This window comes from Sphingomonas sp. RS2018 (genome assembly GCF_054489605.1).
This window is the reverse complement of record NZ_JBTMWL010000001.1, coordinates 950,126-1,005,518: the sequence shown is the minus strand read 5'-3', so window position 1 is coordinate 1,005,518 and position 55,393 is coordinate 950,126. Positions and strand designations below refer to the sequence as shown.

Sequence of the window (55,393 nt, the reverse complement as noted above, 5' to 3'; positions counted from 1 at the left end):
GGTTCGGGCGGTCAAGCGTCTAGTTCCAGGCCTGTGCGTTTTTTTCGAAAGAATTTTCGGTGACCGCTTTGCCGGTGAGTGTCCGTCCATCCGACCGAGGCGAACGCCCCCCCCTACCCGCCCCGCTAACCAGATGACGCGTTTGGACCGCGTCCAAATAGGCAAGTGCGGCAACCCACGAACACTATGAATAAATGGCGGAGAGGGAGGGATTCGAACCCTCGGTACCCTCGCGGGCACGCCGCATTTCGAGTGCGGTGCATTCGACCACTCTGCCACCTCTCCGCGAGGGGTCGCACCGCGGTTCGCTAAAAAGCAAATCGGTGCGGGTCGTTGGAGCGGGGCTGCTAGCGCAGGATCGGAGCTTAGGCAAGCGCCTGCTTGTGCGGTGCGCAAACACCCTTAGATTGTGGTCATGACCCGCCATCCCACCAACCTCGACATCCTCTCCACCGGCGTGCCGATGCCGCCGGTCGCCAGCGCCCGTTTCGACATTGGCGAGGTGGTGCGGCACCGCATGTTCGATTTTCGCGGCGTGATCTTCGACGTCGATCCGGTCTTCGCCAACAGCGAGGAATGGTACGCCGCGATCCCCGAGGATATCCGGCCGCCCAAGGACCAGCCCTTCTATCACCTGCTCGCCGAAAATGCCGAATCGAGTTACGTGGCCTATGTCAGCCAGCAGAACCTGGTGCCGGACGACAGCGACGAGCCCGTCGAGCATCCGGCGATCGGCGGGCTATTCGAGCGTGACGATGAGGGGCGCTATCGTCTGCGCCCGAATCACCGCCATTAAGCAGAGCGTGGAGGGAGAGGCCGTGAGCCCCTCCCCCAACTGATCCTCAGAACTGGGCGGTGAACCGCCCGTAAAGGAAGCGGCCGTTGAAGCCGAACGGCGAGAAGCCGCTGAACGGAATGTAGTAGTTCGACGCCGGATAAAAGCCGCCGCCAGCGCTCGCCGGGCGGGCGCCCTTCGGGAAGGCGTCCGGATAGGTGTCGAACAGGTTGTTCGCCCCGATCGCGAAGGTGGCGTGCTCCTTGAACGTATAGCGCACCTCCACGTCGGTGACCCACTTCGGCTCCATGAACAGGTCGTCGGGGCCGAAGTCGGTGAGGCTCAGCGCATTGCTGGTCGGTGCCGCAGCACCCGGCGCGATCACGCGGCCGTAGCGCGTAGTCTTCGCCGACACCGCGAAGTCGCCGCCGGAAGCGTCTGCGCTCAGCACCAGCTTGTCGCGCGGCTGACCGTCGGTGAAGCGCAGCCCCTCGACCCGGCCGAACAGGATCAGGTTCGGGATCTGTGCTAGCGGGCCGAGCGCATTGATGCGCCGATCGATCGAGTTGCGGTTGTGATTATACGCCGCCGACAGCGACCAGTTGCCGATGAAGTCGCCGCTGAAGCGGTAGGTGCCGACGACGTCGAAGCCCTTCGTCGTGGTGTCGAGGCCGTTGATGAAGAAGCGCGCGGCGCCGACCGACTGGAAACCGTTGGCATCCAGCACTGTCTTGACCGCGGCATTGACCGCGGTCGTGCCGCTACCCGCCGCGCCGAGGTTCTCCGTCAGGACAATGCGGTCGTCGATCTTGATATGGTAGTAATCGGCCGTAACGTTGAAGCCGCGGAACGGGTTGGCGGTGGCACCGACCGAGTAGTTCAGCGACTTCTCGGGCTTCAGCGGCTGCGACCCCAGCGCACGCGCGACCGCGCTCGACACGGGCAGCGTCGAGATATCGACGGGCAGGCCCGCGATGAAGTTGGTCGAGGTCGTGGTGAAGAACTGCTGGTGCAGCGACGGCGCGCGGAAACCGTTCGACACCGATCCGCGGATCGCGAAGCCATCGGTCACCTCGAAGCGCGCGGCGAGCTTGCCGTTCCAGGTCTCGCCGAAGTCGCTGTAATGTTCGTAGCGGCCCGCCGCGGTCACGGTGAAGCCGGTGAAGATGTCGGTGTCGAGCTCGGCATAGCCGGCATAGCTGTCACGCCCGACGTCGGTCCGCGCCGATGCCGGGAAGCCGGGGAAGCCTTGCGCACCCACCAGCGCGGCACGGCCCGGGAAGGCGCAGACGCTGGTCGCGGTCGTGAAGTTGCCGCCCTGCGCGGTGCAGTTCGCCGCCGTCGTCGTCTGCGATGCGACGAAGAACGGGCCGGCCGCATAGGATTGGATCTCACCCGGGCGGATCTTGAAGCTCTCGTCGCGATATTCCGCGCCGACCGCCAGCGTCAGCGGAGTCGCAAAGCCGACGTCGAACTCGCGGCTGAGGTCCAGATTCGCGGTCAACTGACCGAACTCAAGCCCGCCCGAATCGAAGCTCGACTTGCTCTGCGGCCCATAGGAGGCGTTGAGGCTGTTCTCGGTCCGATAGTCGAAGCGGTTGTTGCCGTAGACGACCGACAAATCGCTCTTGAAGCCCGCCAGATCGCCGCGGATGCCGAGCGCGCCAGAGAAGTCGCGCATCTTGGAGCCGATGAACGGCAGGAAGCCGTCGGCGCGCAGCGGCACGAAGTTGGCGGCCGACGGCGTCGCCCCCGGGACCAGCACCGAATAGTCGCGATTATTGACTTGGCTCGAGAAACGATAGTTCGCCGCAGAGAGACCGTCGCGACGCGTGAACGACCCGAAGGCGTAGAGCTCAAAATCGCCGATCGGATGGCCCGCGTTGGCGAAGACCGAATAATCCTCTGTCCGTGGATCACCGAATTCGAAGCTCAGGCGATTGAAAGTCGATTCGCGCGGGTCGAACGCGGTGGTCGGGCGATTATACTGCGGGCGGATGTCGTAGCCTGCGCGGTTGGTGTTGTCGCGATCGCGATATTCGCCGGTGACGTTCAGATAGCCGCCCTGCCCCAGCGGAACGCCGATGTTGGCGCCCAGCGTCCACGTGTCGCCGTCGCGCGCTTGTCGCTCCCCGGCATAACGCGCCTGCAACACGCGGGTGTCGTTGGGATCGAGGGCCAGTGCGACGCCCGCCAGTTCGGGGACGCCTGCCACATTGGTATAGTATTTGCCGTAGCTGACCGACGCCTTGCCGCCGTGGCTCGCGCGCTTCAGCTGGATATTGATGACGCCGGCGATGGCGTCCGAGCCATATTGTGAGGCGGCGCCGTCGCGCAGCACCTCGACCCGCTCGATCGCGAGCGCGGGGATGGAGTTTAGGTCGACCGCCGCCGAACCGCGCCCGACCGTGCCGTTGACGTTGATGAGCGAGGTGACGTGGCGACGCTTGCCGTTAACCAACACCAGCGTCTGGTCGGGTGCCAGGCCGCGCAACGATGCCGGGCGAATCACGTCGGTGCCGTCGGCGATCGACGGCTGCGGGAAGTTGAATGAGGGGACGAGCGTGTTCAGGATCTTGCTGGTTTCACCGAGACCCGAGTTCGATAGCTGCTCGCTGGAGATCACGTCGATCGGCACGGCGCTGTCGGCGACGGTGCGGTTCGCGGCGCGGGTGCCGGTGACGACGATCGTGTTTTCCGGCGCGTCGTCGGGCACGCCGTCCTGCGGGGTCGATCCGGCGATCGGATCGGCTACCGGCGGCGTCGCGGCGGTCTGCGCGGCGGCGGGCATCGACAGCGCGGCGACGCCGACCGACAGCATGAGCATGGTTGCGAACGAACGACGCATATAGATATTCCCCCGTGGCGACGGTCGGCCCCTGCGGTTCCGTCGATATTCCGCCGCCAGCTTATTACGTCCGCAGGCCGTCACAAGGCCGCAACAATTGGCGTCATGATTTCGATCGCGTATGTTGCCCCGCAGCAACAGCTGGACGTAACCGCCCGGCGGTTGACATCGCCGGATGCCTCCATTAGCTGCCGCCCTTCATCCCGACCGGCATGCCGGCGCGGGGCACATGTTTTGGATGAGAGTTACAGGCCCATGTTCGCAATCGTGCGCACGGGCGGCAAGCAGTATCGCGTTGCCGCCGGAGACAAGATCGTCGTCGAGAAAATCGACGGCGATGCCGGTTCGTCGGTGACGCTGGGCGACGTCCTGCTCGCCGGCGAGGGTTCCGACCTGAAGTCGGTCGCCGGCCTGACCGTGGCTGCCGAGATCATCGCGCAGGCGAAGGGCGAGAAGGTCATCGTCTTCAAGAAGCGCCGTCGCCATAACTATCGCCGCAAGAACGGCCATCGCCAGAACCACACGATCCTGAAGATCGTGTCGATCGGTGGCGAGCAGCAGCAGAACGCCGCCAAGGCGAAGAAGGCCGACGCGCCTGCCGCCGAAGCCCCCGCCGCCCAGGCGTAACCGAACAGACGTACGAAGAGAGTTTCAGCTCATGGCACATAAGAAAGCAGGCGGCTCCTCGCGCAACGGTCGTGATTCGGCCGGGCGTCGTCTTGGCGTGAAGAAGTTCGGTGGCGAAGAAGTCGTCGCGGGCAACATCATCGTGCGCCAGCGTGGCACGCGCGTCTATCCGGGCGTGAACGTCGGCATGGGCAAGGACCATACGCTGTTCGCGCTGACCGACGGTCGCGTTGCGTTCAAGGATGGCAAGCTCGGCCGAAAGTTCGCGAATGTCGAGATTATGGCCGAAGCGGCCGAATAACGGGTAACCGGACGGGTTGCCCACCGAGGGCGACCCGGGTTTCCGCAGCGGAACCAGCCAACAAGGGAGACGGGTCACCCCGGCTCCCTTTTTTCTTGCTCCCTCCCCCGCTTGTCGCGCGCATGTCATCCGGACGTGCTTGGGCGACGGGCGACGCATGAGGAGAGTAGGCATGTTCGCACGCACCCCGCGCCTGACGCTGCGTCCCGGCTGGATCGAGGACGCCCCCGCCCTGACCGCCGCGATCGCGCATGATTGCGTCGTCGCGAAGCTGGCGCGCGTGCCATGGCCCTATGCGATCGACGATGCGCGCGACTATCTGACGCGTCCGCCCGCGCGCGGCGAGGCGTCCAGCCTGATCCTGGCGCATGATCTGGGCGAGCGACCGGTGCTGGTCGGCAGCATCGGCATCCATCTGACGCCGGAGAATGGGGCGGAAATCGGCTATTGGCTGACCCCCGCCGCCTGGGGCCGCGGCTATGCGACCGAAGCTGGTCGCGCGGTGCTCCATGCCGCGCGCCACACCTTCGGCCATCGGCGGCTGACCGCGTATCATCATCTCGACAACCCGGCATCGGGCGCGGTGCTGCGCAAGCTCGGCTTCCGCAACACCGGCCGGATCGAGCCGCGCTTCAGCCGCGGCCGGGGCACCAGCGTTCCGAGCGCGACCTACGAGCTGGCGTTCGACGATGCGGGTGACATGGACGATCGACGCGTGAAACTGGCGGCGTGAGAAACATGCCGGGGTGAAGCAACACTCCGGCTAACCGTCCTACCATTGGTTCGCCCTGAGCGAGGCCGAAGCGCACCACTGTATAACGTGCTTCGACTTCGCTCAGCACGAGCGGTTTCCGAATGTCCGTCGTGGCTACGCCGCCGCTTCCACCAATCGCGCCGCCTCGAATTCACTGTCGACCAGCCCGATCAGCTTGCGATCATCGTGATTCCACGGATGGAAGCCTGGCAGGAAGAATGCGATCCACGCCCCCATCACCTTGCGCGCCATGCCGGGCCGGCCGAACGCATAGGCGAACAGTCGCCACTTCACCTTGGCCCCCGTCAGACCGTCCTGCGCCAGCAGGTCCAACATGCCGGTGGTGCGGCCGCGGAAGAACTTGATCGTCGTCAGCACCATCACCAAAGCCTTGACCCGCCAGCGGCGCCAGCGCGACCAGTGGCGCGTCGCGTGCAGCCAGGTGTCGTAGGCGACGCCCTTGTGCTCGATTTCCTCGATCGCGTGCCAGCGCCACAGCGCCGCTGCCTGCTCGTCGCCGCCGGCCAGATGGCTGGGATCGGCCACCAACTGGTGCGCCAAGATCGCGGTGAAGTGTTCGAGGCACATGGTGGCCGCCAAGCTGGCGATCGGCGGGCGGCCCTTCGTCAGCGCGATCTCCCGGTCCACACGCGCCTCCAGCCGCGAGGTGTCGTAGCCCTGGTCAGTCACGTGCCGGTTGAAGGCGACGTGCTCGCGGGTGTGGATCACCTCCTGCTTGGTGAAAGCCTGAATCTCGCGCGCCAGCCGCGGCGGCGCATCGTCGCGGAACTTGCGCACCGAATCGATGAAGAAGCCCTCACCCTTCGGAAACGTCACCGACAGCGCGTTGTAGAAGGCGGTGGCGACGGGGTCATCGTTCAGCCACCAGCGTCGATAGGTGCCGCCGCGGCCGAAGCGTATATCGCGCGGCGTGATCGTCAGGTCGGCGGGAGTCTTTGCGTTGGTCACGGTTATCCTCCAGACAGAACAGGTGGATAGCGATTTACTTACACCAGTGTCAATAACCCGCCGCCGCCTGTCGCCCGAAGCGTCGCGCGATGCCGCGCTGGACGCTGCCCGCGCGCTGCTGGTCGAGGACGGGCCGCAGGCGGTGACACTGAAGGCCGTCGCGGCACGGATCGGGCGGACGCATGCCAACCTGCTCCACCATTTCGGCTCGGCCGCGGGCCTTCAACGTGCGCTGATCGCCAGCATGGCGGGCAAGATCGTCGGCCGCATCGGCGAGGCGGTGCTGCGTGCCCGCGCCGGCGATCACGACCCGCGCGAGGTGGTCGAATTGACCTTCGACGCGTTCGGTCAGGGGGGTGCCGGGGCACTCGCTAGCTGGATGATCCTGTCGGGCAACGAAGACGCGCTCGACCCGATTCTCGAAGCGATACACCGCCTGGTCGACGAACTGGGCGAGGATCACGACGCGCAGGAGCGGCCGATCCATGAGGAAACGCTGCAACTGGTGCTGATGGCCTTGGGCGACGCGTTGCTGGGCGGGCCGATGGCTAAGGCGCTGGGTCTGCCGCGGACGAAGGCGCGCGATCTGGCGGCGCAGGCGCTGATGGCGGGGCGGCGGGGGTAGCGCCGCGGGACGACAGGGGCAAAGCCCATGTCGTCGGACGGGCTCCGCCCGCCGGCCGGGCGCGCTCCTGCTGTCGCTTTAGCTTCGCTAAAGCGCTAGGGAGCGCGCCATGCACTTCCTAGACCAAGCTAAGATCTTCGTTCGCTCCGGCACCGGTGGCGGTGGCGCGGTGTCTTTCCGCCGTGAGAAATTCATCGAATATGGTGGTCCCGACGGCGGCAACGGCGGCAAGGGTGGCGACATTGTGTTCGAGGCGGTGGCCGGGCTGAACACGCTGATCGACTTCCGCTACACCCAGCATTTCCGCGCGCCGCGCGGCAAGGGCGGCGCGGGATCGAACATGACCGGCGCCGGCGGCGACGATCTGGTCATCAAGGTGCCGCTGGGCACGCAGGTGATTTCCGAGGACAAGGAGCACGTCCTGCTCGACTTCACCCGCGTCGGCCAGCGCGAGGTGTTCCTGCGCGGCGGCGACGGCGGGCGCGGCAACCTGAGCTACAAGACCTCGACCAACCGCGCGCCGCGTCAGCACGGCACCGGCTGGCCGGGTGACGAGGCGTGGGTGTGGCTGCGCCTGAAGCTGCTCGCCGATGCCGGCCTGCTCGGCTTGCCAAATGCGGGCAAGTCGACCTTCATCAATGCGGTGACCAATGCGCAGGCCAAGGTCGGCGCCTATGCCTTCACGACGACCCGGCCACAGCTGGGCGTGGTGCGGCACAAGGAGCGCGAGTTCGTCGTCGCCGACATCCCCGGCCTGATCGAGGGCGCGGCGGAAGGGGCCGGGATCGGCGACCGCTTCCTCGGCCATGTCGAGCGCTGTCGCGTGCTGCTGCACCTGGTCGACGCGAACGACGAAGACGTCGCGACCAGCTACCGCATCGTCCGCGACGAACTGACCGCCTATGGCGCGGGCCTGGTCGACAAGCCGGTCGTGATCGCGCTCAACAAGATCGACACGCTCGACGACGAACTGATCGCCGCCTTGTCGGCTGAGCTGGAGGACGCCAGCGGCGCCACCGTCATCCCGATGTCGGGCGCCAGCGGCATCGGCGTCGACTGGGTGCTCGACAAGCTGATCGAGGCGATCGGTGACACGTCTGGCTCGGTCGGTCCGGACGACGACGGCGAGGACGAACTGGAATGGTCGCCAGTTTGATCCGATCCGGCGATCTGGTATCGTGCAGGGCATGGCGACCCAACCCGCATACCCCTTGCTGACCGCCAAGGAATTTCTCGAGATCGACTTCGGGGAGAAGAAGGCGGAACTCGACAACGGCGTCATCCGCATGATGGCGGGGGGCACCGCCAGACATTCCCGCGTCCAGACGAATATCCTTATCGCGCTCGGTGTTCGCCTGCGGGGCTCACGTTGCACGCCGTACAATTCCGACATGGCAACGCGCACTCATGAATTGTCGATCCGATATCCTGATGTCAGCGTATTCTGCGGACGAGACAGCGCAGCGGACGACGACGAGAAAGCCTTCGACGATCCGCGCGTGCTGTTCGAGGTCCTGTCGGCCGGCACCGCGCGCACCGACCTCACGGTGAAGCTGGAAGAGTATAAGGCCCTCGACAGCGTCGATACGATCGTTCTCGTCGATATCGCCACCGAACGCTTGCGGATCGTGCAGCGGACGGCTGCGCATGGCTGGAGCGACGTAGTCCACGACGCGCCGGTCGATGTCCCCCTCCCCGCCCTAGACTTCACCATCCCGCACGACGAGATCTTCGCGCGCGATTGAGCGGTCGGCGGGTCCGCGCTATCGACCCGGCGGCATGAGCCTGTTTCCGCCCACCGATTGTCCGCGGCTGATCGTCAAGATCGGGTCGGCGCTGCTCGTCGACGAGGCTGGCGAGGTCCGGCGTGATTGGCTGCGCGGGATTGCCGCCGACATCGCCGCGCGGGCGAAGGTCGGGCAGCGGATCATCGTCGTGTCGTCGGGCGCCATCGCGCTCGGGGCGCGGCGTTTGGGCCTGGCGAAGGGCGGTCGCGCCAGCCTCGAGGACGCGCAGGCAGCCGCCGCGACCGGACAGATCGCGCTGTCGCAGACCTGGGCCGAGGTGCTGGGGGCCGAAGGGCTGACCGCTGCGCAGATCCTCGTCACGCTCGACGACCTCGAGGATCGCCGCCGCTACCTCAACGCCGCCGCGACGCTCGACCGACTGCTGTCGCTCGGCGTCGTGCCGGTCATCAACGAGAACGACAGCGTCGCCACCGCCGAGATACGGTTCGGCGACAACGACCGGCTGGCAGCGCGCGTGGCGCAGGCGGCGGGCGCGCAGGGCGTGATCCTGCTGTCGGACATCGACGGCCTGTACGACCGCAATCCCGCCCTGCCCGGCGCCGTCCATGTGCCAGTAGTCGAGCGGATCGACGCGGGCGTCGAGGAGATGGCGGATACCGGTTCCGCGTCGGGTATGGGATCGGGCGGCATGGTGTCGAAGATCGCCGCCGCGCGCATCGCCAATGCCGCGGGCGCACACCTCGCCATCGCAAGCGGGCGGATCGACCGGCCGCTGTCGACGCCCGCGCGCCACACGATCTTCGTTGCCGAACGCGGCGCGCCGGCGCGTAAGGCGTGGCTGGCCGGCGGCCTGACCGCGAAGGGCGTGATCCATGTCGACGCCGGCGCGGCGACCGCGCTGCGGGGCGAAGCGAGCTTGCTCGCCGCCGGCGTGACGCGCGTCGAGGGCCGGTTCGCCCGCGGCGAGCTGGTCGCGATCCATGGACCCGACGGGCCGATCGCGCGCGGTCTGTCGGAGTACGACGCCGACGACGCCGCGCGCCTGCTCGGGCGGCGGCGCGAGGACCATGCCGCGCTGCTCGGCTACGCGCCACGCGCCGCACTCGTCCACCGCAACCATATGGCGCTGCTGTGAAGATCGCGATCACCGGTGCGACCGGCTTCGTCGGCACGCGATTGGTCGCGGCGGCGGCGGCGGCGGGACACACGATCGCCGCCCTCACCCGTCGTGAGCGGGCGGCGGAGTCCAGCGTGACCTGGGTGACGGGATCGCTCGAAACGCCGGACGCGCTCGCCCGGCTGGTTATCGACGCGGACGTGGTGATCCATGTCGCCGGCGTCGTCAACGCGCCCGAACGCGCCGATTTCTTCACCGGCAACGTCGACGGCACCCGCGCGATCGTCACCGCGGCGAAGGACGCGGGCGTGAGTCGCTTCGTCCACGTATCGTCGCTCGCCGCGCGGGAACCGTCGCTCTCCGCCTATGGCGCCAGCAAGTGCGAGGCGGAGGGGATCGTCGAGGGCTCCGGGCTCGACTGGGACATGGTGCGTCCACCGGCGGTCTATGGTCCGGGCGACATGGACATGCTGGAGCTGTTCCGCATGGCGCGGCGGGGTATCGCGCTGCTGCCGCCCGGCGGGCGGATGTCGGCAATCCATGTCGACGACCTCGTCCGCCTGCTGTTGGCGCTGGCCACGTCACACGCTCAGCATCGCATCTACGAACCCGACGACGATCGGCCGGGCGGCTGGAGCCATGAAGCGTTCGCCCGCGCGATCGGCACCGCGATCGGGCGCGGCATCCGTCCGATCGCCCTGCCCCGCGCGATCCTGCAACTCGCGGCGCGGGTCGACGGGCTGGTGCGCGGCAAGGGCGCACGGCTGACGCCCGATCGCGTCTCCTATTTCTGCCATCCCGACTGGGTGTCCGATCCGCTGCACCGCCCGGCGCCAGACCTGTGGACACCGGCGATCGACACCGCGCAGGGCCTTGCCGACACCGCGGCATGGTATCGCGCCCGCGGCCTGCTATAGCCGCGCCGCAACCGCGCCGCATTTGCCGACGATGAGGATGAGCATGACCGACCGCGCCCAGATATTCGACACCGTCACCCGCCAGATCGAGCCGTTCAACAAGAAGGGCGTGGCGCTGGGCGAGGCGACCACGTTCCAGGGCGACCTGGAGTGGGACAGCCTGACCGTCATGGATTTCGTCGCGGCGATCGAGGACGAATTCGACATCATCATCACGATGAACATGCAGGCGGAAATCGAGACGGTCGGCCAGTTGGTCGATGCGGTCGAGAAGCTCCAGAAAGACTGACACGGGCAAGCCTTGGATAGCAATCGATGACCGAAACCGGCCTCCAGACCGAAGCCCCCGCCCCGTTGCCCGCCGCGGGACGCGACCTGATGTCGAAGTTCGACGCGCTGATCGCCGAGCGGCAGGCGCTGATCGATACCGGCGTCACCGATCCGTTCGCGATCGTGATGGAGGAGGTGCGATCCCCGACCCAGGCCGTCATCAAGGGGCGCGAGACGATCCTGCTCGGCACCTATAACTACATGGGCATGACGTTCGATCCGGACGTGATCGCCGCCGGCCATGCCGCGCTCGACCGGTTCGGGTCGGGCACCAACGGCAGCCGCATGCTCAACGGCACGTTCCAGGACCATATCGAGGTCGAGGACGCACTGCGCGACTTCTACGGTGTGTGCGGCGCGATCGTGTTCTCGACCGGGTACATGGCGAACCTCGGCATGATCTCGACGCTCGCCGGCAAGGGCGATTACGTCATCCTCGATGCCGACAGCCATGCCTCGATCTACGACGGCTGCAAGCAGGGCTATGCGGACATCGTCCGCTTCCGCCACAACGACGTCAATGACCTCGACAAGCGCTTGGGTCGCCTGCCGCCGGAAGCGGGCAAGCTGGTCGTGCTGGAGGGCGTCTATTCGATGCTGGGCGACATCGCCCCGCTCACCGAGATGGTCGCAGTCGCCAAGAAGCACGGCGCGATGGTCCTCTCGGACGAAGCGCATTCGATGGGCTTCTACGGCCCCAACGGACGCGGCGTGTACGAGGAGCTGGGGCTGGAGGCCGAGGTCGATTTCGTCGTCGGCACGTTCAGCAAGTCGGTCGGCACGGTCGGCGGCTTCTGCATCTCCAATCACCCGAAGTTCGAGGCGATCCGCCTCGCCTGCCGCCCGTATATCTTTACCGCCAGCCTGCCGCCGAGCGTGGTGGCGACCGCAGCCGCTTCGATCCGCAAGCTGATGACGGCGACCGAAAAGCGCGCGCGCCTCTGGGAGAATGCCCGCACGCTGCACGCCAACCTGCGCGGCCTCGGCTTCCGGCTCGGCACCGAAACCTGTGACAGTGCGATCATCGCGGTGATCCTGGAGGATCAGGAACAGGCCGTCACGATGTGGCAGGCGCTGCTCGACGCCGGGCTGTACGTCAACATGGCACGCCCGCCTGCGACTCCGGCCGGCACGTTCCTGCTGCGCTGCTCGCTGTGCGCCGAACACACGCCTGAGCAGATCGCGCGCGTGACCGCGATGTTCGAGGCCGCCGGTCACGCGGTCGGCGTGTTGCGCTGAACTGAGGAACTGGCCGCTTGCCATAACGGAGCGTTGCGATAACGGTTCCGGAATGAGCGGGCGCGGGTTCTCCGACGGCACGAATTGGGTTCGCCAACGTGGGCGGACGATCATGATGGTGATCGTCGCGATGCTGGGCGCCGGCGTGCTGTTCGCGCTGATCTCGGCCGTCGGCGCCAGCAACCGCGCGCGCGATCGCGCGCTGGAACTGCAATCGCACAGCTATGACGTGATGATCCTGACGCGGTCGCTGGCCGGCACGATCGCGAAGGCGGAGGCGACATTGGGCCGCTTCGTCATCAGCGGGGACCGGCGCATCGGCCTGCGCTTCCAGGAGGGCTGGAACCGTGCGGGGATGCAGATCGACCGTCTCGACACGATGGTTTCCGATAATGTGCGGCAGGATGGGCGGATCGAGGCGTTGCGCAACGCCTATCGCGCGCGCGGCGAGCAGCTGTCGCTGATCGCGCTCAACACCCGCTACAAGAAGAACGACGTCGCCCTCTCCCGCTACTGGCAGGCCAGCGACAATCGCGCGCTGGCCGACATCGACCGGCTGTTGGAGGACTTCATCGCCAGCGAACGCCAGCTGCTGTCGGAACGAAGCGCCGATGCACAGGCGACGATCGATCGCTCCAATGCCGCGGCGAAGGTCTTCACCGGCTTCGGCATGCTCATCCTGTTCGGCGCGATCTGGCTGGGCTGGCTGACCGTGCGTGCGCAGACCGGTCGCGCGATCGCCGCGGCCGAGGCGGAGAGCGAGCGCGAGCGGGCCGAAGAACTGGAGGCCGCCGTCGTCACGGCCACCGCCGAGCTGCACGCCGAAGCCCGCGAGCGCGAAGCGGCGGAGGCCAAGCTGCGCCAGATGCAGAAGCTGGAGGCGGTCGGTCAGCTGACCGGCGGCATCGCGCATGATTTCAACAATATGCTGGCGGTCGTTCTAGGCGGCATCGAACTGGCGCGGCGGCGCTATGCCGAGGGAAGCGGCGAGGTGGTCCGCCACCTCGACAGCGCGGTCGATGGCGCCACCCGCGCGATCGCCCTGACCCGCCGCCTGCTGGCCTTTGCCCGCGCCGAGCCGCTGTCGCCGCAGTCCGTCGACGCCGGCCAATTGATCGCCGGCATGTCCGACCTGATCGACCGGACTTTGGGCGACGCCATCACCGTCGAGGTACTCCGGAACGGCGAGGCATGGCCGGTCTGGGTCGATCGCAACGGCCTGGAGAACACGATCCTTAATCTGGCCGTCAACGCCCGCGACGCGATGGACGGCCGGGGATCGCTGACCATCGCCACCGGCACCGCGAAGCTGGCCGCGGGCGCGATCGGCGCCTGTGCCGCGGGCGACTATGCGACGGTTTCGGTCGCGGACACCGGATGTGGCATGACGCCCGAGGTCATCGAACGCGTGTTCGAACCTTTCTTCACCACCAAGCCGGTCGGCAAAGGCACCGGGCTAGGCCTCAGCCAGATCTTCGGCTTCGTGCGGCAGTCGGGTGGCGAGATCGCCATTGCCTCGGAACCGGGTATTGCCACGACGGTCACCATCTATTTGCCCCGCTATCACGGCAATGCGCCGGCGGCCGCCGCACCGGTCGCCGTCGCGACGGCACCCCGGATCGGCGCAGCGCGCGCGTTGCAGGTTCTCGTCGTCGAGGACGACGTGCGCGTGCTAGCCGCGACGGTCGATACGCTGCAGGAGCTCGGCCATCGTCCGGTCGCCTGCGTCGATCCGATGCAGGCCGAAGAGATCGTTGTCGCCAATCCGGGCATCGATCTGATCGTCTCCGATGTGTTGATGCCGGGCCGGACGGGGCCGGAGGTGATCGACGCGCTGCGCCCGATGCTACCCAGCGCCGGCGTGCTGTTCGTCACCGGCTATGCCGGCGAGGCGGCGGAACGCGAGGGCTTCGGCGGACGCCCGGTACTGCGCAAACCCTATACCATCGCCGCCTTCGAAGCCGCGATCGCGCAGGCGGTGGCCGACGGGCGCGAGCAGGCGCCACCGCACAGCGCCGCCGCCTGAAAAGGGTGGCGCGCACGCCGCGGCGGGCTATAGCGGAGCCTACAACCGCGCAAGGTCGCCCGTCTTCCCCATGAAATCGCTCGATCGCTACATGGCCAGGCTGATCGCGGTGCCGTTGTTCTCGACACTGCTGATCGCGGCGATGCTGTTGGTGCTCGACCGCATGCTGCGCCTGTTCGACTTCGTCGCGACCGAGGGCGGACCGGTCAGCGTGGTGTGGAAGATGCTGGCCAACCTGCTGCCCGAATATCTCGGGCTCGGCATACCGATCGGCGTGATGCTGGGCATTCTGCTCGCCTTCCGCCGGCTCGCGACCTCATCGGAGCTGGACGTGCTGCGCGGCGTCGGCATGAGCTATCCGCAATTGCTGAAGATGCCCTACGTCTTCGCGATCGTGCTGGCGGCGGTCAATCTGGCGATCGTCGGCTATGTACAGCCCAAGGCGCGCTATGCCTATGAGGGGTTACGCTTCGAGCTGCGGTCGGGTGCGCTTGGCGCCTCGATCAAGGTCGGCGAGTTCACGAAGCTCGGCGACAAGCTGACGCTGCGGATCGAGCAGAGTCGCGACGAGGGCGCCGAGCTGAACGGCATCTTCGTCTACGCGACGCCGCGCCCGGGCCAGTGGGTGTCGGTGACGGCGGACAGCGGCAAGTTCCTGCGCACCGACGATCCCGACGTCATCATCTTCCGCTTGACGCGCGGCACGCTCGTCCACTTCGCGCCGGGCTTCGTCCGGCCGCGCGTGCTGACCTTCACCGCGCACGACCTGCCGATCGACCTACCGCGGTTCGAGGCGTTCCGGAACCGCGGCGCGCGCAATCTCGAGCTGACGCTACCCGAACTCGCCGTGCTCGGCCACGACGCGCGTGCCAGCGAGCAGATCCGCGACACCAGCCGTGCCGCCTTCCACTTCCGGCTGGTCGAGGTTGCGACGATGTTCCTGCTGCCGCTGCTGGCGCTGGCGCTGGGTGTGCCGCCCAAGCGATCGACGTCGGCGCTCGGCGTGTTCGTGTCGATCGTGATCCTCGTCGCCTATCACAAGATCAACGAATATGGGCAGAGCGTCGGCGGGCTGGGCCGGGTCGACCCGATCATCGCGCTGTGGGGGCCGTTCGCGATCTTCGCCGGGCTGACGCTCTGGATGTTCTACGTTACCGCATTCGTGCCGGGCGGTCAGCCGATCGGGGCGCTGGAGCGCGCCGCTGGCAAGGCCGCCGGCTGGATCCGCCGCCGCTTCACCTTCGGCCGCCGCCGCGCGTCGGAGGCGCTGACATGACCCTTACCTCGTTCTTCCCGTCGCGCACCGTCACGCTCTACATGGCGAAGACGTTCCTCGTCCGCATCTTCGCGGTCGTGGCGGGCATGGCGCTGATCCTCCAGACGCTCGACCTGCTCAGCGAATCAGGCAACATCCTCGCCCAGCCGGGCAATGGTCAGGCCGAGATCCTGCGCTACGTCTCGCTACGCATGCCGCAGATCGTGTCGTGGCCGATCCTGCCTTTCTCGGTCCTGCTGGCGACGATCATCACTCTGTCGACGCTGAACCAGAACAGCGAGATCATCGCGCTGAAGGCCGCAGGTCTTTCTGCGCATCAGGTGCTGGCACCGCTGCTGGTCGCGGCGCTCGGCGTGTCGATCGTCTCGTTCAGCTTCAACGATCGTATCGTCAGCCGCGCGACCGCGACGCTGGATCACTGGAAGGACGTCGATTACGGTCCGCTGCCGATCGATCGCGGCGATCGCACCAACGTGTGGGTGCGCAGCGGCGACGACCTGATCCGGGTGCAGCATATCCGCGGGCGCGGCGACGCGGCGCAGCTTGGCGGCGTGTCGGTCTATGAGCGCAACGGCGGCGCGCTGGTGTCGATCACCACGGCACCGTCGGGACGGCGCGATGGCGACGGCTGGCGGCTGACCGGGGCGCAGCGGTTCGACGTGGCGGCGGGGCGGCTGCAGGCGATCGACAGCCCGGTTATCGGGCGCGGCGTTCGGCCGGACCAGTTCACGCTGTCGAGCGTCAATGCCGATGGGCTGTCGTTCGGCGCGCTGAAGAGTGCGATCAACGACCTGAGCGAGGCCGGACGCCCGACCAAGGCGCTGGAGGGCACGCTGTGGCACAAGCTGTCGGGGCCGCTGTCCGCGGTGCTGATGCCGCTGCTGGGCGCCGTCGCCGCGTTCGGCGTGGCGCGATCCGGCAAGCTCTTCATCCGTGCGGTCATCGGCATGGCGCTGGGCTTCGCCTATTTCGTCGCCGACAATTTCGCGCTGGCGATGGGCAACCTGGGCGCCTATCCGCCCTTCCTCGCCGCCTGGGCGCCATTCCTGCTGTTCCTGCTGGTCGGCGAAGCGGTGCTGATCCGCACCGAGGAGTAATTTCCGGCCCGTGTTCCTGCCTTGGCAGGGGCACGAACGCTCAACGCTGTCCGAAAGTGCTCCGCACCAAGCGTTCGAGCAGGCCAGGCAAACCGCTGTAGCTCGCCTTGTGATAATGCGAGTCCGCCTCCACCGCCGCCGACAGGCGACGATGCGCCTCGCCCAGCGCGTGATACGGTACGCCCGGCAGCAGGTGGTGCAGCGCATGGTAGCGCAGGCCCACCGGCGCCCACAGCATCGGCAGCAGCGCCGGCGGCGGCACGTTGACCGAATCGAGATACTGCGCGGTCACGCTCATTTGCTCGCCGTCGTTCTCCCACAGATGCGCCACCAGCGTGCGGACCTGGTTGAGCACCATCGTCGCCGACAGCACGCCGAGATAGATGGCGAAGGCGCGCAGCGGCACCACGCCGGTCACGACCAGCGTGACGAGGGTCACCGCCCAAACGCTCGCCGCGATCTCCAGACGCACCCACAGGCGGCGATAGTCGCCGGTCACGTCGCGACGCCGGAACGCCGGGTTGATCGCCAGCGCCGAGAAGCGCGCGGCGATCGTCCGGCGCAATGCCGGGATCGCAATAGACAGCGGCGACAACACCGCGAACCGAAATAGCAGCGCGACCGGACCGAGCGCGGACGCGAGCACGAACAGCGGCACCGACCACGGCTTCATCAGCGCGAGCGGCAGATATTCGGGATCGTCGACGGTACCGTAGCGCGTCTTTGCATGATGCAGCGTATGCACGCCCTCATACATGAAAGACGGGATCAGCAGCGGGATGCCGACCATCAGGTTCCAGCCGAGCCGATAGCCCGGCACCTGACCATGCTTCATGTGGCTGACTTCGTGGATAAAGCTGCCCGCGCGATACAGCGCAAAGACCGCCGCGATGGCACTCACAATCGCCATGGCCGTCGACGGCAGCAGGATCGCCCCGGCCAGCGCGCCATAACCCAACACGACCGACGCGATCGTGTCGCCCCAGTAGATCGCAGGTTTTGCCGCATGCAGGTCGCGGGACAGTTCGGCCGCGGCACGCAGCAGCGCCTTGTCGTCGGCGATCCGGTCAGAGGCAGCGCGCGGCTGTACCGCGGTCCAGCCGGCGGCGGGGCGATCGAGAGTGGCGGTGTTGCTCATGACGGTAACCATTGCCCGAAAATAGTGGCTGGACGGTGGCGATTCGAGGGGCAGACCCGGCCGGGCCTGACGGAAACTTCACTTGCCATGATCGATTCGGCCCGTCACATCGCCGCCGTAAACCTCTCCCAGAAAGGCTGGCATGGCCGATCTCTCCATCCGTCCGATTGCGTCGAAGGCCGATCGCAAGACGTTCGTCGACTTCCCCTTCCACCTCTACGCCAAGGACCCCAACTGGGTGCCGCCGCTGAAGGGCGAGGCGCTGGGCCTCATCACGCCGGAAAAGAACGGCTGGTACAGCCATGCCAAGGCGCAGTTGTTCCTTGCCGAACGGGCTGGAAAGGTGGTCGGGCGCATCTCCGCGCATATCGACACGCTCGCGCTGACGATGCCGGCGGAGCAGGGCTTCGGGCCCGGCACCGGCCAGTGGGGGTTGTTCGACGCTGAGGATGCGGAGACGAGTGCCGCGCTGATCTTGACCGCTGAGGCTTGGCTGCGCGATCAAGGCATGACCCGCGTGCTTGGCCCGATCTCGCAATCGATCTGGGAAGAGCCCGGCCTGCTGATCGAGGGCTTCGATCATCCGCCGACGATCATGATGGGGCATGCGCGGCCCGAATATCGCGGCTGGATCGAGGGCGCGGGTTACGAACCGATCAAGCAGCTGATGACCTATGATCTGGACATCACGCACGAATTCCCGCCGATCGTCCGCCGCATCATCCAGTCGGGCGAACGCAACGAGCGCATCCGCGTGCGCGAGGTGGACAAGACGCGGTTCGAGGACGAGGCGGCAATCATCCTCGACATCCTGAACGACGCCTGGTCGCACAATTGGGGCTTCGTCCCCCTCACGCCGCCCGAGATCAAGGATGTCGGCGTCAAGCTGAAGCCGATCGTCTTCAACGACCTGATTCGCATCGCCGAGGTCGACGGCAAGCCCGTCGCGTTCATGATTACCCTCCCCGACCTGAACGAGGCGATCGCACCGCTGAAAGGTAGCCTGTTGCCGTTCGGCTGGGCGAAGCTGCTGCTATGGCTGCGCGCGCCGAAGGTGAAGACGATGCGCGTGCCGCTGATGGGCGTGCGCAAGGAACTGCAGTCATCGCGTATGGCGAGCCAACTCGCCTTCATGATGATCGAATACATCCGCCGCGCCTCCGTCGCCCGCTACGGCGCGACGCGCGGAGAGATCGGCTGGATCCTCGACGACAATCAGGGAATGCGATCGATCGCCGACATGCTGAACGGGCGAATCAACAAGGTCTATCAGGTCTACGGCAAGGATTTGTAGAGCCTCCAGCTCGCCCTGAGCTTGTCGAAGGGCTACCCTTCCTTGTGCCGCGAGCGCCTCGGAGCGAACGTCAGAACGGGGTTTCACCCCCACCGCAAAGTCAGAACAGGATCGCGCCGCCCGTAACCAGCCGCAGGTCAGGCGTATCCCGGTTCAGCCCGACCACCGCCAGCGCATCGATCTGGAAGCGCTTCGTCGGCTGATAGGCAAGCGACGCCGCGGCGACCGTGTGCGTCGCATGGCGCATCGGATCATCGTCCCGCTCGGCCATCAGTTCGCCGGTCAGCGTGACCTTGTCGGACAGGTCGTAGCCCAGGCCGAGGATGCCGCTGTAGGCGAGATGTCGCCCATGCCCGTCCTGATCCACCGCGGCATCCGCCTCGGTCGTGACATTAAGGTTGAAGCCGCCGCCGATGTCATAGCTGACCGGCAGCACCACGCCCGCCCCCCAGTCGCCGTCGCCGATCGGCGTGCGGCCGACGGGCAGCGTCACGAACGGCTGAACACCGATCGACAACCCCTTGCCGTCGGGATGACTGAGGTTCTGGCGCAAGCCGATCTGCACGTCGCCCACCCCGCGCACGGCGTCGATCGCGCCGGTCAGCGCGTCGCGCGTGCGGACGCGACCGACGGCGGTCCAGCCGATCTGCACTTCGGTCGTGCGCGCGATGCCGATGCGGACGATGGTGTCGGCGGCGACGAAACGATCCTCGCGGCCATCGGCACTGTCGTCCCGCTGCCAGTCGAAAGCCGACCATTCGACCTGCACCTGACCCGGCTTGGTGGTGCAACCCGACGCTCCGAGCGACGGCCTCTGCGGGCAGAAACGAACGTCATCCTGCGCCAGAGCCGGCCCCGCGAACGCGAACGCGGCAGCGGCGAGCGCCCACCGCATCATCGCAGCTTCACCCACGTCGGCGCGTGGTCGCTGGCCTTTTCCCGCCCGCGATAGTCCTTGTCGACACCCGCCCCGACGAAGCGATCCGCCGCCTTCGGACTGAGCAGTAGGTGGTCGATCCGAAAACCGGCATCGCGCTGCCACGCGCCCGCCTGATAGTCCCAGAACGTCCACACGCCGCCGCGCGGAAACTGCGTACGCAGCGCGTCGGTCCAGCCCTGCGCCAACAGGCGGCGATAGCCTTCGCGGCTCTCGGGCTGCATCAGCGCATCGTCCTGCATCGCGCGAACGGAAAAGGTATCGTCGTCGTTGGCGATGACATTGTAGTCGCCCGCCAGCACGACCGCGCGTTCCTCCGCCAGTAGCTCACGCGCCCGCGCCGTCAGCCGCTCGATCCAGCGCAGCTTATAGTCGAATTTCGGTCCCGGCTGCGGATTGCCGTTGGGCAAATAGAGCGAGGCGACGACCACGTCGCCGACCTCCGCCTCCAGATAGCGGCTATGCTCGTCCTCGGGCTCCCCGGGCAGACCGCGCAGGCGCTCGACCGGCTGGGCATCGCGCGCGAGTACGGCAACCCCGTTCCAACTCTTCTGCCCATGCCAGATCGCGCCGTAGCCGGCCGCCTCGATATCGGCGGCGGGAAAGCCCTCGTCCGCCGACTTCAACTCCTGCAGACAAACGATGTCCGGCTTCTGCTCGGTGAGATACTCGATCAGCCGCGGCAGGCGCGCCTTGATGCCGTTGACGTTGTAGGTGACGATCTTCACCGCCGGTCAGACCGAGAAGCTGGTGCCGCAGCCGCAGCCCGACGCCGCATTGGGGTTGGTCACGCGGAACGCCGCCCCGCCCAGGCTTTCGACATAATCGACGCTGGCGCCGCGAACGAGATCGAGGCTGATCGCATCGACGACCAGACGGACGCCCGCCGTCTCGGCCAGCGTGTCGTCGTCCTGCGGCGCGTCGGTCAGTTCGAAGCGATACTGAAAGCCGGAGCAGCCGCCGCCCTCGACCGACAGTCGCAGGATCGCGGGCTTGCCCTGTCGCTCGGCAATGGCAGCGACACGCGCAGCGGCGGATGGGGTCAGGCCGATGTCGGCGGGTGCGATCGTTGCCATGGGTGGCAGATAGGCGCGATCGTGTGGCGCGACAACCGCGCCGGAAGACTTAGCGGCTGGCGGCCGGTCCGCCCATCGCGACCGAATCGGTCGCGGCGACCGTGGGCTCGGCCGGCAGAGCGGTGCCGCCGACTGTCATCAGGAACGGCGCCGGGTTGATCGCGCGGCCATCGACGCGGACCTCGTAATGCAGGTGGCTGCCGGTCGAACGGCCGGTCGAGCCCATCAGGCCGATCAGCTGGCCCTTCACGACCTTCGTATTCGGCTGGACGAGGATCTTCGACAGATGGCCGTAGCGCGTTTCGATGCCCTTGCCGTGGTTCAGCTCGACGAGGTTGCCGTAGCCGCCCGCCCGCTCGGCGCGCAACACCATGCCGTCGGCGGTGGCGTAGATCGGCGTGCCGACCTTGCCCGGAATATCGACGCCGGCATGCATCGCGGCGGTGCCCCGGAACGGGTCCGAGCGGACGCCGAAGTTGCTGGTGAAGACGAGATTGGCGACGGGCTGGATCGACGGAATGGAGATCGACGTCGGCTCGGTGGTGTCGAGCTTCTTCCAGCTCTGGAACAGGGTGCGGTACTGCGCATCGACGATGGCGGTGGTGCCGACTTCGGCAGTCGTGGCGGCGGCGGTCATCGTGACGGGCTCGTAGGGCCCACCCTCTGCCGGGGTCCTTTGCGCAAGGGCGGGAGATGTCACCGCCAGCGTCGCGACGCCCAGGATCAGCTTGAGGACCGGAGGAACCATAGATCGTTACAACCCGCTCATCGTCCATCCCCCGCCCGAAAGCCGGGGTGGATCACCGTCGAAACTGTCAGGAAGGAGCCCCCTCCGGTCTGACAATTGGGTGATGCGTGAGGGTGGTTAATCGAGCAATAGCGCCGGCCGCTCGGCGGGTCAGACCGGCATCGCCGTGCGGCGAGCCGTTGAACCGAAAGCGAATACCCCTGCTGCCAGCGTTTTGCGGGCGGTTGTGCAGGCATCGGCAAGGGTCTGAACGCCGCGGGAATCAGATCGCGCGCGCCGCCGCCAGCACTGCGGCGGCATGACCCGGCACCTTCACCTTGCGCCATGCCTTCGCCAGCCGGCCGCCCGCGTCGAACAGGAAGGTCGACCTGTCGATGCCCATGTATTTCCGCCCGTACAGCGACTTTTCCTGCCATGCGCCGAACGCGTTCAGTACGGTATTGTCGTCATCGTCGCTGGCAAGCGGGACGGTCAGCGCATGCTTGGCGGCGAACTTCGCGTGTTTCGCCGGGCTGTCCTTCGACACGCCGAGCACGGCGATCCCGGCGGCGGCGAAATCGTCGGCGAGCGCTGAAAAATCCTGTGCTTCGCGGGTGCAGCCGGGGGTGTCGTCCCGCGGATAGAAATAGATGACGAAGGGACGCCCGACGAACGACCGCAACGCCAGCGGCTCCTCCGCACCGGTCAGTGTGAGGTCGGGAAGTTTGTCACCCTCGATCATCGCGTCAGCCCTTGTCGATCACGCCCTGCCAGACGGCGGACACCTCCTGCCGCACCGTCTCCAACCGGACAAGCACCGTGTCCCAGTCCGGCAGGTCGAGCGCTTGCGCCACCAGCGCGCGCGTCGCCGCGGCGGCGGGGGGGGCGGCATCGGGCGCGATCAGGCGCGCGGTGACGATCAGCCGCGCGAGCAGGTCGTGCGCCGGGCGCATCGTCGGCGGCATCAGCCCCTGTGCGATCAGCGCGTCGATCGCCGTGCCGAGATGCGGGTCGAAGGCGGTACGCCGATCGAGTTGCAGCGCGTGGACCGCGAACTCCAGATCGACGAGCCCACCGGGCAATAGCTTGGCATCCAGCGGCCCCGCCGGCGGCTTGTGCCCCGCCATCTCCGTGCGCATGCCTGCAGCGTCGGCGACGATGTCGCGATCCGGGCGGTCGCCGTTCAGCACGCGGGCGATGACCGCACCCACCGCCGCCCGCGCCGCGTCGGAACCGAACACCGCACGCGCGCGAGTCAGCGCCATATGCTCCCACGTCCAGGCACTTTCGCGCTGGTAGCGGTCGAACCCGTCGAGCGACACGACGAGCGGCCCCGACGCACCGGACGGCCGCAGCCGCGTATCGATCTCGTACAGCGGCCCCGACGCGGTCGCGACCGACAGGGCCGCGGTCACGCGCTGCGCCAGCCGGTTGTAATAGACGACCGCACCCAGCGGCTTCGCGCCATCGGATTCGGCCGAATAATCGCCGGTGAAGAGGTAGACGAGGTCGAGGTCCGACGCGTGCGTCAGCGCCGCGCCACCCATCCGGCCGAGCGCCAGGATCACCAGTTCGCTGTCCGGCACGCGGCCATGTGCCTGCTCGAACTCGGCGACCGTCGCGCTCGTCAGCACCGCGATCGCCGCCTCGGCCACGCGCGCATAGCCGGCGGACACCGCCAGCGGATCGGCGACGCCGGCGACGATCTGCGTCCCCAGCGCGAACCGCTTCTCGCCCACCACCCGCCGGACGCGGTCGAGCAGGCGCTGGTAATCGTCGTCGCCCTCCCCCCGCGCCATTTCCGCCGCAAGCGCCGCGACATCGCCGGCCGGGTCGAACGCGGTCGCGTCGATCAGCCCGTCGAGCAGATGCGACCGCCGCCCGAGCGCCTCGGCCAACGTGGGCGCATGCGCGAGGATCAGCGTCAGCAGCCGCAGCAGCGCCGGCCGCGCCTCGATCAGCCGCAGGATGTTGATTGCGGTCGGCAGTCGCGACAGCACCGCATCCAGCCGCAGCAACGCCGCGCCTGCGTCGGGCGCCTCGCCCAGCGCCGCGACCAGCGCCGGCAGCACCGCCGCCAGCGCATCCTGCGCCGCCGTGCTGCGCAACGCCGGATAGGTGCCGCCGCGCCAAGTCTCGATCAGCCTTGCCGCCGCCGCCGCATCCGCGAAGCCCGCCGCGGAAAGCTGCTTCTCCAGCGCCGAGCCGCCGACCGCGACCTGCGTCCGCTCCTCGCCGTCCAGCGCGTCATAGACCCGCCCGACCCGCTCGACGTGCGGCGCGAGCAGGTCGAGCAGTGCTGCCCCGGCGGATAGCCCGTGCAGCCGGGCGACGCGGTCCAGCGGCTCGCCCGCATGCGGCAGCGCGTGAGTCTGACGATCGTCGATCATCTGCACGCGGTGCTCGATCGTGCGCAGCAGGACATAGGCCTCGCTGAGCGCCGCCGCGTCGTCGGCGTCGATTCGCCCCGCTGCGGCGAGCGCGGCCAGCGCGTCGCGGGTCGCCGGCGTGCGCAGGGCCGGCTCGCGCCCGCCGTGGATCAGCTGGTGGATCTGCGCAAAGAACTCGATCTCGCGGATGCCGCCGCGTCCGCGCTTGAGGTCGAAACCGGGACCGAAGCGCTGCCCCTGCGCATGATGATCGCGGATGCGGCGGGAGATGCCGCGGATCTCGCGGATCGTGCCGAAATCGAGCGAGCGGCGCCACACGAACGGGCGGACGGCGCTCAGGAACCCCTGCCCCAGCGCGATGTCACCCGCGGCGGCGCGCGCACGGATGAACGCAGCCCGCTCCCACGGCAACGCCATCGACTCGTAATAGCTCAGCGCCGCCTCGATCGGCACAACGATCGGCGTCGCCTCGGGCGACGGCCGAAGCCGCAGGTCGACCCGCAACACATAGCCGTCGCCGTCACGCGCCTGCAGCAACTCGACTACCCGCCGCCCGACACGCACCGCCGCGTCGACCGGCTCGTCGCGTTCGCGGCGCGGCAGCGTTTCAGGATCGAACAGCAGGATCGGGTCGATGTCCGACGAATAGTTGAGCTCGCAACTGCCCTGCTTGCCGAGCGCCAGTGCGGTAAAGCCGACCGGCTCCGCCCCCGGAACGCGCTCGGCGATCGCGACGCGGATGGCGTTGTCCAGCGCGCGGTCGGCAAAGCTGGTCAGCAGTCCCGTCGTCCGCGTCAGATCAAACAGCCCCGACAGGTCGCCGATCGCGACCGTCAGCGCGAACCGCCGCCGGGCCAGCCGCATCGCGGTGCCGGCCGGACGATCGGAATCGAACCGGCACGCAGCCAGTGGATCCGTCAGCCAATCGGGCAGACGATCCGCCGCGTCGCCTTCCCGCGCAAAGGCGTTGGCGAGAAACGGCGACGCCTCCAGCGCCCGGGCGATGGCATCGTCGATGCGGGCCTTATCGGTGTCCACGATGGTCATGGTCGAGCTCGCCGTAACGTAAACACCGCCACGTCATGCAACAAAACCGTAGTATGCGAGTTACTTGCGGCATGGTCGATGCCTACGCCAGCCAAGTTCAGAACCGTCCGGTCATCGTGGCGTCCCCGCGGGCGTGCGATGCGGTCGGCGACAGCTTGCGCCGCATCTACGGCCAGCCGGTCGGCCTGCCGAGCGAACTCGTCAAGCTGCTGCAAAAATTGTCGTAATCGGCAGAAGCGGAGGGGGGCCTGCGTTTCAACGCGACCCTCCACCCTCGCTTCAGACTTTGCGCCCGCCCGGTCCATCACGGCTGAGCGTATCCACTTCACCCATGATCGTGTCCAGCGTGCTCATACTGCCACCGTCGTGATCGCGCCGCGAGGGCAGACGACCTTCGGTCAACAGGCTCTCAAGCGCGACGCGACCGCGCGCGACACGGCTCTTTATCGTGCCGACGGCCACGCCACAGATTTCCGCGGCCTCCTCATAGGCGAACCCACCGGCGCCGACGAGGATCAGCGCCTCGCGTTGCGGCTGCGGGAGGTGCAGCAACGCCCGCTGCATGTCGGTCAGTTCGACATGCCGGTCCTGGCTTGCCGGTGCGGCGAGAATGCGGTCGGCGACTAGGTCGTCCCATTCGCCCTTGAACCGGGCGCGTCGCATCTGAGAAAGGTAGAGGTTGCGCAGGATGATGAAGGTCCACGCGCGCATGTTCGTACCGGCCTGAAACCGCTGACGCGCCGCCCATGCCTTGAGCAAGGTTTCCTGCACCAGATCGTCTGCGACATCTCGACTGCCCGACAACGAGCGGCCGAACGCGCGAAGATGCGGGATGACCTGACCCAGCTGAACCTTGAACTCCGCATCGCTCAACGGAACATGCGGAACAGGCTCGACGGTCGGCGAATCCTGATCGTCGTCTTCGATTGTTTCAGGCGTCATCATCTTCCGTTCGCGGGCGTGACCCGACGATAGCCGATCAGGGGGCGATGCGGCGAGGTCCACAAACATAGGGCCTCTCAGGTCAAAAAGTAGATCAGCGCGAAAACGACGACAACGAGCACGAGCGAAATGCCGAGCACGTACCGCGTCACGCCGGGCGTGGAGCCCGCGCGCGCGCGATCGGTATCGACATGCTGGTGACCCTGGGAATCAATATCGTTCGACATGCATCCTCCAACGGCCAGAAGTCGTTTTGGGTCCGTAATTTTATTCGCCCGCGGTTATTCCGGTGCCGTCGTCGAATCGAAGAACAGTGCCTGGCTGATCGCAGCCTTCACCGTCGCGCGCTGGAACGGCTTGGTGATGAGGAAGGTCGGTTCCGGCCGCTCGCCGGTCAGCAGACGCTCCGGGAAGGCAGTGATGAAGATCACGGGGACGTCAAACTTGGCGAGGATGTCCTTTACCGCATCGATGCCCGAGCTGTCGTCGGCCAGCTGGATGTCGGCCAGCACCAGACCCGGACGATCCTCCATCGCCAGCGCGACGGCCTCGTCGCGGGTAACGGCGACGCCGGTCACTTCGTGGCCCTGGTCGCGCACGATCGTCTCGATATCCATGGCGATGATCGGCTCGTCCTCGATGATGAGGACGCGGGCGCGGGTCTGCGAATCGATCTCGGCCAGCGCCTCGGCGACCAGATCGTCGACCTGCTCGACCGGCTGACGGATCAGATACGCGGTATCCTCGACCGTGAAGCCCTCCATCGCTGTCAGCAGCAGCGCCTGACGCGACAACGGCGCGATCCGCGACAGACGGGCACGCGCGACGGTTTCCTGGTCGGACGAGATGTCGTCGGGCTCGACGCGGTTGTCGGAATGGGTCGACCCCCAGATCGCCTGAAACGTGCGATAGAGACCTAGCCGCGGATCGACGTCGCGAGGGAATTCCTCCGGCGCGGCGACGATCGCCTCCAGGGTCGCACGAACATACTGATCGCCCTCGGACTGGCTGCCCGTCAGGGCGCGGCCGTACCGACGCAGAAAGGGAAGATGGGGGGCAAGCTGCTGTCCGAGCGACATGTGCGGTTCTAACTCCTGGCTTCGCGAAACGCGGCATTCTGCCCCGTTTCGCTGCGTTATTGTCTGTGCAGTGCCGAAAGAGAGTCCCCCTCCCCCGAAATTGCGCCGACCCTTGGAACTAACGAGCGCGTCTTTGGTTTCATCGGCGCTCGCAAGCAAATTTGGTGCTCCCCCGCCGGCGCACGACAGCATGACTTGCGACAGGACGTATTGCCCCGCGATGCGGGTCGACCAGGGGGACATGGTGAGCGCAAGGAAGGACGACCGTACGATGGAGCCGGTCAAATCGACCCGGAACAAGAGCGGTCGAGAAGGCAGCAATGTCGGCGATGCGTTGCGTGCGGTCTATCAGGACGCCATCTCCGAAACCGTGCCCGACGAGATGCTCGATCTCCTGAAAAAGCTCGGCTGAGATGTCCTCCGACGCCGGGCCGGTCGAGGAGCCCGACGCTGGATCGCCATCGCGGACCTCCTTTCTCTTTTCCCGCCTGCCGACCGGCGCAAAGATCTTCGTCATCCTCAGCGCAGCGCTGCTGCCGCTGGCGCTGATCGTCGTCATCGCCGCTTTTCAGACGACCCGGCCCGCCGACATCGAGAACCGCTCGCGCCTGCGCCTCGCAGCGGCGGAGAGCTCGCGCGCCCTGTCGATCGAGCTGCTGGGCGACGTGAACGCCCTGCGCAGCGCGCTACGCGCGATCGAATCCGACCCTGAAGACGCGCCCACCTGCGCGCGCATACGCGGCATCTTTGCGCCGGCCACGGCGGCGGGCGCGGTCTTCGCGATTTATGACCGGAGCGGCACCCTGCGTTGCGGTGAAGCGGTGCCGGACGCAGTCGCCCCCGAAGCCGACGGCCTGCACGCTCGCATCGTCGAGGGCCGTGGGCTGACGCTGACCGTCGGCGTCGCCAAACGCAGCGGCCGCGCGTCGCTGTTCTTCCCTCTTGCTTTCCTGGCGCAGGCCAGCCGCCCGAGCGGCTTCACTGCGCCTTATGAGATGCGGCTGGTCGGTGCGGACGACGCCGCCCTGCACCTCCACGACAGCGACCTGCCGCTGGTCGGGCGACGCGATCGCGTCCTGACCGACATCGGGTTCGATGGGGTGATGCTCGACATGACCTCGGCGGCGGCACCGATCACGTCGCCGGCGATTGTCGCGATGCTGCTGCCCGTGGTGATGTGGGTCGTGGCATCGGTGATTGGCTGGATCGTTGTCGACGCACTGCTGATCCGGCCGCTGCGGCGCCTGCAACGAGGCGTCGGCAGCTATCGGCCGGGCACCGAGTTCGACCCCGCCTTGCTCGGCACGCCGCCGGCGCAGGAACTGCGCGAGCTCGGCGACACCTTCGCCTCGCTCAGCCGCACGCTGGTCGTCCACGAACAGGAGCTGGCGGAGGGGCTGAACCGCCAGACCAAGCTGACGCGCGAGGTACATCACCGCGTCAAGAACAACCTGCAGGTCATCGCCAGCCTCATCAGCCTGCACGCCCGCAGCGCCGCCGACCCGGGCGTCATCGCCGCCTATGCGACGATCCAGCGCCGCGTGGACGCGCTCGCCGTCGTCCACCGCAACCATTTCGCCGAGATGGAGGTCCATCGCGGCCTGTCGCTGCGGTCGGTGATCGGCGAGCTGGCGGCCAACATTCGCGCGACCGCCCCCGACGGATCGGCGCGGATGGGCATCACGCTGGAGCTGGAACCGTTCCTCGTCAATCAGGACGTGGCCGTCGCTGTGGCCTTCCTCATCACCGAGATCGTCGAGCTCGCGATGACGGCCCAGCCCGTTACGCAGGTGCGCATCTCGCTGCGTGCGAGCGACAGCGATGATCGTGCCATCCTCCGCTTGAGCGCGCCCGCTTTGATCGACGGTGAGGCCCTGCAGGCGCTGCTGCAGCCGCGCTACGGCCGCATCCTCGAAGGTCTGTCGCGGCAGTTGCGCGGAAAGCTGCATCACGATCTGCTGGTCGGCGCGTTCGAGATCGGCATCGCCGTTGTCGGGCGCGACTAGGCAAAAAAATCGACGTGCCGTTGGGAACCCATCGTCCCGATCGCCGTTAACTACCTCGGATAGCGACCTTAAGCCCCCCCGCTCTCGCTATCCAAGACATAGGCCCGGAAGCGTCAACCCTCCCCCCCCCGGTGACGCTTTCGGGCCTTAATCCTTTCAGGGCCAACGCCCTCCCCCACTTGCCGCAAAACAAGGCCATCCGCGGGAACGATCCTGCGGGTTCGGACATTGCGCGTTGAGCGTTTCATTCGAGGAGTAGCATATGCGCAAGATCGTCACCGCCGCCGTCCTGGCCAGCTCCGTCCTGCTGGCGGCCTGCAACACCGTCGAAGGTGTCGGCCGCGACGTCAGTTCGGCCGGCGACACGGTCGCGAAGACCGCCGAAAAGTCGAAGTAAGCGGCTTTCAGCCAGACGCGCGCGGCCGCGGCTCCCACCGGAGCCGCGGCCGTTTTCGTATTGTCAGGCCGAAGTCTCGGCGGCGGCGATCTTCGCGCGCTTGCGCTCGGTGAACCAGATGCCGATCAGCGCGATTTCGTAAAGAATGACCAGCGGGATCGCGAGCATCAGCTGCGACCCGATGTCCGGCGGCGTCAGCACCGCCGCGATGCCAAACGCGCCGACGATGGCGTAGCGGCGGGCGGATATCAGCTGCTTGCGCGTCACGATCCCGGCCCGCTCCAGCAGCATCAGCAGGATCGGCAGCAGGAACGACAGGCCGAACGCGAACAGGAACTGCATGACGAACGACAGGTACGGTGCGACCGTCGGGATCGCCTCCTGCTGCACGCCGCCCAATTCCCCCTGATAGCTCAGCAGGAAATGCACCGCGATCGGGATCGCCATATAATAGGCGAGCGCGGCGCCCATCGTGAACAGCACCGGCGTCGCCAGCAGGAACGGCAGCAACGCGCGCTTCTCGTTGCGGTAAAGGCCCGGCGCCACGAACTGCCACAGCTGCATCGCGATGATCGGGAAAGACAGCATCATCGCAGCGAAGAAGCCGACCTTGATCTGGACGAAGAACGCCTCGAACAGCTGGGTGAAATAAATCTTGTTCTGCCCCGCCGCGACCAGCGGGTGCACGAGGAAGGCGAAGATCGGCTTCGAGAAATAGAAGCACACCGCGAAACACAGCACGATCGCGACCACGCAGAACAGCAGGCGGCGGCGCAGCTCGACCAGATGATCGAGCAGCGGCGCCTGCGTATCGTCGATATCCCTCATGCCGCGCCGCCGTCCTGCGTGCGATCGGCGAAGGCCGGCCGGATCACCGGCGCCGGCGTCGTGGTGGGCGCATCGGTCACGTCGCTCCCCTGCGCGTCAGGCGTGTCGAACACCGGATCGCGGGAATAGGGATCATGATAATCGTGCTCGGGGGCGGGCAGCGCCGGCTGCGCATCGGCCGCGGGAGCGTCGGCGGGGGGCGTCATCGGATGCTCGCGCATGATCCGCGCATTCTCATCCGCCCATTTCTTTTCCATTTCGGCGAGCTCGGCCTCGCGCACCATCGAGTCGAACCCGGACCGAAACTGACGCGCGACGCCGCGGGCCTTGCCGACCCAATGCCCCACGAAGCGCATCGCCTTGGGCAGATCCTTCGGGCCGATCACCAGCAACGCCACGATCGCGACGAGCAGCAGTTCGGTCGGGGCTACATCGAACATTCAGCATCCAACCGCCCGCGCCGGATGCGCAAACGGCCATCTTGAGTGGCAGGCGGGATCAGCGACGCTCGTCGGGCGTACGCTCTTTCTCGGGCGTGAAGGCAGGCTCGACCGGCTTGTGCGCCTCGAGCCGAGTGGTCGGCGTCGACGTCTCGTCGTCCTCCGACATGCCCTTCTTGAACTGCTTGATGCCCTTGGCGACGTCACCCATCATGTTCGAGAACCGGCTGCCACCGAAGAGCAGGATCACGATCACGGCCACGACCAGCCAGTGAACCAGACTCATACTACCCATTCGATCGACTCCTTGTCTTCGCCGCCTATCTAGTCGTCGTCGTCGGGATTTTCCACGGCATTCTCGAATGCGAGGTCGACCGGATCGAGCAAGCCCGCCGCGCGCAGGTCTTCGAGGCCCGGCAGATCGCGCCGGCTCTCCAGCCCGAAGTGCGTCAGAAAGCCCGGCGTGGTCGCATACAGCAGCGGACGGCCGGGGACCTCGCGGCGCCCGGCGGGGCGGATCCAGCCCGCTTCCATCAGCACGTCCAGCGTTCCTTTGGATATCTGTACCCCGCGGATAGCCTCGATTTCCGCGCGGCTGACCGGCTCGTGATAGGCGACGATCGCCAGCGTCTCGATGCCGGCGCGGCTCAGCTTGCGGCTGTCCTCACGCTCGCGCCGGAGCAGATGGGCGAGATCGGCGGCGGTCTGGAAATGCCAGCGGCCACCCCGCTCGACCAGATCGATGCCGCGCCCGGCATAGTCGGTCGCCAGCGTCGCCAGCGCGCCCCCCACGTCCGCTGCCGTACCGACATGCGCGCGCAGATCGGCGGGCGACAGCGGCGTCTCGGCGGCGAACAGCACCGCCTCCACCGCACGGGCCAGCGATCGTTCGGGCGTCACGACGCGGCGCGCAGGTACAGGGGTGAGAAGGCGCCCGCCTGACGCAGGTCGATCCGCCCCTGCCGCGCCAATTCCAGCGCCGCCACGAAGCTGGAGGCGAGCGCCGAGCGGCGATAGTTTGCCGTGGCGTCGGCGGGCAGGAAGCGCTCGATCGCCGTCCAGTCGATCCGCGCGCCCACCAGTTCGGACACGCGCGCGATCGCGGTTTCCAGCGTCATCACGTCGCGAGCGGCAACGACATGCATCACCGGCCGCGTCCGCGCGCTGATCCGGCCATAGGCGGCGATCAGGTCGTAGAGGTCCGCACTCCACTGCGAGCGGCGAACGGTGCGCAGCCCCTCGGGGCTCGCGCGCAGGAACACGTCGCGCCCCACCCGGTCGCGCGCGACCAGCCGCGCCCCCGCCTCCCGCATCGCGTTCAGCCGCTCGAGCCGCAGTTGCAGGCGCAGCGCCAGGTCCTCGGGATCCGGCGTCTCCTCGGGATCGCGTGGCAGCAGCAGCGCCGATTTGAGGTACGCCAGCCACGCCGCCATCACGAGATAATCGGCCGCCATCTCCAGCCGCAGGTCGCGCGCCCGGTCGATGTAATCGAGATACTGTTCGACCAGCGCGAGGATCGAGATCGCCTTCAGGTCGACCTTCTGCGTCCGCGCCAGCGTCAGCAGCAGGTCGAGCGGCCCCTCCCAACCCTCCAGGTCCAGCGTCAGCTGTTCGGGCGCGCCCGCCGTCACACCAGCGCCAGCAACGTGTCGCGGATCGCGATCTGCTCGGCCATGTCGACTGCGCCCGGCGTCGCCACCCCCGCCATCGCCCGATCGAGCCGTGCTTTCGCGGCCGGCGTAATGTCGTCCAGCCGGTCGGCGATGGCGACCATCTCGTCCATCCGCGCCCAGCAGTCGAGCACCACGTCGCACCCGGCAGCGATCGCGCCAGCTGCCTTGTCGGCCGGCGTGCCCGAAAGCGCCTTCATGTCGATATCGTCGGTCATCAGCAGCCCGTCGAAGCCGATGCGACCGCGGATGACCTCGGCGACGACGGTGGGCGACAGCGTGGCGGGTTGCTCTGGGTCCCATGCCTCGAACACGACGTGGCAGGTCATGCCCATCGTCGCATGCGACGCCAGCTTGGCGAACGGGGCGATGTCCTCGGCCAGTTCGGCGTCGCTCGCGTGCACGACGGGCAGTTCGTAATGGCTGTCGACCCCCGCACGACCGTGGCCCGGCATATGCTTGACCACACCGACCACGCCCGCCGCCGCCAGCCCGTCGAGCGTCGCCCGCCCGAGCGCCGCCACTTGCATCGCGTCACCGCCGAACGCGCGGTCGGCGACCGCCTGGACGGTGTCGTCGAAACGGCGATCGAGCAGCGGCGCGCAGTCGACGGTGATGCCGACCTCGGCCAGCATCGCGCCCAGCGCCTTCGCATTCGCGAGCACCGCGGCGATCGCCGACATCGGCGCCATCGCATAGAGCGCGTCGAAGGCGGGACCCGCGGGGAACGCCGGCCATTCGGGCGGTTTCATCCGCGCGACGCGCCCGCCCTCCTGGTCGATCAGGATCGGCAGGTCGTCACGCCCCGACAGCGCGCGCAGATCGTCGGTCAGGGCGCGCAACTGCGCGCGATCGGCGACGTTGCGCCCGAACAATATGTAACCGACGGGATCGGCGACGGCGAAGAACGCGCGCTCTTCGGATGTAAGCGACGGGCCGGACAGGCCGAAGATGACGGGCTTCATGCCGCCATCCTATCGCCGCCCCGCCCGCTTGTCAGTTGGGAACGAAACAGGCCTCGCCCGCGACCTTCAGCTTGCCGCAGATGGCCGTGGCATTGTCGTTGCTGCCGGCGTTGACGCGCAGGCGGTACACGGTGCGGCCGTTGACCTCGGCGCGCTCGATCGACTGGCCGAGTGCCGCGACATAGTTGAACCGGCGCGAGGTGGCCGCCCAGGCCGCGTTCGCCGACGCTTCGCTGGGGAAGGAACCGAGCTGCACCAAGCCGCTGCCGCCGGTGCGCACCGCCGCCTTCGGCACCGGCACGCCCGGAGCCGCGGCGGTCAGCCGGCCACCGGCGGCGGGGACGCTGGCGGTGACGCTGGCCGTGCCCGCGCCGCTGCTGGGCTGCGGTGCCGCCGCCGTGCCGTCCACGGGCGCTTCGGGCACTGCCCGCGTGTTGATCGTGCCCTCGGTCTTGCCGCCTTCGGATGCGGCGAAGACGGTGTCGCCTTCGCCCTCGACCTTCATGCCGCCGGGCTCGTCGGGCTTGACCTTATAGTCGCCTTCCGGCGCGGCGATGAGTTCGCCGGAGCCGACCGGGCCGCTGCCCTGCGAGCGCCACGCGTTGAAGCCCCACACCGCCGCCGCGATCAGCGCCAGGCCGATCGCCACCAGTACGATGACGCGCACCGGCGACGGACCCTCCCGATAATCGTCGTCCGCCGACTCAAGCCAGGGCAGCCGATCGTCGTCGGCAAAGGCCGGCAGGTCGCCGTCACGGCGCACATTCATCTATCCCATCTCCTCGACCGCGTTCACGCCCATTACGGCCAGACCGTTACGGATTACCTGCCCGATCGCATCGGCCAAGAAAAGCCGCGCGGCGGTCAGCCCAGGATCGTGGGGCAGGAGGAAACGGCGCGCCGGATCGTCGTTGCCGGCGTTCCAGTGGGCATGAAATTCCGCGGCCAAGTCATAGAGATAAAAGGCGATCCGGTGCGGCTCCCGCGCCGCCGCCGCCGCCTCTACCAGCCGCGGAAACTGCGCCGCACGCTTCACCAGTGCCAGGTCCGCCGTACCAAGTCGGGACAGGTCGGCATGCTCGGGCAGCACGACCCCGGCCTCAGTCGCGCGGCGGTGCAGCGAATGGACGCGGGCATGGGCATAGTTGACGTAGAAGACCGGATTGTCCTTCGACGCCTCCACCACCTTGGCGAAGTCGAAGTCCATCTGCGCATCGGCCTTGCGGGTCAGCATGGTGAAGCGGACGACGTCCTTGCCGACTTCGCGCACGACATCGGCCAGCGTGACGAAATTGCCCGAGCGCTTCGACATCTTCACAGGTTCGCCCGCGCGCAGCAGGCGCACCATCTGCACCAGCTTCACGTCGAACCGCGTCTTGCCTTGCGTCAGCGCCTGCACCGCCGCGACGATGCGCTTGACGGTGCCGGCATGGTCGGCGCCCCAGATGTCGATCAGCTGATCGGCATTCTCGGCCTTCTGGAAATGATAGGCTAGGTCGGCACCGAAATAGGTCCATTGGCCGGTCGACTTGCGGATCGGGCGATCCTGATCGTCGCCGAACTGGGTCGAACGGAACAGCGGCAACACGACCGGCTCCCAGTCCTCGGGCGTCTCGCCCTTCGGCGCCTCCAGCACCCCGTCATAGACGAGGTCGCGCGCGCGCAGCACGGCTTCCGCCGCCTCGGGCTTGCCCGCCGCCTGCAGCGCCGCCTCGGACGAGAAGACGTCGTGATGGATGCCGAGCAGCGCGAGGTCGGCGCGGATCAGCGTCATCATGGCGGCGACCGCGCGGGTGCGAAACGTCGCCAGCCATTCGTTTTCCGGCGCCGTAGCATAGCGATCACCGAATTCGGCGGCCAGTTCCTGCCCGACCGGGATCAGATACTCGCCCGGATACAGCCCCTCCGGGATCGCACCGACATCCTCGCCCAGCGCCTCACGATACCGCAGGTGCGCCGAGCGGGCGAGCACGTCGACCTGCCCGCCGGCATCGTTGACGTAATATTCGCGGATGACTTTGTGCCCGCCAAACTCCAGCAGGCTGGCCAGCGCATCGCCCACCACTGCGCCACGGCAATGGCCCATGTGCATCGGCCCGGTCGGATTGGCCGAGACATATTCGATATTGACGGTGATGCCCTGCCCCGCGGTCGAGCGGCCATAGTCGGCGCCCGCCGCGACGATCGCGGCGAGCTCGTCGCGCCACGTCGCCTCGTCCAGCGACAGGTTGATGAAGCCCGGCCCGGCGACCGACACCGCCTCGACCCCCGCCACCGCACGCAATTCGCCCGCCAGCGCCTCGGCGAGCGCGCGCGGGTTGGTGCCGGCCGGTTTCGCCAACACCATCGCGGCGTTGGTGGCGAGATCGCCGTGGCTGGCGTCGCGCGGCGGCTCGACCGTCACGGCGCGGCGGTCGAGCCCGGCGGGCAACGTGCCGGCGGCGACGAGCGCGTCGAGGGCGGAATCGAGATGGGCGGCGAAGCGTGGATAGAGTGTCATGACGCGCGTGCGCTTAGAACATGCGTGCCGACTTGAACACCGGGTCGCTCGACCGACTGGCGGCGGCGCTGGCGCGGTTGGGATGACGCGACCGTTCCTCTCCCTGGACAGGAGAGGGGCTAGGGGTGAGTCGGCTTGTAGGTAGGCGTCGCGTCCGCCCGATGGCTACCCACCCCCGACCCCTCCCTTGTCAGGGAGGGGAGAAATCTATGCCGGCACCATCACGTCGATGATGCCGGCCGCGATCTTCGCGGCGACGGGGGTGGGCCAGCACCTCTCTGTCGATCGAGATGGCGCGGGGTTTGTCGCTGTCGATGCGAATCGACTGGCCGCGAAGGGTGGTGACCGTTTCGCGCCGCTGCGGCAGGTGCAGGACGTTGGCAAGATTGCGTCAGGCGCAATGACGATCGCAATGCGTGCGATTGCGGGCGTTGTGCACTGCAATATGATGGCCGTGGTTTCGGAGGGGATGACTGGCAGCACCGATCATAACGGGAGTGCCATCATGACCAAGTTCTTCAGCCTGTTCGCCGTCGCCTCGCTCGCCCTGACCGGCAACGCCGTTGCCGCCTCCGATCAGCAGCGCTTCACGCACGAGGGCGTCACCTACGTCTTCACCTCGACCAAGACGAACGACGGCGCGACCGTCCTGACCGGCAGGTCGCAGCCCGGCGACCTGCCGTTCCGCCTGTCGGTGCGCGACGGCCGCGTGCGCGGTCACGCCGGCGGCACGCCGGTCAGCTTCCGCGTCGCCGACAGCCGCGGCGCCAGCAACGGCGCGCGCGTGCAATCGACCACGGCGGTGCTCGCCAGCACCGCCAACTGAGGTCGATCGGGCGTATCGTCATTCGGCTCAGGCGGAGCCGAAAAGGGTGGTTTTCCGAGCATCGGAGCGCAGCGTACTTCAGGTACGTGAGCACCGAAGCACAGGAAAACGGCGCTTTGCAGGCCCGTCTGGGCCGAATGGCGATACGCCCTAGGCCCGGACCAGCCCCTGGACGGGACGGACCGGGCCGATAGCCGGGAACAGCGCGCTCGCCATGCGGGCCGGGTCGATCCCGAAATGCACCGCCGTCGCGCCGGCGATCAGCGCGTCGAGGCTGGTCGTCGGCTTCAGGTCGCGGCCTTCGTAGAGGTTCGCGGTCGCGAGGCCCGGCCAGTCGGCGATCACCCGACCGCCCTTCACACCGCCACCGAACAGCATCGCCATCGACGCGGTGCCATGGTCGGTGCCGCCGGTGCCGTTGACCGCCACCGTCCGCCCGAACTCGGTCGCGACCAGCACCATCGTATCGGCCCACAACGGCCCCAGCCCGGTCTTCAGCGCGGCGACCATTGCGTCCAGCCCGCGCAGCTGCCCGTTCAGCCGCCCGACCTGCGCCGAATGCGTATCCCATCCGCCGGTTTCGATCATCGCCACCCGCGCGCCATTGGCGGGCGCCAGCAGCCGTGCCGCCAGCGCGCCGGTCGCGGCGGCGTTGCGGCCGTTGTCCGCCGCCAGATCGCCCGTCAGCGCCCGCGTTGCGTTCGCCTGCTCCCACAGCGCGTGAAGCTGCGGGTCGGTGGCGTAGAGCTGCGTCACCCGCGCCAGCAGGTCGTCGGTCGCATCGGGCAACGCGGAGGGCGCATAGGACGCCACCTCTACCCGCCCGCGCAGCGCCATCGGCACCGTCGCGGCGACCGCGATCCCCTTCGCCTCCGCCGGCGGCAGCGCGGCCAGCAGGCGATTGAGCCAGCCGTCCTTTTGCGCATAGGCGGCACGTCCACCGCTCTCGAGCACATTCTGCCCGTCGAAATGCGATCGGTCGCGATAGGGCGACGCGACGGCATGCGCGAACAGCGCCTCGCCGCCGCGATACATTGCCGCCGCATTGGTCATCGCCGGGTGCAGCGCGAACATCGCATCCAGCTTCGCACCGGTCGCCGCCTCCTGCGCCAGCACCCCGCGCGCGGCGGCGAACGCCGGGTCGCCGATCGGCGCCAGCATCGCGAGGCCATCGGCGGCACCGCGCTGGATGATGAAGACGAACCGCTTGTTCGTCGGCGCCGCCGCGAACGACAGCCGAGGAGCGAAGGCGGATCCGAGCGCGGCGAGCGTGCCGGTCGAGACGAAGGCGCGACGGGTCAGCATGATCTATCTCCGCAGGAAATCGGGGGATACGAGCAGCAGGGCGATCCCCTGCACCGGGCTTTCCGCCCGCGCGATCGCCTGGGCCGTCGTCGGGGAGACGCCACCGGGGAACAGCTGGGCGGCCCGCGCGCGCGGGTCGGCGGTCTGGTCGGCACGGTTGGCGAAGCGTTCCGCCGCCTCGACCCGGCGCAGGATCGCGTCCGGCCCGGCCCAGGCGGCGGCGACATCGTCCCATCCGGCGGGCGATCCGGGCCGCCACACCGGCTGGCCCAGCTGCTGCAGCAGCCCCGCCGTCTGCTGCCCGGCCAGCTGCCGCACGCCCAGCGCCCGCAGTGTCGAGACGGACCATTCCCACGGCGTCTTGAACTTCGCGGGTGCGGGCGCCCAAGCCTCAGGCGCGGCGACCAGCGCGCGGTAGACGGTCGGCAGGTCGCCGTCCGATTGCAGGAACGCTGCCTCGACCCGCGCGACCGCGGCGGGGGGCGGATCGTCGGCGATGAAATGGCGCACCAGCTTCGTCGCGACATGCCGCGCCGTCGCCGAATGCGCAGCGAGCGTGTCGAGCACCGCGGCCGCCTGCGCCTCGCCCCCTTCCGGATAAGTACGGCCCATGATCGTCCGCGCACCCGGCTGATGCAGCCGCGGCGCGAAGCTGTAGGCCCCCGGCGCGCCCTCGATCCGACCGCCGCGCCCCAGCCCGGCGACCGTCCAGCCGGTCATCGCCCGCGCGAATTCGGTCACGTCGCCCTGCGTATAGCCGGTGCGGACGCCCAGCGTGTGCAGCTCCATGATCTCGCGCGCCAGATTCTCGTTCAGGCCGAGCGTCCGGCCCTGCCCGTTCCCCCGCGCCGTCCGTGCTGCCGCGGCACGAGCGAGGACGCTGTCCGGCCCGACCGACTGCGCCTGATCGAGGTACAACAGCATAGCCGGATGCCGCTCGACCGCGAACAGCATGTCGCGGAAGCGGCCCAGCACATGCGGCCGAATCGCCTCGAACTCGAACGGCCCGGCGAAGCCGACGACGCGCATCCCGTCCGCCGAGATGGCGAAATGATTGGCCCAGAAATGGACCAGCCGCTCGACGAACGGCGCCGGCGTCGTCAGCGCCGCGCCCATCCGCGCGCCGATCGATGCGACATAATGGTCGCGACCCTCGCGCCGGTTGGCGGCGACCATTCGCTGGCTGTCGGTCATAGGTGCCGCGGCGTCGGGCATCACGCGGCGCGGTCCGGCCGGGGTTCGCGCGCCCGTGGTGTTACCATCCGCCGCGGGCGCCGTCTCGCGCTGCTCCGCTCGCATGGTCTGGCGCGCCTGCTGATAGGCGATCAGCGACGCCGCTGCCTGTGCTGAGGTCGGCGCTTCAGCCAGTGCCGCCGGACGCAGTTCGAAACGATCGAACTGATCCACGACCCACCGCCGCGGCGCGGCCGGGGGCGTGTCGCCCGGGCGCGCGCCCAAGCCGAAGCGGTTGAGAGCGATATCGGCGTCGGTCATGCCTCAGGCACCTCCAGAGGTCCGCTATGCGCCTCCGCTGTCGCACAACTATGTCAGCCGCTCGGTTCGTCGCTCGGACGCCTCGACCGGTGGCGTCAGAACCCTTCGGGCAGCGCGATCTCGCCGACCGTCTCGCGATACCGCGTGATGGCGTAGCGATCGGTCATCCCGGCGATGAAGTCGGCGATATGGCGACTGCGGTAAGGTTCGCCGTCCGGCATGCGCTCGCGCCATTCAGGCGGCATCCCCGTAGGATCGTCCCGATAGGCCGCGAACAATCCGCTCACCACCTGCCGCGCCGCCGCCGCCGCCGCCAGCTGGTTGGGATGGTGATAGAGGTTGGCGTACATGAAGCGCTTCAGGCTACGCTCGTCGTCGCGCATCGCCGGCGAAAACCGCACCAGCGCCCTCCCCGCCGCGCGGACATCCTCGACATCGCCGATGCCCGCCGCCGCGATGGCGCTCCGCGTTTCGTCGATCAAGTCGTTGACCATGGCGCCGATCTGCGACCGGATCAGCTCGCCGATCAGTCGCGCGGGCGGAACGTCGGCGAACTTTGCGCGGACCGCGTCCCATCCTCGCGCGACCAGCGGCACCGCCAGCAGCTGATCGAGCGTAAGCAGCCCGGCGCGCAATCCGTCGTCGATGTCGTGATTGTCATAGGCGATATCGTCCGCCAGCGCCGCCGCCTGCGCCTCTAGCGACGGCCACGCGCCCAGCGTCAGCGGCATGCGCGCATCGACCGCCGCCAGCGCCCAGCCCGGCGCATGGGCGGGACCATTGTGCTTCGCCAGCCCCTCCAGCGTGTCCCACGTCAGGTTGAGCCCGCTCCAGCGCGGATAAGGCGAGTCGAGCTCGGTCAGCGCGCGCAGCGTGTGGCCGTTGTGGTCGAACCCGCCGTGATCGGCGAGCGCCTCCTTCAGCGCGTCCTCGCCGGCATGGCCGAACGGCGGATGGCCGATGTCATGGGCGAGACACAGCGCCTCGGTCAGATCCTCGTTGAGGCCCAGCGCCCGCGCGATCGTACGCCCGATCTGCGCGACCTCCAGGCTGTGGGTCAGGCGGACGCGGAAATGGTCGCCGTCAGGCGCCAGGAACACCTGCGTCTTGTGGCGCAATCGGCGGAAACTGATTGAATGAACGATGCGATCGCGGTCGCGCTGGAAGGCGTCGCGGGGGCCGCGTGCCGTCTGGTCGCCCTCGTCGTACAGTCGCCCCCTGCTCCGCCCCGGAACCGCCGCCCATGGCGCGATCATTTGGCGGGCAGCTTGGCGACCTTCTGCCCGCCCTCGCTCTGCCACGCGAACGACGACACGCCGTCCTTGCGCAGTCGGTTGACCAGCGCCATCGCCTCAGCCTGCGTCTTGAAGGGGCCGGACAGCACGCGGTTGGTGGCGCGCGACGGCGTGACGTAGGCCGCCTTGCCCTTTAGCGCGTCGGACTTGGCGGAGACCGCCTTCCACGCCTTGCCCAGATCATTCTCGTTGGCGCCACCGGCGACTTGCACCCACCAGCGCTCTGGCTCGGCCTTCACCGGGTCTGGCTTCTTCTCGACGGGCTTCTTCTCGGCGGGCTTTGCAACGGGCTTGGATGGGTCCTTCTTCTTCCCCGTCACCGCGGAGTTCGTAGCCGCCGTTACCACCGGCGCGGCGGCGCGGCGGGTCGAGCGGACCGGCGCTTCAACCTCCGACTTCGGCACCGAGATCGTGTCGATGATCGACGCGAGCAGCGCGGTGTTGCGACGCGCCGTCTCGGGTGTGCGGATCGGCGCGGCCGCGACCCGCGCCGGCCGGATGGCGGCGGGCGTCACGACAGGCGCCACGGGCTGCGGGGCAGAAGCGATTACCGAAGCCGGGGTCGGCGGTATCGCCGCAGGCGGCGGGCTCGGCTCGCTGACCGGCGCGAGAGCGACCGACAGCGGCGCCAGCGCGCGCGTCCAGTCGGTGCCGGCTTGTGCGACCTGCGTCGGCATAGTCGACCGCGTGACCGTGGGTGCGGTCACCTGCGGCGCCACGGTCGTGGCCGGCGGCGTTTCGACGCGGCGGGCGGTAAGCGTCATGCCGGTCGGCACCGACGCCGTCTCAATCGGCTGACGACCGGGTCGGATCGTGCGCCGGTTACTGGGTTGCGTCGCGGGTCGGGTGGGCGGCAGCGCCAACGCGACCGCCACCGGCGCGGCGGCCACCGGCAAGGGCGCGAGCGACGGCGCGCGGCGGGCGTCGGCCATCCGCGCCGGGCTGGCGGTCATCTCGCCGAAATGGACGGCGAACGCCCGGTCGGCGATCGACAGCGTCGGCAGGCGCGTGAAGAACGGGGTCAGCGCCGCGCCCCCCGCCATCATCGCCGTCGCGATCGACTGGGCGCCCGACACATCGCCCGATAGCGCCAGCACGCAGGCCCTCGCGCGCCATGCCGCGCGGTCGTTGCGCCGCACCAGCGGGTCGAGCAGCGTCAGCGCCTCGTTGCGCTGACCCGAAATGCCGAGCGACAGCGCCAGCCGCCGTGTCGTCTCGTCGTCCACGCCGTCCGCCTGGGCGCGGCGATAGTCGCGCTGGGCATAGGCCGACTGGCCGATCAGGTCGTAGGCAAGGCCGCGCTGCGACAGATAGGACGCCATCGCCACACCCCGCCCCTCGGCCTGCGCAAACAGCCGCAGTGCTTCGCCGGGTCGCTCCATCAGCACAAAGGCGTTCGCACGCGCCGCGAGGATGCGGGGATCGGCAGCGTCCGCCGCCTGCGCGCGCGTCAGGAAGCCCATCGCAGCACCAGCGTCGCCCAGCCGGGTGCTGAGATCGGCGGCGGCGATCAGCGCGGTGACGTTGCGCGGGCTGGCGGCGAGCAGCCGCATCTGCGCGGCGAGCGCATCCGCGGTCGGCGTCGGCGCGGCGACGACCTCCTGCGCCACGGCTGCCACGGGACACAGCGCCAGCGGCACACAGCTCAGGAGATGGAGGAGGAAAAGCGGCTTCATGACCTTCGTACGACGATTGGCGACGCTATCCACGCGGGGACCGCGCAAACAGGCGCCGCCGTCGATGAACCGACCCTGTCCGTGCACCCGGATCATCGACGAAGCGGGCGGGACCGGCGCCGGGCCGGTCCGCACACGTTACTGGTTGTTCTGGCGATGCAGGAAGCGCGGGATGTCGAGCGGTTCCTTGTCGGCGGGCGCTTCGTCGCCGCGTGCGACGCGGCCCGACATGCGCTCGAACAGCGTCCCGCCCGTCCGCACCTTGGGCGCAGGCTCGGCCGGGGCCTCGTCCTCGCTCGATCCCGTCAGCCAGCGGCGGCGGATCGCCGGCTCCTGCGCAGTCTCGGTCGGTGCCTGCAGCGACGGCGGCGCGTCCATCATCGCATCGGCGCCAAGCACCAGCTCGTCATCCGCCGCGCTCTGCGCACCTGTCTCCTCGACCGGCGCATCCTCGAAGCGAGCCGCAGCCTGATCGGGGCCTGGACCGGTCATCGGCTCGGGGCTGGCGGGCTCGGCCGCCGGGGCGGGCTGTGCCGACGCATCGCTACGACGCGGCGCGTTGAACGAGAAGACGCGCGGCGCCTCGGCGACCGGAGCCGGCGCGACCACGTCGTCGCTCGCCTCGATACCGGTGGCGACCACCGACACGCGAATACGGCCCTCCAGCTCGGGGTTGAACGCCGAGCCCCAGATGATGTTGGCGTCGGGATCGACCAGCTCGCGGATGTGGTTCGCCGCCTCGTCGACCTCCAGCAGGCGCATGTCGTCGCCGCCAGTGATCGACACGATCACGCCCTTGGCGCCGCGCATCGACACGCCGTCGAGCAGCGGGTTGGCGATCGCCTTCTGCGCCGCCTCGATCGCGCGGGCGTCGCCCGAGCTCTCGCCAGTGCCCATCATCGCCTTGCCCATCTCCTGCATCACCGAGCGCACGTCGGCGAAGTCGAGGTTGATGAGGCCGGGCATGACCATCAGGTCGGTGATGCCGCGCACACCCTGCTGCAGCACTTCGTCGGCCAGCTCGAACGCTTCCTTGAAGGTCGTGTTGGCGTTGGCGATCAGGAACAGGTTCTGGTTGGGGATGACGATCAGCGTATCGACGTACTTCTGCAGTTCCTCGATGCCCGCCTCGGCCGATTGCGCGCGGCGCTTGCCCTCAAACGCGAACGGCTTGGTCACGACGCCGACCGTCAGGATGCCCGCGTCGCGCGCCGCCTTGGCGATCACCGGCGCCGCACCCGTACCGGTGCCGCCGCCCATCCCGGCGGCGATGAAGACCATGTGCGCGCCCTCGAGGCTCTTCTGCACCTGCTCGATCGTCTCTTCGGCCGCAGCGCGACCGATCTCCGGCCGGCTACCGGCGCCCAACCCTTGCGTGATCTTCGTGCCGAGCTGAATCCGCGTCGGGGCCGACGACTGCTTCAACGCCTGCGCATCCGTATTGGCGACCAGGAATTCGACGCCCTGCACCTCGGCGCGGATCATGTTGGCGATGGCGTTGCCGCCCGCGCCGCCGACGCCGATCACGCTGATGCGCGGGGTCAGCTCGTCGACTTCGGGCGGAAGGAATTCGATGCTCATGTCCCAGTCTCCAAGGCGCACGATACCCCCGGCGCCGTCAATTGATTAACCGTTTTGCACGAAGGGCGTCACGGGTTCCAGTCCCAATGTCCGCCGCTTTTAGTAATTCGCCTTGAATGCGGAGAACAGCCGCGCCGCAAAGCCGCCGATCCGCCCCGGCCGCACGATGGTCGTGCCACCACGCGTCTCGATCGAGCGCAGGTCGACCGGATCGGAAGCGGCGAAGGTGGCGAGGCCCGCCAGCGTCGCGAACGCTGGCCCCGAGTGCGCCTCCGGCAGCGCCGACAGCCCGCGCGGGCGCCCGATCCGGACCGCGCGGCCCAGCGCCTGCTGCGCATAGTCGGCGATCCCGCGCAGCTCCGCCCCGCCGCCGGTCAGCACAAGCTGGCGCCCGACCGGATCGTCGAAGTTCAGCCTCTTCAGTTCCTTCTGCACTTCGACCATGAGCCGCTCCAGCCGCGCGCGGATGACGGTGTTCAGCTGCGCACGGGTAATGCGCGTCCCCTCCGCCTCGCCCTCATGGCTGACGGGTGCGACGTCGATCATCTCGTGATGGTCGCGCGGGCTCATGTTGGCGGAGCCGTGGAAGCATTTCAGCCGTTCGGCCTGTGCGCGGCGCGTGCCGAAGGCCGAGGCGATATCGTCGGTAATGTCCGCCGCGCCCATGCCGATCGAGGCGAGCGACGCCAGCACGCCTTCGCGGAACACGCTGACGTTGGTCACGCCCGCGCCGATCTCGACCAGCGCGACGCCCAGCTCGCGCTCCTCCTCGCTTAGGCACGCCAGACCCGTGGCGACCGGCGCGGCGATGATCGACTTCACCTCCAGATGCGCGGAGCGGACGCACAGGTCGAGATTGCGCACCGGCGAGCCGTCGGTGGCGACGACATGGATATCGACGCCCAGCTTGTCGGCATGCAGCCCCTTGGGATTGCGCACCCCGTTGCGGCCGTCGAGCGTGTAGCGCATCGGCTGCGCATGCAGGATCATCCGCCCGCCCGGATCGATCGCATCGCGCCCAGCCGCCAGCAGCTCGTCGACGTCCTGCTGCTCGACGCGGTGGCCGCCCAGGTCGACCTCCAGCTTCACGACATCGCTCAGCAGACCGCCGGCCGAGAAGCTGACCCACACGTCCTCGATATTGATGCCGGCGATACGCTCCGCCTGCTCCACCGCCTCGCGCACCGCGGCCTCGGTCGCGGTCATGTCGGCGATATAGCCGCGCTGCACACCGCGGCTCTCGCGCTGGCCGGTGCCGAGCACGACCAGCTCTCCGCCGTCACCCTTTTGCGCGATCAGCGCCGATACCTTCGACGATCCGATGTCGAGTGCGGTAATCAGCCCTTCCGGTCCGGTCTTCGCCATGTCTCAGTCCCCCCGCAGGCACTCGCGAGCCCGATAATCCTGCTACCTTTGTACCGTTCACCCTGAGCGAAGTCGAAGGGTCCGTGCACCATGTGTTTCGACTTCGCTCAGCACGAACGGCAGATGTGTGCGTGGCCGCCTAAGCGCCCTCCCCCGTGATCGTCCTGTTCTCCTGCCCGTCCGGCAGACGCAGCACCAGTTTGGCCGGGTCGCGCATGTCGAAACGGACATAGCCCTTGCCCAGCAACCGGTCGGCGCGATCCAGTTCGGCGAACTTCGCCAGCGCCTTCGCCGCCGCGGCCTCGCCCTCGGGCAGCGCGAGGCGCTCGCCGCTGTCGAACATGATGTCCCAGCGCCGGTCGCCGACCCAGGTCGCCGCCTTCACCAGCGGCTTCAGCGCGGGCGCGGCGGCGATCAGGCGCTGATAGTCCGGCTCGCGCTCGTTGGCACCGTCTCCGATGACGAGCGGCAGCGCGGGCATCGCCTGCGCCGACACCGGCTCCAGCGGGCGGCCGGTCGCGTCGATCAGCATCAGCTGGCCGTGATTCTGCCAGACGGCGACCGCCTCCCGCTCGACGATGTCGATCACCAGCGTGTCCGGCAGGCGCCGCGACACGCGCGCGTCCGCGATCCACGGATAGTCGAGCAGCCGCGCGCGCACCCCGTCCAGGTCGATTAGCGGCATCGCCTGGCTGCGCTGGTCGAGCGCGACGGCATAGACCGTCATCCGCTCCATCCGCTTCAGGCCGGTCACCTCGATCTGTTCGACGCGGAAGCCCGCCCGCCCGATCGTCTCCGCCACCGCCGTCCCGACCGCGCCCGGAATGCCCAGCCACGACGCCATCGTCAGCAACACGACGCAGGCGGCGGCGAACATCGCCCAGCCGGTGGTCTTGCGCAGCGTCTCCTCGCTGATCGGCAGCGCGGCCAGTGTGCGGTCGAGCAGGCCGACCTTCTTCGCCGGACGACGCCCGCCGCGCCCCGACTGCGGCTTGCGCTTCAGCGACCGGGTAGCGGGCGCGCGACTCATCCGTTCATCGCCTCGTCGACGATCCACTGCACCAGTTGCGGATAGGTGATGCCGCAATGGGCGGCCTGCTCCGGCACCAGGCTGAGCGGCGTCATGCCGGGCTGGGTGTTCACCTCCAGCAGGAACAGGCCATCAACACCGCGGTCGTCGTCCCAACGGAAGTCCGACCGGCTCGCCCCCCTGCACCCCAGCAGGCGATGCGCGTCGATCGCGATGCGCTTGCAGGCGTCGGTGATGTCGTCTGGAACCTGCGCCGGGAAGACGTGATCGGCGAGACCATCGGTGTACTTCGCGTCGAAGTCGTACCAGCCGGTCTTTGGTGCGATCTCGGTCACGCCCAGCGCCCTGTCGCCGAGCACCGCCGTGGTCAGCTCGCGCCCGCGGATATAGGGTTCGGCGAGCAGTTCGTCGAAATCCTGCCAAGGCCCCGCGACGTCGCGGCCGATCGGATTACCGTAGTTGCCGTCGTCGGTGACGATCGCGACGCCGATCGACGAGCCTTCGTTGACCGGCTTCACCACATAGGGTCGCGCCAGCGGGTCGCCCGCGAACAGCTCGGCCGACTTGACCACGCGCCCGCCGGGCATTGGAATGCCGTGCGGCACCAGCTGGTTCTTCGTCAGCACCTTGTCGACCGCGATGACCGAGGTGGCGAGGCCGCTGTGCGTATAGCGCAGGCCCATCAGGTCCATCATGCCCTGCACCGTGCCGTCCTCGCCCGGCGCCCCGTGCAGCGCGTTGAAGACGAGATCCGGTGCCGCTTCGGCCAGCCGCGCGGCGACGTCGCGCCCCATGTCGAGGCGCGTGACGCGGTGGCCGAGCGACTCCAGCGCATCCGCCACGCCCGCGCCGGACATCAGCGACACAGGCCGCTCACCGGACCAACCGCCCATCAGCACGACGATGTGGAGGGGGGTGGTCATGACTTTACCCCCACGCGCTGTATCTCCCACTCCAGTTCCACCCCCGACTGCGCCAGCACCTTCGCCCGCACGTCCTCGCCCAGCCCCTCGATATCGGCGCTCGTCGCATCGCCGGTGTTGAGCAGGAAGTTGCAATGCTTTTCACTGACTTGCGCCCCGCCGCGCGTCAGCCCGCGGCACCCGGCGGCATCAACCAGCGCCCACGCCTTGTGCCCTTCCGGGTTCTTGAAGGTTGAACCGCCGGTTTTCGACCGCAGCGGCTGCGACGCCTCGCGCGCCGCGGCGATGCGGTCCATCTCGGCCTGGATGGCGGCCGGCTCACCGATCTTCCCCATCAATGTCGCGGAATATACGATCGCATCGTCTGAAAGGTCAGAATGGCGATAGCTATAACACATTTCATCGACGCCAAGCGTCCGAGCTTCTCCAGAACGCAGCACCACGTCGCAGTGGAGCAGCACATCGGCAATCTCCCGACCATAGGCGCCACCATTCATTCGAACGAATCCACCGACCGTGCCGGGGATCGACCGAAGAAATTCAAGCCCTGCGATGCCTAAGTCGCGTGCTCGGGATGATACCAGAATGCCCGACGCTCCAGCCCCGCAAGTTAACATGCACCGATCAACATGCTCGACCGTGGCGAAAGGCTTGCCCAATCGCACGACGACGCCTGGCACGCCGCCATCGCGCACGATCAGGTTGGAGCCGAGGCCGAGGCCCATCACCGGCACCGACGGATCGAGCACAGCGAGGAAGTCGGACAGGTCGTCGACATCTGCCGGCTCGAACAGCCACTCCGCCGCACCGCCCGCCTTGAACCACACCAGCGGCGCGAGGGGGGCGTGCGGGGTGAGCTTGCCGCGGACCCCGATATCGGTCGGGCTGAGCCTTTGGAAGCCCTGCATTTGGACAGGCTCAGGGCGAACGGACGTGGCGTTCACTTCCACCCCCACAGTGCCGCCCAGCTCTTCCACGCCTTCAGATTCGCCTCGGCCGCCTTCTGTGTCACGTCCTGCGCCGCCGCGACTTGCTTGCCGGCGTCGAGCATCTTCTGCGCGGCATCCATCTGCGCCTTTTGCGCGCGCAGGATTTCCTGCTGGAAGGCCAGTGCGGTGGAGAAGAAATCGCTCATGCCGTCCTCGCGCGTTCGATCGCGGGGGCGAGGTTCGCCGCCCACTTCGTGATGTCGCCGGCGCCGAGACAGATCACCTGATCGCCCGCGCCGATCTCGCCCGACAAGGCGATGGCCAGCGCATCCGCATCGGCCACGCTCGCCACCGCGCGATGGCCGCGCCGCTTCAGCCCGTCGACCAGCGCATCGGCATCGACGCCCTCGACCAGCGCCTCGCCCGCGGCATAGACCGGGGTCACATAGACCATGTCGGCGTCGTTGAACGCGCCCTGGAAGTCGTCCATCAGATTGCCGAGCCGCGAATAGCGGTGGGGCTGCACCACCGCGATCACCCGGCCCTGCGCGCTCTCTCGTGCCGCCGACAACACTGCGCGAATCTCGACCGGGTGGTGGCCGTAATCGTCGATCACCACCGCGCCGAAGACTTCGCCGACCTTGGTGAAGCGCCGCTTGACCCCGGTGAAGCGCTCGAACCCCTTGGCGATCGTCGCATCGTCGATGCCCAGTTCCAGCGCGACGCCGATCGCCGCCAGCGCATTCTGGACGTTGTGGCGACCGGGCATCGGCAGGTCGATGTGCTCGATCGACCGTGTCGTGCCGTCGCGGTGGCGGACGATCGCCTCGAACCGGTTGCCGCCCGGATAGGGCACGACGTTGACGCCGCGCACGTCGGCCGACGCGGCGAAACCATAAGTGACGATGCGCCGGTCGCGCACGCGCGGGATCAGCGCCTGAACCTCCGGATGGTCGAGGCACAGCAGCGCCGCGCCGTAGAAGGGCACGTTCTCGACAAACTCGACATAGGCGTCCTTCGCCTTCTCGAAGCTGCCGTAATGATCGAGATGTTCGGGATCGATGTTCGTCACGACCGCGATCGTGCCGTCGAGCCGCAGGAAGCTGCCGTCGCTCTCGTCCGCCTCGACCACCATCCAGTCGGAGGCGCCCAGCCGCGCGTTCGAGCCATAGGAGTTGATGATCCCGCCGTTGATGACGGTCGGGTCGATCCCGCCCGCGTCCAGGATCGCGGCGATCATGCTGGTCGTCGTCGTCTTGCCGTGCGTCCCCGCGACCGCGACGGTCGATTTTAGCCGCATCAGCTCCGCCAGCATCTCCGCGCGCCGCACCACTGGTATCCGCTGCGACAGCGCCGCCTCGACCTCCGGATTGCCGCGTTTCACCGCGGTCGAGGTGACGACGACGGCGGCCTCCGCGACATTCTCCGCCGCGTGCCCGATCGTGACCGCGATGCCGCGCTTGCGCAGCCCCTCGACGACATACCCTTCCGCCACATCGCTGCCCTGCACGCGGTAGCCGAGGTTGTGCATCACCTCGGCGATGCCCGACATGCCGATGCCGCCGATCCCAACGAAGTGGATCGTGCCGATGTCGGTCGCGACACCCTTCATGCCAGCCCCTCCACCAGATCGGCGAGGTCGGTCACCGCGTCGGGCCGGCCACAGGCGTGCGCGCGCGCCGCCGCGTTCTGAAGGGCGGCGGTTTCGAGACCCAGTTTCTGCATCTGCTTGGCGAGTTCCTGCGGCGTGAATCTGGGCTGCGCGATCGTCCGGGCGCCGCCCGCCGCGGTGATCTCGCTCGCATTGGCGGTCTGGTGATCGTCGGTGGCGCTCGGCAACGGCACCAGGATCGCGGGACGTCCCGCCGCGGTCAGTTCGGCGATGGTCGATGCGCCCGCACGCGCGATGACGAGGTGCGTCCAGGCCAGATGCTCGGGCAGGTCGGGCAGGTAGGTCGCCGTCTCCGCCGGAATGCCATGCTCGGCATATTTCGCGCGCACCGCGTCGATATCCTCGATCCGCGCCTGGTGCGTCACCTGCAACCGCTGGCGGAAATGCAGCGGCAGCAGCGCGAGGCCGTCTGGCACCACCTGGCTCAGCACCGTCGCCCCCTGGCTGCCGCCGGTAACGAGCACGCGAAACAGGCCGTCCTCCTCCAGCACTGGATAGGGCCGTTCGCGGATGCGCAGGATCGCCTCGCGCACCGGATTGCCGACCAGATGCACCTTGCCCGCATGACGGGCCGGCAGCCGGGCGACATCGGGGTAGGAGGTCGCGATCGCCCGCACCCGCCCCGCCACCAGCCGGTTGACCCGGCCCAGCACCGCGTTCTGCTCATGGACGACCGCCGGCACCTTTTCCGCGAACGCGGCGAGCAGCGCCGGCAATGCGGCATAGCCGCCGAAACCGACGACGGCGGAGGGGCGGAACGTGCGATACAGCTCGCGCGCCATCGCCCGCCCGGTCAGCATCTGCCGCCCGGCGCGCATCCACCCGACCGGCCCGCCGGCGAGGCGGCTGGCCGGCAGGACGTGCGTCTGGACGCCGTCGAAGAGCCCCGGAAAGCGCACCCCCCGTTCGTCGCTGACCAGCGCGACGCGGTGACCGCGCTTCGACAGTTCGGCCGCCAGTGCGGCGGCGGGCACCATATGCCCGCCGGTGCCGCCGGCCGCGAGGACGTAGTGACGCGACTTGCTCATGAACCTCCCTACCGCACGATATACGGCGAGCGATGCAGATACGGGTTTCGTCGCGTGAAGGCGAGCAGCAACCCCATGCCGATCGACAGCGCGATCATCGACGACCCGCCATAGCTGATGAAGGGCAAGGTCATGCCCTTCGACGGGGCGAGGCCGGTGTTCACCGCCATGTTGATCGTCGCCTGCACGCCGAACTGCGCGGCGAGGCCGGCGGCGGCGAGCACGCGGAACGCGTCCTCCTCGTCCAGCAGCTTCACGAACACCCGCACGACGATCGTCAGGAACAGGATGGCGATGATCGCGCAGGCGAGCAGGCCGAACTCCTCCCCGACCACCGAATAGATGTAATCGGTGTGCGCCTCGGGCAGGCGGAACTTGACGACGCCGCCGCCCGGCCCCGTCCCGGTCACGCCGCCCGCGGTGATCGTCGCATGCGCCATGTCGGTCTGGTAATGATCGGTGCCGGCACCCGTACGATCGGGGAACAGGAAATTGTCGATGCGGATGCGCGCCGTGTCGTAGAAGACATACGCGGCGATGATCCCCGCCAGCCCGGCGCCGATGAATGCGCCGATCGTCTTCGCCGACACCCCCGACACCATCAGCAGGATCATCCACACGCTGCCGAATACGATCGTCTGGCCAAAATCGGGCTGCAGCATCAGCGTGCCACCGACGAGGCCCGTCAGCGCGAAGGTGACCGGCACCATCGGCAGGTCGGGATCGCGCGCGCGCAGGCTCAGCAGCCACGCGGTCGCGACGATGAACACCGGTTTGAGGAACTCGGAAGGCTGGAACTGCGAGATGCCGACCCCTAGCCAGCGCTTCGCCCCGTTCACCTCGACCCCGATCAGCGGTGTCGCCAGCAGCGCCAGCAAGAAGATCGCGGCGAGCACCAGCGAAAAGCGACGAGCGAACGCGGTCGGGAACATCGACACGACCAGCATGACGGGGATCGACAGCGCGACCCACATCGCCTGCCGCCAGAAATAATACATCGGCGCCAGCTGATGCGCCCCGTCCGAATAGCGCTTCGCCGTCGCCGGGCTTGCCGCCGCGACCGCGATCAGTCCGATCGCGATCAGCAGGAACGCGAGCAGCAGCAGCACGCGATCCAGCTCCCAGAACCACATCGCGACTGGCCCCCGATTGGCGCGGCCGAGGCTGCCCTCGACCCGCCCGCGCAGGCCCTTGCCGTCGTCGCGCGCTGTCGCACTCATGCCAGCGCCTCGACCAGCGCGCGGAACTGGTCGCCGCGATCCTCGAAGCTCTTGAACTGGTCGAAGGACGCACACGCTGGCGACAGCAGCACGGTGTCGCCCGGCTGCGCTTCGCGCGCGGCGGCGCCGACGGCATCGGCAAGCGTTCCCGCCTCCGTCACCGGCATCGCATTCTCCAGGAGGCGCGCGAACATCGGGCCCGCCTCCCCGATCGTATAGGCGCGCACGACATGGCCGAAGCCGGGGCGGCACGCATCGAGATCGTCGGTCTTCGCCTGCCCACCGACGATCCAGTGAACGCGGGGATAGGCCGCGAGCGCCGGCGCGGTGCTGTCGGGATTCGTCGCCTTGCTGTCGTTGACCCACAGCACACCGTTCACCGTCGCGATCCGCTCCATTCGGTGCGGCAGGCCGGGGAAGCTGACGAGCGCGTTTTCGATCGCGTCATCACCGATGCCCAAAGCGCGCGCGGTCGCGATGGCGGCAAGCGTGTTCTGGCGATTGTGCGGGCCTTGCAACGCCGGCCAGCGCAACTGGTCGAGCGGTGCGTCCGCATCGACGACAATCGCGTCGGGAACCGAAGCCACCTCGCCCGTCCCGAGGACCGCGACCCGCCCCGCCGACTGCATCGCGAACAGCCGCGCCTTGCTGGCGGCATAGGCGTCAAAGCCGTCGTAGCGGTCGAGATGGTCGGGCGTGATGTTCAGCAGCACCGCGACATCACAGTCGAGGCTGTAGGTCAGGTCGATCTGATAACTCGACAGCTCCAGCACATAGACGCCGCCGTCGGGGAGCGGCTCCTGCGCCAGGATCGGCAGGCCGATATTGCCCCCCATCCGCGTCGGCAGCCCCGCCGTCTCGCAGATATGCGCGACGAGGGCGGTCGTAGTCGACTTGCCGTTGGTGCCGGTAATGCCGACGACCTTGTGCTGCGGCAGTTCCGCGCGCGCCTGCGCGAACAGCTCGATGTCGCCGATGATCGGCACGTCGCCCGCGTGTGCGGCAATCGGGTGGCGGTTCAGCGGAACGCCCGGCGACACGACGATGCCGTCGAAGCCGGTTAGGTCGATCGTCAACGGATCGGCGAGCTTCAGAGCCTTCTCCCCCGCTTGGGAGAGGGCTTCGCGCTTCGCCTCGTCCGCATCCCACGCTACGACGCTCGCCCCGCTCGCCAGCAGCGCGCGCACCGTCGCAGCGCCCGAGCGGGCCAGCCCGAGCACGGCATATCTCCTGCCCGCCCAGGCGGTGCTGGCAATCACCGGATCTTCAACGTCGACAGGCCGGCGAGTGCCAGCACCAGGCTGATGATCCAGAAGCGGATGACGACGGTCGGCTCGCTCCAGCCCAATTGCTCGAAATGATGGTGGATCGGCGCCATTCGGAACACGCGCTTGCCGGTCCGCTTGTAGAAGAACACCTGGATGATGACGCTCAGCGCCTCGACCACGAACAGCCCGCCGACGATACCCAGCACCAGCTCGTGATGCGCGACGACCGCAATGGTGCCCAGCGCCCCGCCGAGCGCTAGGCTGCCGGTGTCGCCCATGAAGACCGCCGCCGGCGGCGCGTTGTACCACAGGAAGGCCAGCCCCCCGCCGATCACCGCGCCGCAGAAGATGGCGAGATCGCCCGCCCCCAGCACGTGCGGGATGCCGAGATACGTCGCGTAGCGCGCGTTGCCGGCCAGATAGGCGATAATCATGAACGTCACCGACGCGATGATGACCGGCATCGTCGCCAGCCCGTCGAGCCCGTCGGTCAGGTTCACCGCGTTGCCGAACGCCACGATCGTGAAGGCGGCGAACAGGATGTAGAGCGGCCCCAGATCGATCGAGAAATAGCTGAAGAACGGCACGTACAGGTGCGTGCCGTTGTGGCGCGTGATGACATAGGCGGCGGCGATCGCGATGACGAACTCGCCGAGCAGGCGCACGCGGCTCGATACGCCAGCCGTGCTCGCCTTACGCACCTTGTCGTAGTCGTCGAGGAACCCGATCATCCCGAAACCGAGCGTCACGAACAGGCACGCCCAGACGTACGGATTGCTGAGGTCCATCCAGACGAGCACGCTGAACGTCAGCGCGGTCAGGATCATCAGCCCGCCCATCGTGGGCGTACCGACCTTGGCGAGGTGGGTCTGCGGGCCGTCCAGCCGAATCGGCTGCCCCTTGCCCTGTCGTACGCGCAGCCAGCCGATGAACTTCGGCCCGATGATCCAGCCGACGACGAGCGCCGTCGCCACCGCGCCGCCCGAGCGGAAGCTCAGATAGCGCACGAGGTTCAGAACGCCGGGAAAGCCGAGATATTCGGCGATCCAGTACAACATCAGCAGGCCCCTAACATGGTCACGCCGCAGCAGCCTGACGGGTGCGCAGTCCGGCGACCACCGCCGACAGCCCGATCCCGTTCGATCCCTTGACGAGCACCGCGTCGCCGGCGGCCAGCACCGCGTTCAGGCGTTCGCGCGCTTGCGCGGCGTCGGCCACATGAACGAAATCGGCCCGCCCCTCAAGCATCGCGGCCAGCGGCGCCATCTCCTCGCCCACCAGTATGACGTGCGAAAGCCCCGCTTCGTCGATGGGGCCGGCGAGCCCGGCATGATAGTCAGCGCTGGCCTCGCCCAGCTCGCGCATCCCGCCCAGCACCGCGATCCGCCGCGACGGCTCGGTCGCGAGCACCGCCAGCGTCGCGCGCATCGACGTAGGGTTGGCGTTGTAGCTCTCGTCGATCACCAGCGCGTTGCCGTCGCCCGCCGCGACCCGGAAGCGCGCACCGCGACCCGGCAGCCCCGCCATGTCGCCCAGTGCCAGCCCGGCAAGGCCCAGATCGCCGCTCGCCGCATCGACCACGGCCAGCACCGCCAGCGCGTTCGACACCCAGTGCGCACCCGGTTGCGCGATCGTGAAGGACAGCGCGCGCGTCCCGACCTGCGCGGTGACGAAGGTGCCGCCGCTCTTGACCGGC

At 68.1% G+C, this 55,393-nt stretch carries 56 protein-coding genes and 1 tRNA gene (1 of these 57 only partly in view); 20 read left to right on the top strand and 37 right to left on the bottom strand.

Annotated features, from left to right (window positions below; translation table 11 throughout):
• Positions 1-195: 195 nt before the first annotated feature.
• Positions 196-285, bottom strand: a tRNA-Ser gene (locus tag ACX40P_RS05085).
• 130 nt (positions 286-415) lie between these two features.
• On the opposite strand from ACX40P_RS05085, the gene hspQ reads away from it, so the two are divergent.
• Entirely contained in the window at positions 416-796 is a 381-nt protein-coding gene (gene hspQ, locus ACX40P_RS05080) for a heat shock protein HspQ (RefSeq protein WP_459125186.1), read from the top strand.
• A 46-nt stretch (positions 797-842) separates the two neighbouring features.
• Here the strand turns inward: hspQ and ACX40P_RS05075 are convergent, their stop codons facing one another.
• Positions 843-3,623, bottom strand: a complete 2,781-nt coding sequence (locus tag ACX40P_RS05075) for a TonB-dependent receptor plug domain-containing protein (RefSeq protein WP_459125185.1) — start codon at positions 3,621-3,623, stop codon at positions 843-845.
• Between the two features lie 255 nt (positions 3,624-3,878).
• Here ACX40P_RS05075 and rplU point away from each other — a divergent pair, with 255 nt between their 5' ends.
• The 3 genes from rplU (at position 3,879) to ACX40P_RS05060 (ending at position 5,284) form a co-directional block, all read left to right on the top strand.
• A complete protein-coding gene (gene rplU / locus ACX40P_RS05070) occupies positions 3,879-4,250 on the top strand; it encodes a 50S ribosomal protein L21 (RefSeq protein WP_459125184.1) in 372 nt (123 codons plus the stop codon).
• 31 nt (positions 4,251-4,281) lie between these two features.
• Positions 4,282-4,551 (top strand): 50S ribosomal protein L27, encoded by a 270-nt coding sequence (rpmA, locus tag ACX40P_RS05065; protein WP_459125183.1) that lies wholly within the window; start codon positions 4,282-4,284, stop codon positions 4,549-4,551.
• Between the two features lie 172 nt (positions 4,552-4,723).
• Positions 4,724-5,284, top strand: a complete 561-nt coding sequence (locus tag ACX40P_RS05060) for a GNAT family N-acetyltransferase (RefSeq protein WP_459125182.1) — start codon at positions 4,724-4,726, stop codon at positions 5,282-5,284.
• A 135-nt stretch (positions 5,285-5,419) separates the two neighbouring features.
• Here the strand turns inward: ACX40P_RS05060 and ACX40P_RS05055 are convergent, their stop codons facing one another.
• Positions 5,420-6,274, bottom strand: a complete 855-nt coding sequence (locus ACX40P_RS05055; protein ID WP_459125181.1) for a metal-dependent hydrolase — start codon at positions 6,272-6,274, stop codon at positions 5,420-5,422.
• 46 nt (positions 6,275-6,320) lie between these two features.
• On the opposite strand from ACX40P_RS05055, the gene ACX40P_RS05050 reads away from it, so the two are divergent.
• The 10 genes from ACX40P_RS05050 to lptG all read left to right on the top strand — a co-directional run bounded on the left by ACX40P_RS05050 (position 6,321) and on the right by lptG (position 16,649).
• On the top strand, positions 6,321-6,899 hold the full coding sequence (locus ACX40P_RS05050) for a TetR/AcrR family transcriptional regulator (protein ID WP_459125180.1): 579 nt from the start codon (positions 6,321-6,323) through the stop codon (positions 6,897-6,899).
• A 109-nt stretch (positions 6,900-7,008) separates the two neighbouring features.
• On the top strand, positions 7,009-8,055 hold the full coding sequence (gene obgE, locus ACX40P_RS05045) for a GTPase ObgE (protein ID WP_459125179.1): 1,047 nt from the start codon (positions 7,009-7,011) through the stop codon (positions 8,053-8,055).
• Between the two features lie 31 nt (positions 8,056-8,086).
• Positions 8,087-8,644 carry a Uma2 family endonuclease gene (locus tag ACX40P_RS05040; protein WP_459125178.1) on the top strand — a complete coding sequence of 186 codons (558 nt, stop codon included), beginning with the start codon at positions 8,087-8,089 and terminating at the stop codon, positions 8,642-8,644.
• 34 nt (positions 8,645-8,678) lie between these two features.
• On the top strand, positions 8,679-9,782 hold the full coding sequence (proB, locus tag ACX40P_RS05035; protein ID WP_459125177.1) for a glutamate 5-kinase: 1,104 nt from the start codon (positions 8,679-8,681) through the stop codon (positions 9,780-9,782).
• Positions 9,779-10,681 (top strand): NAD-dependent epimerase/dehydratase family protein, encoded by a 903-nt coding sequence (locus tag ACX40P_RS05030; RefSeq protein ID WP_459125176.1) that lies wholly within the window; start codon positions 9,779-9,781, stop codon positions 10,679-10,681. Before proB ends, ACX40P_RS05030 begins: the two co-directional genes overlap by 4 nt.
• A gap of 43 nt (positions 10,682-10,724) precedes the next feature.
• Positions 10,725-10,970 (top strand): acyl carrier protein, encoded by a 246-nt coding sequence (locus ACX40P_RS05025; RefSeq protein ID WP_459125175.1) that lies wholly within the window; start codon positions 10,725-10,727, stop codon positions 10,968-10,970.
• Between the two features lie 26 nt (positions 10,971-10,996).
• The gene (gene spt, locus ACX40P_RS05020) at positions 10,997-12,250 is read left to right on the top strand and encodes a serine palmitoyltransferase (RefSeq protein WP_459125174.1); all 1,254 of its coding nucleotides are present in this window, start codon (positions 10,997-10,999) and stop codon (positions 12,248-12,250) included.
• Positions 12,251-12,362: 112 nt separating this feature from the next.
• Positions 12,363-14,276 (top strand): ATP-binding protein, encoded by a 1,914-nt coding sequence (locus tag ACX40P_RS05015; RefSeq protein ID WP_459125173.1) that lies wholly within the window; start codon positions 12,363-12,365, stop codon positions 14,274-14,276.
• A 91-nt stretch (positions 14,277-14,367) separates the two neighbouring features.
• Positions 14,368-15,552 (top strand): LptF/LptG family permease, encoded by a 1,185-nt coding sequence (locus tag ACX40P_RS05010; protein ID WP_459125172.1) that lies wholly within the window; start codon positions 14,368-14,370, stop codon positions 15,550-15,552.
• A complete protein-coding gene (lptG, locus tag ACX40P_RS05005) occupies positions 15,549-16,649 on the top strand; it encodes an LPS export ABC transporter permease LptG (protein WP_459125171.1) in 1,101 nt (366 codons plus the stop codon). The genes ACX40P_RS05010 and lptG overlap by 4 nt, the downstream gene beginning before the upstream one ends.
• 40 nt (positions 16,650-16,689) lie before the next feature.
• Here lptG and ACX40P_RS05000 read toward each other — a convergent pair whose 3' ends face one another.
• The gene (locus tag ACX40P_RS05000) at positions 16,690-17,787 is read right to left on the bottom strand and encodes a fatty acid desaturase family protein (protein WP_459125170.1); all 1,098 of its coding nucleotides are present in this window, start codon (positions 17,785-17,787) and stop codon (positions 16,690-16,692) included.
• 142 nt (positions 17,788-17,929) lie between these two features.
• Between ACX40P_RS05000 and ACX40P_RS04995 the strand changes: the two genes are divergently transcribed.
• Positions 17,930-19,081, top strand: coding sequence for an N-acetyltransferase (locus ACX40P_RS04995; RefSeq protein WP_459125169.1), 1,152 nt, complete (start codon positions 17,930-17,932; stop codon positions 19,079-19,081).
• A 100-nt stretch (positions 19,082-19,181) separates the two neighbouring features.
• Here the strand turns inward: ACX40P_RS04995 and ACX40P_RS04990 are convergent, their stop codons facing one another.
• The 6 genes from ACX40P_RS04990 to ACX40P_RS04965 all read right to left on the bottom strand — a co-directional run bounded on the left by ACX40P_RS04990 (position 19,182) and on the right by ACX40P_RS04965 (position 25,258).
• Positions 19,182-19,979, bottom strand: coding sequence for a transporter (locus ACX40P_RS04990; protein WP_459125168.1), 798 nt, complete (start codon positions 19,977-19,979; stop codon positions 19,182-19,184).
• Positions 19,976-20,746 carry an exodeoxyribonuclease III gene (gene xth / locus ACX40P_RS04985; protein ID WP_459125167.1) on the bottom strand — a complete coding sequence of 257 codons (771 nt, stop codon included), beginning with the start codon at positions 20,744-20,746 and terminating at the stop codon, positions 19,976-19,978. The genes ACX40P_RS04990 and xth overlap by 4 nt, the downstream gene beginning before the upstream one ends.
• Before the next feature lie 6 nt (positions 20,747-20,752).
• Positions 20,753-21,094, bottom strand: coding sequence for an iron-sulfur cluster insertion protein ErpA (gene erpA, locus ACX40P_RS04980; protein WP_459125166.1), 342 nt, complete (start codon positions 21,092-21,094; stop codon positions 20,753-20,755).
• 49 nt (positions 21,095-21,143) lie between these two features.
• Positions 21,144-21,842: a M23 family metallopeptidase gene (locus ACX40P_RS04975; RefSeq protein WP_459125165.1), complete on the bottom strand. Its 699-nt coding sequence runs from the start codon at positions 21,840-21,842 to the stop codon at positions 21,144-21,146.
• A gap of 262 nt (positions 21,843-22,104) precedes the next feature.
• Positions 22,105-22,563, bottom strand: a complete 459-nt coding sequence (locus ACX40P_RS04970; RefSeq protein WP_459125164.1) for a peroxiredoxin — start codon at positions 22,561-22,563, stop codon at positions 22,105-22,107.
• 4 nt (positions 22,564-22,567) lie between these two features.
• Positions 22,568-25,258 carry a bifunctional [glutamine synthetase] adenylyltransferase/[glutamine synthetase]-adenylyl-L-tyrosine phosphorylase gene (locus ACX40P_RS04965; protein WP_459125163.1) on the bottom strand — a complete coding sequence of 897 codons (2,691 nt, stop codon included), beginning with the start codon at positions 25,256-25,258 and terminating at the stop codon, positions 22,568-22,570.
• Positions 25,259-25,311: 53 nt separating this feature from the next.
• Between ACX40P_RS04965 and ACX40P_RS04960 the strand changes: the two genes are divergently transcribed.
• Entirely contained in the window at positions 25,312-25,485 is a 174-nt protein-coding gene (locus ACX40P_RS04960; RefSeq protein ID WP_459125162.1) for a hypothetical protein, read from the top strand.
• A 52-nt stretch (positions 25,486-25,537) separates the two neighbouring features.
• Here the strand turns inward: ACX40P_RS04960 and ACX40P_RS04955 are convergent, their stop codons facing one another.
• The 3 genes from ACX40P_RS04955 to ACX40P_RS04945 form a co-directional block, all read right to left on the bottom strand.
• Entirely contained in the window at positions 25,538-26,203 is a 666-nt protein-coding gene (locus ACX40P_RS04955) for a sigma-70 family RNA polymerase sigma factor (protein WP_459125245.1), read from the bottom strand.
• A 74-nt stretch (positions 26,204-26,277) separates the two neighbouring features.
• A complete protein-coding gene (locus ACX40P_RS04950) occupies positions 26,278-26,427 on the bottom strand; it encodes a hypothetical protein (RefSeq protein ID WP_459125161.1) in 150 nt (49 codons plus the stop codon).
• 54 nt (positions 26,428-26,481) lie between these two features.
• The gene (locus tag ACX40P_RS04945) at positions 26,482-27,279 is read right to left on the bottom strand and encodes a response regulator (RefSeq protein WP_459125160.1); all 798 of its coding nucleotides are present in this window, start codon (positions 27,277-27,279) and stop codon (positions 26,482-26,484) included.
• A gap of 220 nt (positions 27,280-27,499) precedes the next feature.
• Between ACX40P_RS04945 and ACX40P_RS04940 the strand changes: the two genes are divergently transcribed.
• The 3 genes from ACX40P_RS04940 to ACX40P_RS04930 all read left to right on the top strand — a co-directional run bounded on the left by ACX40P_RS04940 (position 27,500) and on the right by ACX40P_RS04930 (position 29,682).
• On the top strand, positions 27,500-27,691 hold the full coding sequence (locus tag ACX40P_RS04940) for a NepR family anti-sigma factor (RefSeq protein WP_459125159.1): 192 nt from the start codon (positions 27,500-27,502) through the stop codon (positions 27,689-27,691).
• Between the two features lies 1 nt (position 27,692).
• Positions 27,693-29,285 (top strand): sensor histidine kinase, encoded by a 1,593-nt coding sequence (locus ACX40P_RS04935; RefSeq protein ID WP_459125158.1) that lies wholly within the window; start codon positions 27,693-27,695, stop codon positions 29,283-29,285.
• Positions 29,286-29,547: 262 nt separating this feature from the next.
• Entirely contained in the window at positions 29,548-29,682 is a 135-nt protein-coding gene (locus ACX40P_RS04930; RefSeq protein ID WP_459125157.1) for an entericidin A/B family lipoprotein, read from the top strand.
• A gap of 63 nt (positions 29,683-29,745) precedes the next feature.
• Here ACX40P_RS04930 and tatC read toward each other — a convergent pair whose 3' ends face one another.
• Genes tatC through argS form a run of 8 tightly spaced genes read right to left on the bottom strand, consistent with a single transcriptional unit; the run spans position 29,746 to position 36,085 of the window.
• Positions 29,746-30,510 carry a twin-arginine translocase subunit TatC gene (gene tatC, locus ACX40P_RS04925; protein ID WP_459125156.1) on the bottom strand — a complete coding sequence of 255 codons (765 nt, stop codon included), beginning with the start codon at positions 30,508-30,510 and terminating at the stop codon, positions 29,746-29,748.
• On the bottom strand, positions 30,507-30,950 hold the full coding sequence (gene tatB / locus ACX40P_RS04920; RefSeq protein ID WP_459125155.1) for a Sec-independent protein translocase protein TatB: 444 nt from the start codon (positions 30,948-30,950) through the stop codon (positions 30,507-30,509). The genes tatC and tatB overlap by 4 nt, the downstream gene beginning before the upstream one ends.
• A 58-nt stretch (positions 30,951-31,008) precedes the next feature.
• A complete protein-coding gene (locus tag ACX40P_RS04915) occupies positions 31,009-31,245 on the bottom strand; it encodes a twin-arginine translocase TatA/TatE family subunit (RefSeq protein WP_459125154.1) in 237 nt (78 codons plus the stop codon).
• A gap of 29 nt (positions 31,246-31,274) precedes the next feature.
• Positions 31,275-31,850, bottom strand: coding sequence for an SMC-Scp complex subunit ScpB (gene scpB, locus ACX40P_RS04910; protein WP_459125153.1), 576 nt, complete (start codon positions 31,848-31,850; stop codon positions 31,275-31,277).
• Positions 31,847-32,581, bottom strand: coding sequence for a segregation and condensation protein A (locus tag ACX40P_RS04905; protein ID WP_459125152.1), 735 nt, complete (start codon positions 32,579-32,581; stop codon positions 31,847-31,849). The genes scpB and ACX40P_RS04905 overlap by 4 nt, the downstream gene beginning before the upstream one ends.
• Positions 32,578-33,585 carry a beta-N-acetylhexosaminidase gene (gene nagZ, locus ACX40P_RS04900; protein WP_459125151.1) on the bottom strand — a complete coding sequence of 336 codons (1,008 nt, stop codon included), beginning with the start codon at positions 33,583-33,585 and terminating at the stop codon, positions 32,578-32,580. The genes ACX40P_RS04905 and nagZ overlap by 4 nt, the downstream gene beginning before the upstream one ends.
• 31 nt (positions 33,586-33,616) lie before the next feature.
• Positions 33,617-34,354 (bottom strand): SPOR domain-containing protein, encoded by a 738-nt coding sequence (locus tag ACX40P_RS04895; RefSeq protein ID WP_459125150.1) that lies wholly within the window; start codon positions 34,352-34,354, stop codon positions 33,617-33,619.
• Entirely contained in the window at positions 34,355-36,085 is a 1,731-nt protein-coding gene (gene argS, locus ACX40P_RS04890; RefSeq protein WP_459125149.1) for an arginine--tRNA ligase, read from the bottom strand.
• Positions 36,086-36,590: 505 nt separating this feature from the next.
• Between argS and ACX40P_RS04885 the strand changes: the two genes are divergently transcribed.
• On the top strand, positions 36,591-36,911 hold the full coding sequence (locus ACX40P_RS04885; RefSeq protein ID WP_459125148.1) for a hypothetical protein: 321 nt from the start codon (positions 36,591-36,593) through the stop codon (positions 36,909-36,911).
• 150 nt (positions 36,912-37,061) lie between these two features.
• Here ACX40P_RS04885 and ACX40P_RS04880 read toward each other — a convergent pair whose 3' ends face one another.
• The 16 genes from ACX40P_RS04880 to ACX40P_RS04805 all read right to left on the bottom strand — a co-directional run.
• Positions 37,062-38,216 (bottom strand): DUF1501 domain-containing protein, encoded by a 1,155-nt coding sequence (locus ACX40P_RS04880; RefSeq protein ID WP_459125147.1) that lies wholly within the window; start codon positions 38,214-38,216, stop codon positions 37,062-37,064.
• Positions 38,217-38,219: 3 nt separating this feature from the next.
• Positions 38,220-39,710 carry a DUF1800 domain-containing protein gene (locus ACX40P_RS04875; protein WP_459125146.1) on the bottom strand — a complete coding sequence of 497 codons (1,491 nt, stop codon included), beginning with the start codon at positions 39,708-39,710 and terminating at the stop codon, positions 38,220-38,222.
• 95 nt (positions 39,711-39,805) lie between these two features.
• The gene (locus tag ACX40P_RS04870; protein ID WP_459125145.1) at positions 39,806-40,966 is read right to left on the bottom strand and encodes a deoxyguanosinetriphosphate triphosphohydrolase; all 1,161 of its coding nucleotides are present in this window, start codon (positions 40,964-40,966) and stop codon (positions 39,806-39,808) included.
• Positions 40,963-42,681: an SPOR domain-containing protein gene (locus tag ACX40P_RS04865; protein WP_459125144.1), complete on the bottom strand. Its 1,719-nt coding sequence runs from the start codon at positions 42,679-42,681 to the stop codon at positions 40,963-40,965. Before ACX40P_RS04865 ends, ACX40P_RS04870 begins: the two co-directional genes overlap by 4 nt.
• 138 nt (positions 42,682-42,819) lie before the next feature.
• A complete protein-coding gene (gene ftsZ / locus ACX40P_RS04860) occupies positions 42,820-44,262 on the bottom strand; it encodes a cell division protein FtsZ (RefSeq protein WP_459125143.1) in 1,443 nt (480 codons plus the stop codon).
• A 99-nt stretch (positions 44,263-44,361) separates the two neighbouring features.
• Positions 44,362-45,627 carry a cell division protein FtsA gene (gene ftsA / locus ACX40P_RS04855; protein ID WP_459125142.1) on the bottom strand — a complete coding sequence of 422 codons (1,266 nt, stop codon included), beginning with the start codon at positions 45,625-45,627 and terminating at the stop codon, positions 44,362-44,364.
• A gap of 139 nt (positions 45,628-45,766) precedes the next feature.
• Positions 45,767-46,657 carry a cell division protein FtsQ/DivIB gene (locus ACX40P_RS04850; protein ID WP_459125141.1) on the bottom strand — a complete coding sequence of 297 codons (891 nt, stop codon included), beginning with the start codon at positions 46,655-46,657 and terminating at the stop codon, positions 45,767-45,769.
• A complete protein-coding gene (locus tag ACX40P_RS04845; protein ID WP_459125140.1) occupies positions 46,654-47,580 on the bottom strand; it encodes a D-alanine--D-alanine ligase in 927 nt (308 codons plus the stop codon). The genes ACX40P_RS04850 and ACX40P_RS04845 overlap by 4 nt, the downstream gene beginning before the upstream one ends.
• Positions 47,577-48,488, bottom strand: a complete 912-nt coding sequence (gene murB, locus ACX40P_RS04840; RefSeq protein ID WP_459125139.1) for a UDP-N-acetylmuramate dehydrogenase — start codon at positions 48,486-48,488, stop codon at positions 47,577-47,579. The genes ACX40P_RS04845 and murB overlap by 4 nt, the downstream gene beginning before the upstream one ends.
• Positions 48,489-48,520: 32 nt before the next feature.
• Entirely contained in the window at positions 48,521-48,715 is a 195-nt protein-coding gene (locus ACX40P_RS04835) for a hypothetical protein (RefSeq protein ID WP_459125138.1), read from the bottom strand.
• Complete coding sequence (gene murC / locus ACX40P_RS04830; RefSeq protein ID WP_459125137.1) at positions 48,712-50,121, bottom strand: UDP-N-acetylmuramate--L-alanine ligase; 1,410 nt, start codon at positions 50,119-50,121, stop codon at positions 48,712-48,714. Before murC ends, ACX40P_RS04835 begins: the two co-directional genes overlap by 4 nt.
• Positions 50,118-51,209 (bottom strand): undecaprenyldiphospho-muramoylpentapeptide beta-N-acetylglucosaminyltransferase, encoded by a 1,092-nt coding sequence (gene murG, locus ACX40P_RS04825; RefSeq protein ID WP_459125136.1) that lies wholly within the window; start codon positions 51,207-51,209, stop codon positions 50,118-50,120. The genes murC and murG overlap by 4 nt, the downstream gene beginning before the upstream one ends.
• 8 nt (positions 51,210-51,217) lie before the next feature.
• The gene (locus tag ACX40P_RS04820; RefSeq protein ID WP_459125135.1) at positions 51,218-52,429 is read right to left on the bottom strand and encodes an FtsW/RodA/SpoVE family cell cycle protein; all 1,212 of its coding nucleotides are present in this window, start codon (positions 52,427-52,429) and stop codon (positions 51,218-51,220) included.
• Positions 52,426-53,688 carry a Mur ligase family protein gene (locus tag ACX40P_RS04815; protein WP_459125134.1) on the bottom strand — a complete coding sequence of 421 codons (1,263 nt, stop codon included), beginning with the start codon at positions 53,686-53,688 and terminating at the stop codon, positions 52,426-52,428. The genes ACX40P_RS04820 and ACX40P_RS04815 overlap by 4 nt, the downstream gene beginning before the upstream one ends.
• Entirely contained in the window at positions 53,685-54,755 is a 1,071-nt protein-coding gene (gene mraY / locus ACX40P_RS04810; RefSeq protein ID WP_459125133.1) for a phospho-N-acetylmuramoyl-pentapeptide-transferase, read from the bottom strand. Before mraY ends, ACX40P_RS04815 begins: the two co-directional genes overlap by 4 nt.
• Positions 54,756-54,774: 19 nt before the next feature.
• On the bottom strand, positions 54,775-55,393 hold the 3' portion of the coding sequence (locus tag ACX40P_RS04805; RefSeq protein ID WP_459125132.1) for a UDP-N-acetylmuramoyl-tripeptide--D-alanyl-D-alanine ligase. 761 nt of this gene lie beyond the right edge of the window; 619 of the gene's 1,380 nt are visible here — the last part of the coding sequence; its start codon lies beyond the right edge, outside the window — the gene reads right to left on this strand; it ends in the stop codon at positions 54,775-54,777.

Bases quoted from the DNA above. Each gene is read 5' to 3' on its own strand.
- rplU (WP_459125184.1), top strand. From the start codon at position 3,879: ATGTTCGCAATCGTGCGCACGGGCGGCAAGCAGTATCGCGTTGCCGCC.
- proB (WP_459125177.1), top strand. From the start codon at position 8,679: ATGAGCCTGTTTCCGCCCACCGATTGTCCGCGGCTGATCGTCAAGATC.
- ACX40P_RS05015 (WP_459125173.1), top strand. From the start codon at position 12,363: ATGATGGTGATCGTCGCGATGCTGGGCGCCGGCGTGCTGTTCGCGCTG.
- ACX40P_RS04875 (WP_459125146.1), bottom strand. From the start codon at position 39,710: ATGACCGACGCCGATATCGCTCTCAACCGCTTCGGCTTGGGCGCGCGC.
- ACX40P_RS04995 (WP_459125169.1), top strand. From the start codon at position 17,930: ATGGCCGATCTCTCCATCCGTCCGATTGCGTCGAAGGCCGATCGCAAG.
- ACX40P_RS04950 (WP_459125161.1), bottom strand. From the start codon at position 26,427: ATGTCGAACGATATTGATTCCCAGGGTCACCAGCATGTCGATACCGAT.
- ftsZ (WP_459125143.1), bottom strand. From the start codon at position 44,262: ATGAGCATCGAATTCCTTCCGCCCGAAGTCGACGAGCTGACCCCGCGC.
- spt (WP_459125174.1), top strand. From the start codon at position 10,997: ATGACCGAAACCGGCCTCCAGACCGAAGCCCCCGCCCCGTTGCCCGCC.
- ACX40P_RS05075 (WP_459125185.1), bottom strand. From the start codon at position 3,623: ATGCGTCGTTCGTTCGCAACCATGCTCATGCTGTCGGTCGGCGTCGCC.
- ACX40P_RS04945 (WP_459125160.1), bottom strand. From the start codon at position 27,279: ATGTCGCTCGGACAGCAGCTTGCCCCCCATCTTCCCTTTCTGCGTCGG.
- ACX40P_RS05000 (WP_459125170.1), bottom strand. From the start codon at position 17,787: ATGAGCAACACCGCCACTCTCGATCGCCCCGCCGCCGGCTGGACCGCG.
- argS (WP_459125149.1), bottom strand. From the start codon at position 36,085: ATGACACTCTATCCACGCTTCGCCGCCCATCTCGATTCCGCCCTCGAC.
- ACX40P_RS04850 (WP_459125141.1), bottom strand. From the start codon at position 46,657: ATGAGTCGCGCGCCCGCTACCCGGTCGCTGAAGCGCAAGCCGCAGTCG.
- murG (WP_459125136.1), bottom strand. From the start codon at position 51,209: ATGAGCAAGTCGCGTCACTACGTCCTCGCGGCCGGCGGCACCGGCGGG.
- nagZ (WP_459125151.1), bottom strand. From the start codon at position 33,585: ATGAAGCCCGTCATCTTCGGCCTGTCCGGCCCGTCGCTTACATCCGAA.
- tatC (WP_459125156.1), bottom strand. From the start codon at position 30,510: ATGAGGGATATCGACGATACGCAGGCGCCGCTGCTCGATCATCTGGTC.
- ACX40P_RS04835 (WP_459125138.1), bottom strand. From the start codon at position 48,715: ATGAGCGATTTCTTCTCCACCGCACTGGCCTTCCAGCAGGAAATCCTG.
- erpA (WP_459125166.1), bottom strand. From the start codon at position 21,094: ATGGCAACGATCGCACCCGCCGACATCGGCCTGACCCCATCCGCCGCT.
- ACX40P_RS04955 (WP_459125245.1), bottom strand. From the start codon at position 26,203: ATGATGACGCCTGAAACAATCGAAGACGACGATCAGGATTCGCCGACC.
- ACX40P_RS05040 (WP_459125178.1), top strand. From the start codon at position 8,087: ATGGCGACCCAACCCGCATACCCCTTGCTGACCGCCAAGGAATTTCTC.
- ACX40P_RS04975 (WP_459125165.1), bottom strand. From the start codon at position 21,842: ATGGTTCCTCCGGTCCTCAAGCTGATCCTGGGCGTCGCGACGCTGGCG.
- lptG (WP_459125171.1), top strand. From the start codon at position 15,549: ATGACCCTTACCTCGTTCTTCCCGTCGCGCACCGTCACGCTCTACATG.
- mraY (WP_459125133.1), bottom strand. From the start codon at position 54,755: ATGTTGTACTGGATCGCCGAATATCTCGGCTTTCCCGGCGTTCTGAAC.
- ACX40P_RS04915 (WP_459125154.1), bottom strand. From the start codon at position 31,245: ATGGGTAGTATGAGTCTGGTTCACTGGCTGGTCGTGGCCGTGATCGTG.
- ACX40P_RS04940 (WP_459125159.1), top strand. From the start codon at position 27,500: ATGCGGGTCGACCAGGGGGACATGGTGAGCGCAAGGAAGGACGACCGT.
- ACX40P_RS04845 (WP_459125140.1), bottom strand. From the start codon at position 47,580: ATGACCACCCCCCTCCACATCGTCGTGCTGATGGGCGGTTGGTCCGGT.
- ACX40P_RS04880 (WP_459125147.1), bottom strand. From the start codon at position 38,216: ATGCTGACCCGTCGCGCCTTCGTCTCGACCGGCACGCTCGCCGCGCTC.
- rpmA (WP_459125183.1), top strand. From the start codon at position 4,282: ATGGCACATAAGAAAGCAGGCGGCTCCTCGCGCAACGGTCGTGATTCG.
- ftsA (WP_459125142.1), bottom strand. From the start codon at position 45,627: ATGGCGAAGACCGGACCGGAAGGGCTGATTACCGCACTCGACATCGGA.
- ACX40P_RS04895 (WP_459125150.1), bottom strand. From the start codon at position 34,354: ATGAATGTGCGCCGTGACGGCGACCTGCCGGCCTTTGCCGACGACGAT.
- ACX40P_RS04820 (WP_459125135.1), bottom strand. From the start codon at position 52,429: ATGAGTGCGACAGCGCGCGACGACGGCAAGGGCCTGCGCGGGCGGGTC.
- tatB (WP_459125155.1), bottom strand. From the start codon at position 30,950: ATGTTCGATGTAGCCCCGACCGAACTGCTGCTCGTCGCGATCGTGGCG.
- obgE (WP_459125179.1), top strand. From the start codon at position 7,009: ATGCACTTCCTAGACCAAGCTAAGATCTTCGTTCGCTCCGGCACCGGT.
- ACX40P_RS04870 (WP_459125145.1), bottom strand. From the start codon at position 40,966: ATGATCGCGCCATGGGCGGCGGTTCCGGGGCGGAGCAGGGGGCGACTG.
- murB (WP_459125139.1), bottom strand. From the start codon at position 48,488: ATGCAGGGCTTCCAAAGGCTCAGCCCGACCGATATCGGGGTCCGCGGC.
- ACX40P_RS04885 (WP_459125148.1), top strand. From the start codon at position 36,591: ATGACCAAGTTCTTCAGCCTGTTCGCCGTCGCCTCGCTCGCCCTGACC.
- ACX40P_RS04990 (WP_459125168.1), bottom strand. From the start codon at position 19,979: ATGATGCGGTGGGCGCTCGCCGCTGCCGCGTTCGCGTTCGCGGGGCCG.
- ACX40P_RS04930 (WP_459125157.1), top strand. From the start codon at position 29,548: ATGCGCAAGATCGTCACCGCCGCCGTCCTGGCCAGCTCCGTCCTGCTG.
- ACX40P_RS04865 (WP_459125144.1), bottom strand. From the start codon at position 42,681: ATGAAGCCGCTTTTCCTCCTCCATCTCCTGAGCTGTGTGCCGCTGGCG.
- ACX40P_RS05025 (WP_459125175.1), top strand. From the start codon at position 10,725: ATGACCGACCGCGCCCAGATATTCGACACCGTCACCCGCCAGATCGAG.
- ACX40P_RS04970 (WP_459125164.1), bottom strand. From the start codon at position 22,563: ATGATCGAGGGTGACAAACTTCCCGACCTCACACTGACCGGTGCGGAG.
- ACX40P_RS04935 (WP_459125158.1), top strand. From the start codon at position 27,693: ATGTCCTCCGACGCCGGGCCGGTCGAGGAGCCCGACGCTGGATCGCCA.
- hspQ (WP_459125186.1), top strand. From the start codon at position 416: ATGACCCGCCATCCCACCAACCTCGACATCCTCTCCACCGGCGTGCCG.
- ACX40P_RS04965 (WP_459125163.1), bottom strand. From the start codon at position 25,258: ATGACCATCGTGGACACCGATAAGGCCCGCATCGACGATGCCATCGCC.
- ACX40P_RS05010 (WP_459125172.1), top strand. From the start codon at position 14,368: ATGGCCAGGCTGATCGCGGTGCCGTTGTTCTCGACACTGCTGATCGCG.
- murC (WP_459125137.1), bottom strand. From the start codon at position 50,121: ATGAAGGGTGTCGCGACCGACATCGGCACGATCCACTTCGTTGGGATC.
- ACX40P_RS05060 (WP_459125182.1), top strand. From the start codon at position 4,724: ATGTTCGCACGCACCCCGCGCCTGACGCTGCGTCCCGGCTGGATCGAG.
- ACX40P_RS04960 (WP_459125162.1), top strand. From the start codon at position 25,312: ATGCGAGTTACTTGCGGCATGGTCGATGCCTACGCCAGCCAAGTTCAG.